At 72.5% G+C, this 57671-nt stretch carries 45 protein-coding genes and 1 pseudogene (2 of these 46 only partly in view); 19 read left to right on the top strand and 27 right to left on the bottom strand.

Annotated elements, in window-relative coordinates:
• A protein-coding gene (locus K7I03_RS03705; protein WP_185942003.1) for a M48 family metalloprotease crosses the window boundary here: on the bottom strand, nt 1-1385 show its 5' portion. 193 nt of this gene lie to the left of the window's left edge; 1385 of the gene's 1578 nt are visible here — the first part of the coding sequence; its start codon is at nt 1383-1385; its stop codon lies off the left edge, out of view.
• Between the two features lie 361 nt (nt 1386-1746).
• On the opposite strand from K7I03_RS03705, the gene K7I03_RS03700 reads away from it, so the two are divergent.
• The 3 genes from K7I03_RS03700 (at nt 1747) to K7I03_RS03690 (ending at nt 5509) form a co-directional block, all read left to right on the top strand.
• Nucleotides 1747-2397, top strand: coding sequence for a DUF4360 domain-containing protein (locus K7I03_RS03700; RefSeq protein ID WP_185942002.1), 651 nt, complete (start codon nt 1747-1749; stop codon nt 2395-2397).
• A 264-nt stretch (nt 2398-2661) separates the two neighbouring features.
• Complete coding sequence (locus tag K7I03_RS03695) at nt 2662-3270, top strand: ATP-binding protein (protein WP_185942001.1); 609 nt, start codon at nt 2662-2664, stop codon at nt 3268-3270.
• A gap of 169 nt (nt 3271-3439) precedes the next feature.
• Nucleotides 3440-5509, top strand: a complete 2070-nt coding sequence (locus K7I03_RS03690) for a SpoIIE family protein phosphatase (RefSeq protein ID WP_185942000.1) — start codon at nt 3440-3442, stop codon at nt 5507-5509.
• Between the two features lie 22 nt (nt 5510-5531).
• Here the strand turns inward: K7I03_RS03690 and K7I03_RS03685 are convergent, their stop codons facing one another.
• The 8 genes from K7I03_RS03685 to K7I03_RS03650 form a co-directional block, all read right to left on the bottom strand.
• The gene (locus tag K7I03_RS03685) at nt 5532-5987 is read right to left on the bottom strand and encodes a helix-turn-helix domain-containing protein (RefSeq protein ID WP_185941999.1); all 456 of its coding nucleotides are present in this window, start codon (nt 5985-5987) and stop codon (nt 5532-5534) included.
• 288 nt (nt 5988-6275) lie between these two features.
• Nucleotides 6276-7832 (bottom strand): 4-hydroxyphenylacetate 3-hydroxylase family protein, encoded by a 1557-nt coding sequence (locus K7I03_RS03680; protein ID WP_185941998.1) that lies wholly within the window; start codon nt 7830-7832, stop codon nt 6276-6278.
• A gap of 124 nt (nt 7833-7956) precedes the next feature.
• Nucleotides 7957-8727, bottom strand: a complete 771-nt coding sequence (locus tag K7I03_RS03675) for an SDR family NAD(P)-dependent oxidoreductase (RefSeq protein WP_185941997.1) — start codon at nt 8725-8727, stop codon at nt 7957-7959.
• Nucleotides 8697-9989, bottom strand: a complete 1293-nt coding sequence (locus K7I03_RS03670; RefSeq protein ID WP_185941996.1) for a styrene monooxygenase/indole monooxygenase family protein — start codon at nt 9987-9989, stop codon at nt 8697-8699. Before K7I03_RS03670 ends, K7I03_RS03675 begins: the two co-directional genes overlap by 31 nt.
• Nucleotides 9986-11110, bottom strand: a complete 1125-nt coding sequence (locus tag K7I03_RS03665; RefSeq protein ID WP_185941995.1) for an AMP-binding protein — start codon at nt 11108-11110, stop codon at nt 9986-9988. The genes K7I03_RS03670 and K7I03_RS03665 overlap by 4 nt, the downstream gene beginning before the upstream one ends.
• The gene (locus tag K7I03_RS03660; protein WP_185941994.1) at nt 11110-13569 is read right to left on the bottom strand and encodes a beta-ketoacyl synthase N-terminal-like domain-containing protein; all 2460 of its coding nucleotides are present in this window, start codon (nt 13567-13569) and stop codon (nt 11110-11112) included. The genes K7I03_RS03665 and K7I03_RS03660 overlap by 1 nt, the downstream gene beginning before the upstream one ends.
• Nucleotides 13566-13937, bottom strand: coding sequence for an acyl carrier protein (locus K7I03_RS03655; RefSeq protein WP_185941993.1), 372 nt, complete (start codon nt 13935-13937; stop codon nt 13566-13568). Before K7I03_RS03655 ends, K7I03_RS03660 begins: the two co-directional genes overlap by 4 nt.
• Nucleotides 13927-15618 (bottom strand): aromatic amino acid ammonia-lyase, encoded by a 1692-nt coding sequence (locus tag K7I03_RS03650; RefSeq protein ID WP_224346854.1) that lies wholly within the window; start codon nt 15616-15618, stop codon nt 13927-13929. The genes K7I03_RS03655 and K7I03_RS03650 overlap by 11 nt, the downstream gene beginning before the upstream one ends.
• A 341-nt stretch (nt 15619-15959) precedes the next feature.
• Between K7I03_RS03650 and K7I03_RS03645 the strand changes: the two genes are divergently transcribed.
• On the top strand, nt 15960-18014 hold the full coding sequence (locus K7I03_RS03645) for a hypothetical protein (RefSeq protein WP_185941992.1): 2055 nt from the start codon (nt 15960-15962) through the stop codon (nt 18012-18014).
• Here K7I03_RS03645 and K7I03_RS03640 read toward each other — a convergent pair.
• Together K7I03_RS03640 and K7I03_RS03635 are read right to left on the bottom strand one after the other, a co-directional pair.
• Nucleotides 17970-18137, bottom strand: coding sequence for a hypothetical protein (locus tag K7I03_RS03640; protein WP_224346853.1), 168 nt, complete (start codon nt 18135-18137; stop codon nt 17970-17972). The two genes, K7I03_RS03645 and K7I03_RS03640, sit on opposite strands and share 45 nt — an antisense overlap.
• Nucleotides 18138-18201: 64 nt before the next feature.
• Complete coding sequence (locus K7I03_RS03635) at nt 18202-18771, bottom strand: flavin reductase family protein (protein ID WP_185941991.1); 570 nt, start codon at nt 18769-18771, stop codon at nt 18202-18204.
• A gap of 419 nt (nt 18772-19190) precedes the next feature.
• On the opposite strand from K7I03_RS03635, the gene K7I03_RS03630 reads away from it, so the two are divergent.
• From K7I03_RS03630 to K7I03_RS03620, 3 genes are all read left to right on the top strand, one after another.
• A complete protein-coding gene (locus tag K7I03_RS03630) occupies nt 19191-20666 on the top strand; it encodes an MFS transporter (RefSeq protein ID WP_185941990.1) in 1476 nt (491 codons plus the stop codon).
• 87 nt (nt 20667-20753) lie between these two features.
• Entirely contained in the window at nt 20754-21839 is a 1086-nt protein-coding gene (locus K7I03_RS03625; protein ID WP_224346852.1) for a saccharopine dehydrogenase family protein, read from the top strand.
• Nucleotides 21836-22423: a TetR/AcrR family transcriptional regulator gene (locus tag K7I03_RS03620; RefSeq protein ID WP_185941989.1), complete on the top strand. Its 588-nt coding sequence runs from the start codon at nt 21836-21838 to the stop codon at nt 22421-22423. Before K7I03_RS03625 ends, K7I03_RS03620 begins: the two co-directional genes overlap by 4 nt.
• Nucleotides 22424-22522: 99 nt before the next feature.
• Here the strand turns inward: K7I03_RS03620 and K7I03_RS03615 are convergent, their stop codons facing one another.
• Entirely contained in the window at nt 22523-23914 is a 1392-nt protein-coding gene (locus K7I03_RS03615; protein ID WP_224346851.1) for an MFS transporter, read from the bottom strand.
• 266 nt (nt 23915-24180) lie between these two features.
• On the opposite strand from K7I03_RS03615, the gene K7I03_RS03610 reads away from it, so the two are divergent.
• The gene (locus K7I03_RS03610) at nt 24181-25473 is read left to right on the top strand and encodes an FAD-dependent oxidoreductase (RefSeq protein WP_221902785.1); all 1293 of its coding nucleotides are present in this window, start codon (nt 24181-24183) and stop codon (nt 25471-25473) included.
• A 38-nt stretch (nt 25474-25511) separates the two neighbouring features.
• On the opposite strand, the gene K7I03_RS03605 is transcribed toward K7I03_RS03610, so the two are convergent.
• The 3 genes from K7I03_RS03605 to K7I03_RS03595 form a co-directional block, all read right to left on the bottom strand.
• Entirely contained in the window at nt 25512-27983 is a 2472-nt protein-coding gene (locus tag K7I03_RS03605) for a SpoIIE family protein phosphatase (protein ID WP_398858464.1), read from the bottom strand.
• Nucleotides 27984-28270: 287 nt separating this feature from the next.
• Entirely contained in the window at nt 28271-32578 is a 4308-nt protein-coding gene (locus tag K7I03_RS03600) for a HAMP domain-containing protein (RefSeq protein WP_224346850.1), read from the bottom strand.
• A gap of 229 nt (nt 32579-32807) precedes the next feature.
• A complete protein-coding gene (locus K7I03_RS03595) occupies nt 32808-33344 on the bottom strand; it encodes a hemerythrin domain-containing protein (protein ID WP_185941987.1) in 537 nt (178 codons plus the stop codon).
• 225 nt (nt 33345-33569) lie between these two features.
• Between K7I03_RS03595 and qcrB the strand changes: the two genes are divergently transcribed.
• Complete coding sequence (qcrB, locus tag K7I03_RS03590; protein WP_185941986.1) at nt 33570-35201, top strand: cytochrome bc1 complex cytochrome b subunit; 1632 nt, start codon at nt 33570-33572, stop codon at nt 35199-35201.
• 22 nt (nt 35202-35223) lie between these two features.
• Here the strand turns inward: qcrB and ctaF are convergent, their stop codons facing one another.
• Together ctaF and ctaD are read right to left on the bottom strand one after the other, a co-directional pair.
• The gene (gene ctaF, locus K7I03_RS03585; protein WP_185941985.1) at nt 35224-35613 is read right to left on the bottom strand and encodes an aa3-type cytochrome oxidase subunit IV; all 390 of its coding nucleotides are present in this window, start codon (nt 35611-35613) and stop codon (nt 35224-35226) included.
• Complete coding sequence (gene ctaD / locus K7I03_RS03580) at nt 35610-37328, bottom strand: aa3-type cytochrome oxidase subunit I (protein WP_185941984.1); 1719 nt, start codon at nt 37326-37328, stop codon at nt 35610-35612. The genes ctaF and ctaD overlap by 4 nt, the downstream gene beginning before the upstream one ends.
• A gap of 248 nt (nt 37329-37576) precedes the next feature.
• On the opposite strand from ctaD, the gene K7I03_RS03575 reads away from it, so the two are divergent.
• The 3 genes from K7I03_RS03575 (at nt 37577) to K7I03_RS03570 (ending at nt 41173) form a co-directional block, all read left to right on the top strand.
• Nucleotides 37577-39364 carry a glycoside hydrolase family 15 protein gene (locus K7I03_RS03575; RefSeq protein WP_185941983.1) on the top strand — a complete coding sequence of 596 codons (1788 nt, stop codon included), beginning with the start codon at nt 37577-37579 and terminating at the stop codon, nt 39362-39364.
• 677 nt (nt 39365-40041) lie between these two features.
• Nucleotides 40042-40164, top strand: coding sequence for a hypothetical protein (locus K7I03_RS33725; RefSeq protein ID WP_260630145.1), 123 nt, complete (start codon nt 40042-40044; stop codon nt 40162-40164).
• Nucleotides 40165-40330: 166 nt separating this feature from the next.
• Complete coding sequence (locus K7I03_RS03570) at nt 40331-41173, top strand: SAM-dependent methyltransferase (protein WP_185941982.1); 843 nt, start codon at nt 40331-40333, stop codon at nt 41171-41173.
• A gap of 3 nt (nt 41174-41176) precedes the next feature.
• Here the strand turns inward: K7I03_RS03570 and K7I03_RS03565 are convergent, their stop codons facing one another.
• From K7I03_RS03565 to K7I03_RS03545, 4 genes are all read right to left on the bottom strand, one after another.
• Complete coding sequence (locus K7I03_RS03565) at nt 41177-42082, bottom strand: helix-turn-helix domain-containing protein (protein ID WP_185941981.1); 906 nt, start codon at nt 42080-42082, stop codon at nt 41177-41179.
• Between the two features lie 87 nt (nt 42083-42169).
• Nucleotides 42170-42403: a DUF397 domain-containing protein gene (locus tag K7I03_RS03560; RefSeq protein WP_185941980.1), complete on the bottom strand. Its 234-nt coding sequence runs from the start codon at nt 42401-42403 to the stop codon at nt 42170-42172.
• A gap of 618 nt (nt 42404-43021) precedes the next feature.
• Nucleotides 43022-43618: a class F sortase gene (locus K7I03_RS33720; RefSeq protein ID WP_185941979.1), complete on the bottom strand. Its 597-nt coding sequence runs from the start codon at nt 43616-43618 to the stop codon at nt 43022-43024.
• A gap of 21 nt (nt 43619-43639) precedes the next feature.
• Nucleotides 43640-44359 (bottom strand): DUF4142 domain-containing protein, encoded by a 720-nt coding sequence (locus K7I03_RS03545; RefSeq protein WP_224346849.1) that lies wholly within the window; start codon nt 44357-44359, stop codon nt 43640-43642.
• A gap of 420 nt (nt 44360-44779) precedes the next feature.
• Here K7I03_RS03545 and K7I03_RS03540 point away from each other — a divergent pair.
• From K7I03_RS03540 to K7I03_RS03535, 3 genes and pseudogenes are all read left to right on the top strand, one after another.
• Nucleotides 44780-46013, top strand: a pseudogene (locus K7I03_RS03540) (PP2C family protein-serine/threonine phosphatase).
• Between the two features lie 107 nt (nt 46014-46120).
• Nucleotides 46121-46243, top strand: coding sequence for a hypothetical protein (locus K7I03_RS33715; RefSeq protein ID WP_260630144.1), 123 nt, complete (start codon nt 46121-46123; stop codon nt 46241-46243).
• A 240-nt stretch (nt 46244-46483) separates the two neighbouring features.
• Complete coding sequence (locus K7I03_RS03535; protein WP_185941977.1) at nt 46484-46888, top strand: TrmO family methyltransferase domain-containing protein; 405 nt, start codon at nt 46484-46486, stop codon at nt 46886-46888.
• A gap of 155 nt (nt 46889-47043) precedes the next feature.
• Here the strand turns inward: K7I03_RS03535 and K7I03_RS03530 are convergent, their stop codons facing one another.
• The 6 genes from K7I03_RS03530 to proB form a co-directional block, all read right to left on the bottom strand.
• On the bottom strand, nt 47044-47397 hold the full coding sequence (locus K7I03_RS03530) for a DUF6192 family protein (protein ID WP_313772147.1): 354 nt from the start codon (nt 47395-47397) through the stop codon (nt 47044-47046).
• Nucleotides 47313-48599: an RICIN domain-containing protein gene (locus K7I03_RS03525; protein WP_185941975.1), complete on the bottom strand. Its 1287-nt coding sequence runs from the start codon at nt 48597-48599 to the stop codon at nt 47313-47315. The genes K7I03_RS03530 and K7I03_RS03525 overlap by 85 nt, the downstream gene beginning before the upstream one ends.
• 169 nt (nt 48600-48768) lie before the next feature.
• Complete coding sequence (locus tag K7I03_RS03520) at nt 48769-49515, bottom strand: SDR family NAD(P)-dependent oxidoreductase (protein ID WP_185941974.1); 747 nt, start codon at nt 49513-49515, stop codon at nt 48769-48771.
• Complete coding sequence (locus K7I03_RS03515; RefSeq protein ID WP_224347378.1) at nt 49512-50594, bottom strand: pyridoxal phosphate-dependent aminotransferase; 1083 nt, start codon at nt 50592-50594, stop codon at nt 49512-49514. Before K7I03_RS03515 ends, K7I03_RS03520 begins: the two co-directional genes overlap by 4 nt.
• An 83-nt stretch (nt 50595-50677) precedes the next feature.
• A complete protein-coding gene (locus K7I03_RS03510; RefSeq protein ID WP_185941972.1) occupies nt 50678-51928 on the bottom strand; it encodes a glutamate-5-semialdehyde dehydrogenase in 1251 nt (416 codons plus the stop codon).
• Nucleotides 51915-53000, bottom strand: coding sequence for a glutamate 5-kinase (proB, locus tag K7I03_RS03505; RefSeq protein ID WP_224347377.1), 1086 nt, complete (start codon nt 52998-53000; stop codon nt 51915-51917). Before proB ends, K7I03_RS03510 begins: the two co-directional genes overlap by 14 nt.
• Nucleotides 53001-53488: 488 nt before the next feature.
• Here proB and K7I03_RS03500 point away from each other — a divergent pair, with 488 nt between their 5' ends.
• The 4 genes in view from K7I03_RS03500 to K7I03_RS03485 are tightly spaced (each overlapping or abutting the next) and all read left to right on the top strand, a layout consistent with a single transcriptional unit that may run on beyond the window.
• A complete protein-coding gene (locus K7I03_RS03500) occupies nt 53489-54859 on the top strand; it encodes a formylglycine-generating enzyme family protein (RefSeq protein WP_224346848.1) in 1371 nt (456 codons plus the stop codon).
• The gene (locus K7I03_RS03495; protein ID WP_185941970.1) at nt 54859-56265 is read left to right on the top strand and encodes an MBL fold metallo-hydrolase; all 1407 of its coding nucleotides are present in this window, start codon (nt 54859-54861) and stop codon (nt 56263-56265) included. Before K7I03_RS03500 ends, K7I03_RS03495 begins: the two co-directional genes overlap by 1 nt.
• Nucleotides 56262-57275, top strand: coding sequence for an alpha/beta hydrolase (locus K7I03_RS03490; protein ID WP_185941969.1), 1014 nt, complete (start codon nt 56262-56264; stop codon nt 57273-57275). The genes K7I03_RS03495 and K7I03_RS03490 overlap by 4 nt, the downstream gene beginning before the upstream one ends.
• Nucleotides 57263-57671 carry the start of an asparagine synthetase B family protein gene (locus K7I03_RS03485; protein ID WP_313772146.1) on the top strand. Its footprint extends 1418 nt past the window's final position, so 409 of the gene's 1827 nt are visible here — the first part of the coding sequence; the start codon lies at nt 57263-57265; the stop codon falls past the right edge of the window. The genes K7I03_RS03490 and K7I03_RS03485 overlap by 13 nt, the downstream gene beginning before the upstream one ends.

Raw genomic sequence — 57671 nt, 5'->3', positions numbered from 1 at the left:
AGCAGTTCGGCCCGCGCGCCGGCCCCGCCGTCCTCGCCGGCCAGCCGGGCGGCGACGTGCCACAGGAGGCCGCCGTCGGCCGCGTCGAGCAGGGCGCGCAGCGAACCGTCGCCGCCGGTGTACGCGGCGGTGGCGGCGCGCAGCCGTTCCGCCTCGGCCGCCCGGTGGGCGCGGATCCCGAAGTGCACGAGCTCCGGCCACGAGGCGCGGCGCAGCCGCAGCACCTCGGGCGCCAGCGTCGCCTCCTCCAGCCGGACCAGCAGCCGCTCCGGGGCGTCGAGGAGCTCCAGGGACCACCGCTCGGGCCCGCCCGTGGCGCGGCCGTCGTCGGGCAACGCCTCGATCAGCGCGACGCGTTCGGCCATCGGCGGGTGTGCGTCGTAGGGCGACGGCTCGCCCTCGGGCAGCTCGCGGGCCAGCCGCTCGAACTCCGCGTACCGGCCCGGCGCCGCGAGCAGGTGCCCGAGGCCGCCGTAGAACTGCCCCTCGGGCGGCAGCAGTCCGGCCGGGAGGCCCAGTGTGGCGTAGCCGTCGAGGTAGAAGTCGTGCAGGGCGGCGAGGGCGGCGGTGCGCCGCAGCGCGGACGCGGCGGCGTCCCGGCCCGCGACGCGCACCGCCACCCGGTCGGCGGCGAGTTCCTGCCGGCGGCCGGCGCCGCGGGTGGCCCGCAGATAGAACTTGGCGTAGCCGACGAAGAGGCGCGCCATCAGGCGGTAGCTTCGCCCGGCGCCGTTGACGCCGGTCTTCTTGGGCTTCCGGCCCTTGAGGGCCCGCTTCTCGGCCGCCGCCCGCTGTTTCGTGAGCTCCTTCTCCACCCGTTTCTCGGATTGCCGCCGGAAGGCCGTCACCGTCCGGGCGAGCGCGTGCCGGCCGCGCAGGGTGATGGCGGAGATCCGGGTGTCGGCATTGCAGTAGTGACCGAATTCATGGCCGAGTACGGCACGCAGCTGACTCTCCGTCAGCCCGGTCATCAGCGGTATCCCGAGATAGAGCCGGCGGCGGCCCGGAACGAGGCCCAGGAAGCGGGAGTTCTCGGAGACCGCCGCGTTCACCCCGCCGATGAGGAGGATCTCGTCGGGCGCCCGGGTCCCGGCCGTGGCGGCCACCTCGCGGACGGCCGCCCACAGCCGGGGCTGCTCCGCCTCGGTGACGGGCAGGCCGTCCTCGCCGTCGTCCCCCGGCGTGCGGAGGTGCAGCATGCCCCGGACCAGCGGGACGGTCAGCAGCAGGGGGAGGGCGATGAGCTTCAGCGTCGCGGGGTGCGCGCCGAGCGACCAGTACACGAACACCCCGGTGCCGACCAGGACACAGAGCACCGCGAGGCAGAACAGATAGAAACCGAAAAGGAGAACGAGCGCGCGGAACGCGCGAAGAGAAACGCCCATCGGGCAGTGGCCCTCACCCGGGTAAGAGAAATGAACGGTGGTGAAAGGCCGTCATTATGTCGTACGTGTGTTTGGGGCGGCAAATGTTTTGCGGGCGCGGGATGATGGGGGAGCGGGGCGGAGGCGGGGGCGGAACATTGAATTCCGAAATGGTCACGGAGTGCGGGGCGGAGCGCCTCCGGCGGGAGACCTAGCCAACCCCCGTGGGGCTCCCTATCATTCGAACGCTCCTCGTCCCAGCGGGCCGTGAAGATTGTCATGGGCATGCCTTGTCGACGCTCCTGACCCGTCTTCTTCCGGTCCGGTTCCCCTCGTCCCCTCGGGCCGCCCGCGCCGCCCGAAGGCAACCGATTGGAGCACCATGCCCGCAGGTCTGGTCACCGCCGGCGCGATCGCCACGCTGCTCGCCTCGGCGTTCGGCACCCAGCAGCCCTCGGTCATCACCAACCCACCGCCGGACAAGATCGTCATCGAGATCGCGACGGTCAACGGCTCCGGCTGTCCGGCCGGAACGGCCGCCATCGCGGTGTCTCCCGACAACACCGCCTTCACCGTCACCTACAGCGACTACCTGGCCCAGGTCGGCGTGGGCTCCAAGCCGACCGACTTCCGCAAGAACTGCCAGCTCAACCTGATCGTGCACGTACCGCAGGGCTTCACCTACGCCATCGCCAGCGCCGACTACCGCGGCTACGCCAAGCTGGAGCCCGGGGCGACCGGCACCGAGAAGGCGTCGTACTACTTCCAGGGCTCCTCGCAGACGACACCCAGCTCCCACACCTTCAGAGGCGCGTACGGCGACAACTGGCAGGCCACCGACTCCGTCCCGGTGGGCTCCCTGGTGTGGGCGCCCTGCGGCGAGCGGCGCAACTTCAACATCAACACGGAACTCCGCGTCAACGCCGGCACGTCCGACCCCTCCAAGACCAACAGCTTCATGACCATGGACTCGACGGACGGCAGCATCAACACGATCTACCACCTGGCGTGGAAGGAGTGCCCGAGCAGGTAGCGGAAACTGCGGCCGGGCCGGGCGCCCGCCCGGTCCCGGCCGCCACCGCCCGGCCATGGGGAGTGCGGACCACACCCCGCGTTCACCATGACTTTAGGCCCCGTTAAGCGCCCGTCACCTGCGAACATAGCGCTCCGCAGGGCCATCGTGACCCAGAGGGTATAGACCTCTGGCGGAAATCACGCCAGTGTGGGGAAGACCACCGCGAAGCCCGCGGCCCCCCACGGCCCGCCTTCGCGTCCCCCCTCGATCGCACAGAGCCTCATGTCTGCTTCCAGCCGTGACACCCTGAGCCCCGCGCCCCCGGCGGACGCCGTCCTCGGCACCCCGGACGCGGTCGTCCCCCCGCCGGCCACACCGTGGCGCGGTCCGTGGGACCGCGGTCTCCCGGGCGGGCCGTCCGCCACCGCCGCCGACCCGCGGCCCCGGGCCGCCGTCCCGTACCGCCCGGCCCACGCGATCTCGCTCCCCGCCTCCCCCCGCTCCGTCGCCACCGCCCGCGCCTTCTCCCGGCGCCTGCTGGCCGAGTGGGGACTGGACGCGCTGACGGACGACACCGCCCTCCTGCTCTCCGAGCTGGTCACCAACGCGATCGTGCACGTCCCCGAGGGCACCGGCGACGTCGAGCTGTCCCTCTCCCGCACCCCCGCCCACCTGGTCGCCCGGGTCACCGACCGCGGCGGCGCCCTGCCGCGCTGCTCGCTCGCCGCGAAGGACAGCGAGAACGGCCGCGGCATGTGGCTCGTCGAGCAGATCGCCGACCGCTGGGGGCACGACGCCTCCCCGGCGGGCAAGACCGTGTGGTTCGCCCTGCCGCTCCCGGACGGCCCCCGCGCCACCGGAGGCCCCTCCGGCGGCCCCGCGGACGCCTGACCCCGCCGCCCCGCCGCGAGCGCCCGGCTGCGCGCCGCGCGGGATCCGAGGGACGATGGAGAGCGCGGCGCGGCGGACGGCGGCGCGAGCGGCGGGACCGGGCCGGGCGCGACGCCCACCGGCACCCCGAGGCCGCCCCCACCGCGCGCGGGCGCAAGGAGGACCTCGCATGGGCACCACCGACGGATTCCGGACCGGCCCCGGCCGGACCCGGCCCGCCTGGGACGAGGCGGGCGGCCTCCTCGACGTGCTCAGCGTGGCCGCCGTGGTCCTCGACCGCGAGGGCCGGATCATCCTGTGGAGCCCGCAGGCCCAGGACCTCTTCGGCTGGACCCCGGCCGAGGCGCTCGGCCAGTACGCCGCCCGGCTGCTGGTCGCCGAGGAGGACCTCGCCGTCGTCCTCGACCTGTTCGACCGGGTGATGGGCGAGGGCGAGAGCTGGGCCGGCGTCTTCCCTGTCCGGCACAAGGACGGCGGCCCCCGCCTGGTCGAGCTGCGCAACGTCCGGCTGGAGGGCCCGCACGGCAGCATGTACGCCCTCGGCATCGCCACCGACCGGGAGGTCCTGCGCGACCTGGAACGCGACCTGGCGCTCTCGCTGCGCCTGGTGGCCCAGTCCCCGATCGGCCTCGCCGTCCTCGACACCGAGCTGCGCTACGTGATGGTCAACCCCGCCCTGGAGCGCATCCACGGCTTCCCCGCCGAGCACCACCTCGGGCGCCGGATCGGCGAGGTGCTGCCGTTCGTCGACGTCGAGGGGAGCGAGGCCACCATGCGCCGGGTGCTCGCCACCGGCGAGCCGGAGCTGGACCGGTTCGTGGCGGGCGGCATCGGCGGGGGCGAGGACGACCGGGCCCGGCTGGTCTCCTACTACCGGCTGGAGGACGCGGGCGGGCACATCCTCGGCGTCGCCGCGTCCGTCGTGGACGTCACCGACCGCTACCGTGCCGACCTGGCCGCCGCGGAGGCCCGGCGCCGGCTCGCCCTGATCGCCGACGCCTCGGTGCTCATCGGCACCACCCTCGACCTCGACCAGACCGCCCACGAGCTGGCCGGGGTCGTCGTCCCGGCGCTGGCCGACGTCGCCGCCGTGGACGTGCTGGACGCCGCCCTGGAGGGCAACCGCGCGCCTGCGGGCCGGGCGACCGCGATCCGGGCGCTGGCGGTCGCCTCGGCCGGCACCGCGGGCGCCGTCGACGCGGCCCGGGCCGCCGACCCGACCGGTGAGCTCGCCCACTACCCGGCCGACCGGCTGGTCGCCGAGTGCGTGGCCACCGGCCGCCCGGTCCACCTGCCCCGCGTCGGCACCCGCGACCTGCCGCGCATCGCCCGCGACGGGAAGGCCGCGGCCGTCCTGGCCCGGGCCGGGCTGCACTCGTACATCGCCGTGCCGCTGATCGCCCGCGGCGAGGTGCTCGGCGCGCTGGACCTCAAGCGCACCGACAACCCCGTCCCGTTCACCGACGACGACGTGGTGCTGGCGGGCGAACTGGCCGCCCGCGCCGCCGTCTGCATCGACAACGCCCGCTGGTACCAGCGGGAGCGCGCCGCCGTGCTCAGCCTCCAGCGCACCCTGCTGCCCCAGCGCCCGCCCAGCCCGCCGGGTCTGGAGGTCGCGTACCGCTACCAGCCGGCCGGCACGGCCGGTCAGGTGGGCGGCGACTGGTTCGACGTCGTCCCGCAGGACGGCGGCAAGAGCGCCCTGGTCGTCGGCGACGTCATGGGCAGCGGCATCACCGCGGCCGCCGCCATGGGCCAGCTCCGCACCGCCGCCCGGACCCTCTCCGGCCTCGGCCTCGACCCGGCCCAGGTGCTCCGCCACCTCGACCGCGCCGCCACCGGTCTGGACCAGCAGATCGCCACCTGCGTCTACGCCGTGTACGACCCCGAGGGCGGCCGGTGCTGCGTGGCCAACGCCGGGCACCTCCCGCCCGTCCTGCTGCGCGACGGCGGCCCGCCCGTCCTGCTCGACCTGCCCACCGGCGCCCCGCTGGGCGTGGGCGGGGTCCCCTTCGAGAGCGTGGCCGTGGACCTCGCCCCGGGCGACCGGCTCGTCCTGTACACGGACGGCCTGGTGGAGACCCGCGACGAGGCCCTGGACGTCCGCCTCGCCGAGCTCGTCCGCGTCCTCGACGCGCCCAGGACCGGCCTGGAGGAGACCTGCGACCTGCTGCTCTCGGTGTTCCGCCAGGGGAGCGACGACGATGTGGCGCTGCTGATCGCGGAGGCCGGAGGCTGAGCGGACGCCGTCCGACGGGAGGTCAGGCGCCCCCGCCGGCGTTCTCCCCGGCGGGCAGGTCCCGTAAGGCGCACCGGGCCCGGGCGGCGGTGTCGAGGATGTCGTTCAGCATGCGGGACAGCTGGTCCACCCGCGCCGGCGGGGCCTCCGACCCGGGCCCGCCGCCCGCGAGTTCGCTGTTGACCTGCCGGAAGACCTGCTCGTCGAGGAAGTAGGCGGGCCGTGGGATGCCCAGGCTGTCGCTGACCTTGAGCAGGGTCTCCAGGGTGAGGTTGGAGCCGTCCGCCGACTCGGCCTGGGAGAGCGTCCGTTTGGAGACCCCGGCGCGTTCCGCCAGCCCGGCGAGGGTGAACGGGCCGTCGGGATGGTGCTGGCGCACGTACCGCAGGCGCCGGGCGACGTCCGCCTTGGCCGCGGTGATCCGCGCCTCCAGGGACGGGTGTTCCCCGCCCTCCGCGGGCGCTCCCCCCTGCTGCATCGTCCACCCTCTCGCGCACGCTCCGACCCGAGGACTCTAACCGGCCGGGGAACGGCCCGGCCATGGAAGTACCCCGGAGACAAAGCCGCGTTCTGTGGATGATTGCCGGATTTGTCGAGAGTGGAGACGGAGGGAAGACGGATATGGACCGACTTTGGGTGCAATACATTGCGACTTGGGGCAGCAAGTTGCCATGGCCGGATCCGGATGACTAACGTCCGCGATGACACGGACGGCGACCGCTCAAAGCCACGGGGGTGCTTTGAGGGCGGTCGCCGTCCGTGCCCCTCACTCGTCCCTCAGATACGGCACCGTCCAGCCCTCGGCGTCGTACTCGGACAGGCACCGGTCCACGAAGCCGCACAGCTCGTCCCGGAGCCCGGTGCGCTCCGCGAACTGGTACGTCTCGAAGCGGGTCACCTCCGGGTTGGCCGCGTGCAGGCTCTCGTAGAGCTCGTGCCGGCTCGCGAACTCGCTGCCCACGCCGTCCCACACCAGCTTCATCAGCTTGGCGCGCTCCTCGGCGCCGCCCCCGTCCGCGCCCCGCAAGTAGACGTCCAGGAGCGGCCGGAGACCCGGGGCGCGGAAATCGGCCGGGTGGGACACGGTACTGATGAGGGGGCCGGCGACCAGCCGCTGGATGAGCTGCCGGACCGTCCGGTACGCGGTCGGGGCCAGCACCCGGTAGGCGAGGCAGGGCGCCAGCGGAGGGTGCACGCGGCCCCGCGCCCACGGCTCGGACCGCTCGGTCATGGCCGTCACCAGCGCGTGCACGGTGTGCCGCCACGCCAGCGCCTCGCCGACGCCCGACCGCACCCCCGGGTGGACGTCGCTGCCGTTGCTGCGGACGGCCTTCAGCAGCAGCCCGCACAGGAAGTCCAGCTTCACCGACATCCGGACGGCGCTGTGGAACAGGAACCGCGGCAGGAACCCGCTCCCGTGGGCGAACGCCCCGGCCCGCTCGACGTCACGGTGGATCAGCACGTCCGACCAGGGCACCACCGCGCGGTCGAAGAGCAGCAGGGCGTCGTTCTCGTCGAACCGGCTGGACAGCGGATGGTCGAACGGGCTGTCCGACCGGCCGTCCCGGAGCTCGTACCCCGCCCGGCAGACGACCTTGAGCCCCGGGGTGTGCAGCGGCGCGACGAACGACACCGCCTGCGCCGGGTCGTCCGGCCGCGGACCGGTGTGGCTCACGAACGCGTACTGCGTCAGGGCCGCCCCCGTGGCGATCCCCTTCGCCCCGCTCACCACGATCCCGTCGGCCGTCTCCGCCACCACCCGGACGCGGAGCCCCGCGCCCGCCCCCTTCTCCGCGTGGCGGCTCACCGGGGGGTCGACGAGGGCGTGGCTCAGGAACAGCACCCGGTTCTGCGCCCGCGCGTACCAGGCCGAGGCGTTGGCCGCGAACGGGCCGTAGAAACCCGGGTCGGCGCCCAGCGTCGCCATGAACGACGCCTTGTAGTCCGGCGTCCGGCCCATCCAGCCGTACGTCATCCGCTGCCACACCGCGATGGCGTCCCGCGCGGCCCGCAGGTCCGCCGTCCCGCGCGGCGCCCGGAAGAACGGGTGGGTGACCGTCCCGCCCGCGTCGCTGTCCACGGTGAGCACCCCGCGCAGCGCCGGGTCGTGGAGGGCGTCGTAGAGCCGGGCCAGCGTCCGGGCGCTGTTGCGGAACGCCGGGTGGGCGGTGACGTCCGCGACGCGCTCGCCGTAGATCCACACCTCGCGGCCGTCCCGCAGGCTCTCCAGGTACTCGGCGCCGGTGGGCGGCCGTTCGACGGCGCGGCCGCCGTCGGGGCGTGGCGGGGCGGGGGCCGGGGAACTGACGTGCTGGTCGGGCATGGGCGGTGCCTCCTGGCGGTTGACTGCCGGTCGTTGTCGTCGTTCCCGCGTTCCCGTGCCCCCTCCGCGTCCCCGGTTTCCCTCGTTCCGTGCCGGGGGCGCGCGGCCCCGGCCGCGCCCGGCGTCAGCCCGCCATCGCGCTGACGCCCCCGTCCACGACGACGTCCGCGCCGTTGACGTACGCCGCCGCGTCCGACGCGAGGAACGCCGCGAGCGCGGCCACCTCCTCGGGCCGGCCCACCCGCCCGGCCGGGATCCGCCGCAGCAGGCCGGGCACCCCGCCGCCCGGGTCGTCGATGTGCGGGGCCGTCGCACGGGTCCGGATCAGCCCGGGGCTGATGGAGTTGACCCGGATCCCGTGCGCCGCGCCCGCGCCGCACAGATGCCGCGTCAGCGCGAGCACGCCCCCCTTCGCCGCGCCGTGCGCCGCCTGCTGGACGAAGAGGGCGCCGCGCGAGCCGGAGATGGACGCGATGTTGAGGACGACCCCGCCGCCCCGCGCGACCAGATGCGGCCACGCGGCCCGGGTGCACAGGTAGACGAGGTCGAGCTCGTTGCGGAGAGTGTGCTCCCAGTCGTCCGGGCCGAGCCGGTCGAACGGCGCGTTCCGCAGCGACGACGCGTTGTTGCACAGGACGTCGAACGGGCCGAACGCGTCCACGGCGAAGCCGATCCACGCCTCGGCGCCCTCCCGCGTCGCCAGGTCGACCGGAGCGAGCGACACCATCTCCCCGCCCGCCTCCCTCACCAGCCGGACCGTCTCCTCCGCCGTCCGGGGATCGCGCCCGCACCCGACGACGCGGGCGCCCTCCCGGGCGAACTCCACGGCCGTCGCCCGGCCAATCCCCGAACTGGTCCCGCTGATCAGGACGGTCTTGTCGTCAAGCCGGCCCATGGCGACGTCCTCCGTTCGCTGGGTGCTCCGGAAGCCGGCGCCGCGGACCGCCCGCGGACACCGGCGAGGAAGGCGGCGGTCCGCTCGGGGGTGGCGATGCTGTGCCACATGGCCGGCGGATCGTCGAAGTTGGCGGCGAAGGCCGTGGCCACCGCCGGATCCGCGGCCGCCGCCCGGAACAGCTCCAGCAACTGCGGGGTGGGCGGCCGCACGAACGCGGCGGTCCACTGCGCCACGCTCTCCGCGTACGGCCGCATCCGCTCCTCCGCGGCCCGGCAGAACGCCTCGTCGAACGGCGGCCCGGCGGCCACCTCCTCGGCGAACTCCAGGGCGCAGTACGAGGCCAGGTTGGCGCCCTGCGCGGTGATGGGGTCGTTGACGCACCACGCGTCCCCCAGCGCGAACGCCCACGTGCCGCCGGCCAGCGGCCGCCACGCCCGGCGCACCACCGGCACCACCCCGCCCTGGACGAGGTCGCCCGGCCCGTTCAGCCGGAACTCCCGCTCGTCGATCCGCTCGCGCAGCCCGGGCACATGGCGGCGGAGCGCGTCGAGCACGACGGTGTGGAAGCGGTCCGGGTCCTGGGCGTACGGGGTGCGGCAGACGCTTTCCAGCGGGCCGCCCGGGACGGCCTCCAGGCCGAGGACGTCGACGCGGCCGTCCGCGCAGACGAACGGCATCCGCAGCACCTCGCCCACCCGCGGCACGGCGTGGAACTCGATGCTCCGGGGGACCGCCTCCGCGATGCCCCGGTACAGCCCGCCGCACAGCACCCGCTGTGGGGCGTCGAACGGGGAGCGCCGGGGGTCCCGGGGGAACAGCTCGCCGGCCGCCCGGCCGCCCGCGACGACGACCAGGTCGTACCCGTCGGCGAGGCCGCGGACGGTCCGCGCGGTGAGCTCGGTGACGACGTGCCGGCCGCCCCGCGCCACGTACTCCTCGACCAGCGCGGGCAGGTAGAGCCGGAAGTCGACCATGCTGTACGCGGGATGGGGATCGGCGCGGAAGGACAGCGGCTCCGGGCCGTGGACGGTGACCGTCCGGGTCTGGGCCAGGGTGTCCGGCGCGGTCCAGAAGTCGACGCCCAGCAGGGCCTCGCGGCGGCGGGTGCTCCCCGAGCGGGCCACGAAGTTCAGCGCCCGGCCGCGCCGCACGTCCTCCGGCGCCCGCGCCCCGAACAGGGTGGCGTCGACGCCGAGTTGGAGCAGCCGCAGGGCGAGGTGGAGGCCGGCGACGCCGTCCCCGGCGATGGCGATCCTCATGGGCCCACCACCCGCCGGGCGGCGGGGCCCCGGAGCTTGCCGGTGGCGCCGCGGTCGATGCGGTCCACGATGGTGATCCGCCCGACGGTGACGCCGAGTTCGCGCAGCACCTCGGTCGTCCGCCGGGGGACCAGGCACGGCTCGCCGGGGGCGGCGACGAGCAGTTCGACGTGCTCGCCGCGGAGCGGGTCGGCGACGGGCACACAGGCGAGGTCGGCGCAGGCCAGGGCGGCGCGCAGCCGCTCCTCCAGCACATCGAGGTCGATCCGGCGGCCGTTGACCTTGATCAGCCGGGAGCGGCGGCCGTGGAACCGGAAGGTGCGGCCGTCCAGCCGCCGGACGTGGTCGTCGGTGGTCCACCGGGGCAGCGGCCGGCCGTCCGGGCCGAGGGCGAGCCGGGGGCCGGCGACGGTGAGCCGGCCGGCGGGCCCGGGGGCGAAGCGGACGTCGTCCAGCAGCGTCCAGGGCTCCGGCGCCCCCGCCGCCGGGGACCGGAGCGCCGGCCCGGTCCGCTGCCGGTGGGCGATGGCGCCGGTCTCCGTCGACCCGAACACCTCGATCAGCCGCATCCGCCCGGGGCCGGTCGCCGCGGCGAACTCCCCGGCCGTCGCCGGCAGCGTCGCGGTGCTGTGCAGGACGGTGACGTGCTCGCGCCGGCCCAGCACCGACGGGTCACGGAGCAGGACGGGGAACGCCCACGGGATGGCGGCCACCAGCCACCGGCCCGCGTCGAGGGCGGGCACCGGCAGCCCGTACCGGGGCCAGTAGCAGAGGGGGACGCCGAGCGCGGCGGGCAGCAGCACGGTGGCGACCAGGCCGTAGAGGTGGGCCGGGGGAGCGAAGGACAGCACCGCCCGGGGGCGGTCGGCGCGGACCAGCCCGGCCAGCAGGCGCGCCTCCGTCCACAGCTGCCATCTGCTGTGCCGCCAGCGGACGGCGGGACCCGTGCTGCCGGAGGTGCACACCTCGACGAGGTCCGGCACCACCTCCGCCACCAGCCGCGCGGCCGCCCCCGCCCCCAGCCCGTCCCAGCGGACGACCGACGGTCCCGGCGGCCGGTCCGGCGCGGCCAGCACCTCGGCGAGGAACTCGCGCGGCGACGGCTCCAGATACCCCTCCATCACCGCTCCCCACCGGCCGGGCCCACCACCGCGGCCGCGTACGTGCCACCCCAGGAGGCGGCGGTCACCAGGGCGCGGCGCGGCCCGGCCGCCCGCTCGTCCGAGAGGAAGGCGCGGGCGCCGGGCAGCGGATCGGGCGGCTCCGTCGCGTACGGCAGCCGGCCGCCGCCGCAGCCGTCGAGCGCGGCGACGAGGGACAGCAGCGGGCCGGCCGCCTGACAGTGCCCGACCGCCCCCGCGAGGGCGGTCAGCCGGGTGCCGGCCGGCTTGAGGCAGGAGGCGACGGCGGCCAGTTCGGCCTCGTCCAGGGCCGGTACGCCGTGGGCGCACCCGTAGACGTCCACGTCCTCCGTGCCGCCCGTGCGGGCCCGGTGCGGGCCGAGGCCGCGCAGGGCGAGGTCCAGCGCCCGGGACCAGGTCTCGGCGCACAGCGGCGCGCCGGACGCCCGCCCGGGACCCGAGGTCACCGCGTGCCCGAGCAGCGCGCCGAGCGCGTCCGCGCCCCGGGCCCGGGCGTGGCCGGCCGCCTCCAGCACCACGGCCGCCGCCGCCGGCGCGACCGGGCCGGGGGCCGGCGTCCGCGCGTACGGCCGGGACGGGCCGGGGCCGCGCAGCCCGTAGGCGCCGAACGCCCGGGCGAGCGTGCCGGTGACCTCGTCGGCCGCCACGACGACGACGGCGTCGGCCTGGCCCGCGCGGATCAGGTCGGCCGCGTGGCCCAGGGCGACCAGCCCCGAGGCGTCACCGGTGGAGACGGCCGAGAGCGGGCCGCCCAGGCCCAGTTCCAGGGTGGCGTAGCCGGCCGTCACGCTGGTGACGATGTTCGGCGCGTGCACGGCGCTGACGTACTCCGGGCCCTCTCGGCGGACGGTCTCGTTGAGCAGTTCCACGGTCCCGATCGGGCCGGCGGCGGTCGCCACGACGACGCCGACCCGCGCGCCGTCCCGCAGCCCCGCCTCGTCCCAGGCCATGCGCGCGGCGGCCACCGTCAGCGCGCCCAGGGCGTCGACCCGCGACCGGTGGCCCGGGGCGAGGTGGCCGGCCAGGTCCTCCGGTACGCGGGGCGGGCCGGCCGGGGCGGGGCCACGCAGGGCGGTGAGGAACGCGCGCCGCCCGAGCCCCAGTGGGGAGACCACCCCGGCGCCGGTGAACACGAGCTCCGTGGCGGACGGCTGAGGTCCTTCGCCACCGTCCCGGGACAGGACCAGCGAGCAGCAGGCGCCGCCGAACGCGATCGAGTTGGACAGGGCGACCCGGACGCCGGCCCGCCGGGCGGTGCGCGGGACGACGTCCCAGACCGGTGTCGCGTCCGCGTTGGCGGTCGGCGGGAGGAGCCCGTCCCGCAGCGCCAGCGCCGTCAGCACCGCCTCGACGGCGCCACAGGCCCCCAGCGTGTGCCCGACCTGCGGCTTGGAACTGCTCATCGGCGGCGGGTGCGGACCGGTGAACACCGCCCGCATGGCGCTGAGTTCGGCCGTGTCGTTGGCCGGCGTCCCGGTGCCGTGACCGTTGACGTAGCCGACCGCGTCCGGGCCGAGACCCGCCCGGCCCAGCGCGCCGAGCATCGCGTTCCGCAGGCCGGCGCCGTCCGGCGGCGGCGCGGTGATGTGGTGGGCGTCGCTGGTCAGCCCGTAGCCGCGCAGCCAGGCGAGGACCGGCACCCCGCGCGCCCGCGCCGAACCCTCCGACTCCAGCACCAGGAACGCCACCGCCTCCCCGAGGCTCAGCCCGCCGCTGCGGGCGTAGGGCGCGCAGGGTGCGGAGTCGATCGACTTCCAGCTGGCGAACGTGGCGACGGTGGTGACGTTCAGCGCCTCGTACCCGCCCACCAGCATCACCGTGGCCCGCCCGGCGGCGACGGCGTCGTACGCGTACCCGACGGCGTTGGCACCGGCGACACACCCGGTGGCGAAGACCGCCTTCGGCCCCCGGGCGCCGACGGCCGCCCCGAGCTCGTCGGCCACGGTGTGCGCCGGGTGCGGGGCGGGGCCGGTGGCCGCCCGGTAGCGCTTCCAGAGCTCCTCGGAGCCGGCGTTGGTCCCGAGGGCGAGGCCGATCTCGTACGGGTCGAGGGAGTCGGGGGCGAGCGCGGCGTGCCGCAGGGCGCCGCGGCCGGCCTGGCGGATGAGGAAGGCGGCGTCGGGGGGTTCGGTGGGGGCGGAAGGCTCGGTACGGCCTGTGGTCTCGGGGCTCTCGGCGTCCCCGGGCGGCGTGACGGCGCGGGTGCTCTCAGCGCTTGCCGCGCCCGGGGCGCCTGCCACCCCCTTGGCCCCCGGCCACGACGCCGCCGGGAGCCGTGCCGCCACCACGTCCGCCAGGTCCGAGCACCGCCCGAGGGCCGAGTCGCCGGCGCACACGGCCCGCCAGACCTCCTCCGTCCCGACGCCCAGCCCGGTGGCCAGGTACACCCCGGTGACGGCGACGCGCGGCGGCGCGGCGGGCCGTCGGGCGGGGCTCACGCGGCACCGCCCCCGGCCGCCCGCCGCGCCTCCGCCGGGGCGCGCGCGGCCGCGGGGTTCCCGGCGGGCCCGTCGGCGGGCTCCGTGACGAGGGCCACGATGGCGCGGATGGTCCGCAGCCGGTCCGGTTCGACGGGCCGGGGCGGGAGTCCGAGGGCCCGCTCCACCCGTGTGAGGACTTCCAGTTGGGCCAGGCTGTCGTAGATCGCGTCCGGCAGTTCGTCCAGCGGGCGGTCGCGGGGCCACTCGGCCGCCGACGTGCCGAGGACCGCCCCGACGGTCGCGCGGACGACGGACTCGGCGGCGCGCGGTTCACTGACGCGCGGTGCGTCGGCGCGCGGTTTCGCGGCGTGCGGTTCACCGGACATGGGACCTCCCCTGCTGTGCGGGCAGCCCGTCGGCCGCCTCGGCGTCGGGTGCCGCGAGCGGCGCGGTGAGCCGCCCGGACCGGATCAGGCCGACGAGACCGGCCAGGTCGACGTCGAGCCGCCGGTCCCGGTCGACGAACGGGACCACCGTCCGTACCAGGTCGCGGGCGGCCCGCGTGGCGGGGGCCATCCGGTCGTGGCCCCGCAGGTCCACCGCCTGGCACAGCGCGGCCAGGGCGATCGCGGCGATGTTCTCGACCAGTTCGACGGCCCGCCGGGCGTCGCGGGCGGCGATGGAGGCCATGCTCACCTTGTCCTGGTTGTGGGACTCGGTCGAGCGGGAGAACGCCGTCGCCGGCGCGGTGTTCTTCAACGCCTCGGCGGCCAGGGAGGAGCAGGCGATCTGCGCGGCCTTGAAGCCGTGGTGGATGCCGGCGTCGGCGTCCGTGTCGTCCGTCGGGCGGACCAGGTTCGCGGTCAGTCCCTGGTTGCTCTTCTCGTCGACGACCAGCGCCACCTGCCGGTCCAGCAGGTCACCGACGCTCGCCACGGCGAGCTTGAGGGCGTCCATCGCCTGCCCGACGTGGCCGCCGTAGAAGTTGCCGCCGTGGTGGACCTCCCCGGCCACCGGGTCGAACAGCGGGTTGTCGTTGGTGGAGTTGATCTCGGTGTCGAGCCAGTCGGTGACCCAGTCCAGCGTGTCGTTGAGCACTCCGGTCACATGCGGCGCACAGCGCACGGAGTAGCGGTCCTGTAGTCCGGTGCGCAACATCTGGTAACCGGCGCCGTCGAGCCGGGGGTTGGCGCCGACCCGCTCCTGGTGCTCGACGGTCAGCTTGGAGCCCGCCAGCAGACGGCGGATCCGCGCCGCGCTGGCCCGCTGGCCCGGATGCGGCTTGTGCGTGTGCAGGAACGGTTCGAACGGGCCGCTGCTGGCCTGGACGGCCTCCGCCGTCAACGCCGTGCACAGGTCCGCGACGACGGCCAGCTCGCGCGCCGCGCGGACGGCCGCGACCGCGTAACCGCTCATGAACGACGTGCCGTTGATCAGCGCCAGCCCCTCCTTCGGCGCCAGCTCCACCGGGGTGAGCCCGGCCCGGCGCAGCGCCGCGGCGGCGGACCGGGGCTCGCCCCGGTGCAGCACCCGGCCGTTGCCGGTCAGCATGTCGGCCAGGTACGCCAGCGGGACGAGGTCACCGCTCGCGCCCACCGACCCCCGCTCCGGGATCAGCGGCAGGATGTCCTCGCGCAGACAGTCCGCCAGCAGCTCCACCAGCGCGACCCGCACCCCGGAGTAGCCGCGGGCCAGGCAGTTGGCCCGGATCAGCATGGTCGCCCGGGTCACGTCGGCCGGTGCCGGGTCGCCGCTCCCCGCCAAGTGGCCGGAGATGAGGTTGCGTTGGAGGGCGGCGGCCTTCGCCGGCCCGATGTGCCGCCCGCAGCTGTCGCCGAAGCCGGTGGTCACCCCGTACACGGGCTGCCCGGAGGCGACGAGCTTGTCCTTGACCCGCTGGGCGGCGGCCATCCGCGCCCCGGCGGCCGGGTCGAGCCGGATCTCCCGCCCCTCGGGGCGCCGCGCGAAGTCCGCGACGTCGTCGGAGCGCAGTGCGTCGGATCCCAATACCAGGGCCGCGCCGGTCGTTCCGGCCCGCGGCGGATTCTGCGTAGGCGTCAACGGCATTACGGAGACCCCCTCGATCCTGGTTTCCCTCCGGATGGTAGGCGGATTTCACCGCCGCGGGTGAGGGGCCGGGAGGAAGGAGAACCCGAACGTGGCATCCGTAGGCCAATACGATGACGGATTCCCGCCTGAATTGCGGCGTCATTCGACCGGAATACCGCGTCGCCCTGGGATAAATGACGTCGGAATTCATGGGACGAACCGCCGATCGCGCATCGGCCGACCAGGCCACCGGCCGCCGCGCGTACCGGTCGTCGCCCGTACCGGCCGCCGCGCGCACCGGCCGCCGCGCGCACCGCCCCGCGGCCCGTGTCGCCGAACGACGTGAGGGAGCACCGCAGATGCCACCGGATTCCCCCGCCCCCTCCGGGCCCCTCCGGCCCGCCCGGCGGCACGTCCTCGGTCTCGGCGCCGCCCTGGGCGGGGCCTTCGTCCTCCGCGGTGCTTCGGCCACCGTGACCGGCCACCCCCCGGAAACCCCGGCCGCCCTCACCGCCCTCACCGTGCGCACCGGCGATACCGTCACCCTCGCCCGCACCACCCGCCTCCGCCGCCTCACCGTCGAGCCCGACGGCGTCCTCACCGCCCCCGAGGGCAAGGATCTGACCCTCACCGTGGACGGGGTCGAGACCGGTACCGTGCCGACAGCCGACGGCCGGCTCCGGATCACCCCGGGGACCTACCGCGGCGACGTGGCCGTCACCGTGACCGAGCGGTACACCGTCCGCCACTACGGCCTCACCTTCCCCTTCCGGCAGGCCCTGTACGTCGGTGCCGACGGCCCGGACCCCGCCCGTTCGGTCCCCGCCGCGCGGCGCGGCGGCCGGGCCGGCCGGTGGGCGGCCGAGGGCCTGACCGTCGTCTCCACCGGCGCGGTCTTCAACGGCGTCCACGTCGACGGCGGTTCGTACCTGCTGCGCGCCCCGCGCGTCGACCTCACCGGCGACGGCCGCTGCGACTTCGTCGGCTACGGCGCCGCCCTCACGGCCACCGGCCCCGGGACCCGCCTGGTGGTGGACGGGGCCCGGATCACCTGCCACGGCGTGACGCGCGCCGCGCTGGTCGCCACCGGCGGCGCCACGGTCGTCGTCCGGAACTCCCTGCTGCGCACGCGCGACGGCACGCTGCCGGCCGGCTACCGGCCCACCGTCGACCCCCGCCACATGAGGGCCGCGCCCTGGCTCCTCGGCATCACCGGCAACGTCCGTACCACCAACCTCAGCGGCAGGGGCACCACCGTCGCCTACCTCGCCTCCACCCTCACCTCGGAGGGCTGGGGCGTCCTGTCCTCCGAGGGCGGCAGCGCCGGCAGCCGGCTCGCGGCGGTCAACAGTCGGGTGACGACGGCCCGCAGCGGCTACGGCTCCTACGTCTGCGGCGGCGTCACCCAGCACCTCCTGGGCTGCGACCTCGACGTCGCCGACTACGCCGCCGTCATCCGCGACGGTTCCCTGCACTACGGCGACAGCACCCGGGAAGCGGTACGGAGACTCGCCGCTGACTGGCGGCTGGGCCTGACGGAGGCGGAACCGGCCGCGCTCACCCCGCGCGCCACCACCATCCGCTCCCGCCGCTTCGGCGTGATGTGGCACGGCCCCGGCCGCCTCCGCGTCGACGGCGGCACCGTGCTCGACACCGTCGGCCCGGTGCTCCTCGGCAAGGGGCAGCCCGCGCGGATCACCGTCGACGGCTCCCGCGGCGCGCGCCTGCGGTCGGCCGGCGGCGTGCTGATGCAGCTCATGGACGACGACGACCCGGGCCCGCGCGGCCTCGCGGAGCCACAGGAGATCGTCGGCCGCGTCTACCGCGACCCGCCCGGCCCACCCGTGCGCGCCGACGGGTCCGACACCACGGCCCCCCATCCCACCGAGGTCACGGCCGAGTTCACCGACACCGACCTGACCGGGGACTTCCTCAACGGCACGCGCGGCGGCACCCGCCGGCTGCCCGGCCTCGGCCTGCGCCTCACCCTCGTCCGTACCCGCCTCACGGGCGTCGTATCCGCCACCACCGCCCGGCACCGGATCGCCGCCGTCGACGCCTCCCACCTCCGGGAGCTGGGCGTCGTCACCAACACGGCGTCCCCGGTGGTCAACAACGGAGTGGACCTCACCCTCGGCCCGGGCAGCCGGTGGACTCCCACCGGCACCTGCCATCTGTCGGCCCTCCGCCTGGACCGCACCGCCCGGCTGACCGCACCGCCCGGCATGAGACTGGAAATCACCGTCGACGGCCGTCCCGTCGTCCCCGCGCCCGGCGGCGGATGGACCGGCGCGGTCGCCGTCCGAATCCGCCCAGCCGGTCCGCGCCCGGCACCGAGGACCGACGGCCCGGGACCGCCGGCCGACGGCTCACGCCCGGCGCCGCACCCGCAGCGTCCCCCCGGCGAGCCATGACCGTACGACGGCCCCCCGCTCGGTGGCGCGCACCGTGGCCACCTCGGCGATGCCGGGGCGCAGCGGCTCCGGGCCGGGGCCGGGCGGGAGGGCCGGGCGGTCGGCGTCGAAGGCCGCCTTCACGGACGCCGCGAACGCCGGTTCGGCGGCGGTGAGGGCATTCCACGCGACCGTCGGCCCCGTCCCCTCACGTGCGGAACGGCCCGGTCCGCGCGGCCCCGCCCGGCGCCGGCACCTCCTCGGCCGGAGCGCCGCCGATCCGGTGGAACCGGCCCCGGTAGCTGAGCAGCGGACGCGCCGACGGCTTCACCTTGCACGCGGTCACCCATCCGATCGTGAGGAGGTGGTCGCCGTTCGGCACCTGGCCCTCCGTACGGCACTCGAACACGCAGGCCGCGTCCGCCAGGATCGGATGGCCCCCGTTCGGCGCGGGGTGCCAGCCGATCCCGTGGAACTCGTCGCCCGCGCCGAAGCGTTCGGACGAGGCGAACCAGCGGGCTACCGGCGCCTGGTGCTCCTGGAGCAGGTTGACGACGAACCCGCCCGAGTCGGCGATCGCGCCGGAGAGCCGGCTGCCCCGGCGCAGGCACACGGAGAGCAGCTCGGGGTCCATGGAAACGGAGGTGACCGATCCGGCGGTCATCCCGGCCGGCCCGGCCCGGGTGAGGACCGTCAGCACCGCGACGGCCGTCGGCAGGTGCCGCATCGCCGCCCGGAAATCCCGCTCCGCCAGTCCGGTACCCGCCGTGTGTTCCATCGGTCCGTCCTCACTCCGGCCCGCGCGGGTGGGACCCCGGGCGGGCGGGTCGACAAGGCGACCAGCACACCTCGACCATACGCCAGGACGTTACGACGATTATCGCCGTCGTGGGGAATCCCTTCCAACGGGGTATAGGGGACCGGAAGTCGGTCGGACGATCCGTTTATTGGCTGTACGGACCATGGGATTTGGGGTGACTTCACCCGCTCGGAACGGCGGCTCGTTTACGCTGGAAAGCGCGGCGATTTCCCCGTGCCGCCGCCTATTCCGCGTGTTTCCTTCGCCTTCCGAGCCGGATCGTCGGTCCCTTCGGATGGTCGGCCCGCAGGACGACGAAAAGCGTCCGGCCCCTGCCCCCCGGCCGGACCGCCCGGCCCGCGCACGCCCGCCCGCGCCCCCCGGGAGAGACCACCGCCATGCCGCCCCTGCCCCCGCACCGCACCGCCCCCGCGCCGCACCGCCGCTGGTGGATCCTGGGCGTCCTGAGCACGGCCCAGCTGCTGGTGGTGCTCGACGGCACCGTCATGAACATCGCGCTGCCCTCGGCCCAGGCCGACCTCGGCTTCTCCGACGGCGGCCGGCAGTGGATCGTCACCGCCTACGCGCTCGCCTTCGGCAGCTTCCTGCTGCTCGGCGGCCGGATCGCCGACCTGTTCGGGCGGCGGGCCGCCTTCCTCGCCGGCCTGGCCGGGTTCGCCGGCACCTCCGCCCTCGCCGGCGTGGCCGGCGGCTTCGGCGTCCTCGTCGCGGCCCGCGCCGGGCAGGGCCTCTCCAGCGCCCTGCTGGCCCCCGCCGCCCTCTCGCTCGTCGGCATCACCTTCACCGAGCCGGGGGAGCGCGCGACGGCGTTCGGCGTCTGGGGCGCGGCGGCCGGTGCGGGCGGCGCGGTGGGCATGCCGCTCGGCGGCGTCCTGACGCAGTACCTGGGCTGGCGCTGGGCCATGTACGCCAACACCGTCGTCGCCGGCCTGGCGCTGGCCGCCGGGGCGCTGCTCCTCGCCCGGGACCGGCACCCCCGCGCCTCCCGGCTCGACGTCCCCGGCACCCTGCTCGTCGGAACCGGCCTGTTCTGCCTGGTCTACGGCTTCGCCGCGGCCGGGAGCCACCCGTGGTCCGCCGTCGCCACCTGGGGGTTCCTCGCCGCCGCCAGCGTCCTGCTCACGGCCTTCGCCGGGTGGCAGACCCGGGCGCGGCACCCGCTGCTGCCGCCGCGCGTCGTCCTGGACCGCGACCGGGCCGCCTCCCTGATCGCCCTCCTCCAGACCAGCTCGGCGGTCTTCGGCGTCTTCCTCTTCGGCACCTACTATCTCCAGCGCTCCTTGGGGTACGGCCCGGCCGCGACCGGGCTCGCCTACCTCCCGATGATCGCCGCGCTCATCGCGACGTCGCCGCTGGCCACCCGCGTCCTCCTGCCGCGCCTCGGGCCCCGGACGGTGATCGCGGCCGGCGCGGCCCTGGCCGCCTCCGGCCTCCTTCTGCTGGGCTCCCTCGGCCTCGACAGCCCGTACCCGACCGCCGTCCTCCCGGCGCTCGTCCTCGCCGGCGCCGGACTCGGCACGATCATCACGGCCACCACCAGCCTGGCCACCCTCGGGGTGGCACCGGACGACTCCGGGGTGGCCTCGGCGACCGTCAACACCATGCAGTACGCGGGCGGTTCGATCGGCGTGGCCCTGCTCACCACCGTCTCCACGGCCACCGCCGCCGCCCGCCTCGCCGGGCGCGCCGGCCCGGACGCGGCCGCCCGCGCCCAGGCCGACCTCGCCGGCTACCACGCCGCCTTCCGCTGCCTGGCCGCCGCCTTCGCCGTCTGCCTCCTCGTCGCCGTCCCGCTCTACCGCCGCTCACCGACGGCCCGCCGCACGGACGCGGCACCGGAACGGGCGGGGTGACGGGCGGCGTCGCCCCGAGCGGCCGTCCACCGCCCGCCCGCCGTAAGGCCGTTGATCTTTCTAGGTCGGATGACCTAGCCTCGGGCCATGGACGACGACATGCACGGCGACATGGACGACGACATACAGGCCGACCCGGCGGGCCCGGTGCTCGTGGCGGGCGGTTACGGGACGGTCGGCGCGGAGCTGGCCCGCCTGGCGGCGCCGCACTGGCCGCTGCTGCTCACCGGCCGCACACCCGGGCGGGGCAGGGCCCTGGCCGAGGAGACCGGCGCGGAGGCGCGCCGCTGGGACCTGACGGATCCGGAGCCGTTCCGGGCCCGGGTCCGGGCCGTGGTGGGCGCGGTGAACGACCCCGACGACCGGATCCTGCGCGCCGCGCTCCGGGGCGGGGTGCCCTACGTGGACGTCACCCGCTGGACCGCGCGGCTCCAGCGCGCGGCGGCCGTCGCGGCCCTGGCGCCGCCCCGGGCCCCGGTCCTGCTGTCGTCCGCCTGGATGGGAGGGGTCACCGCGCTGGTCGCCGCGGCGCTGGCGGACGAACTGGGCGGTGCCGCCGCCGTGGAGATCGCCGTCCGGTACGACCTGAAGGACCGGGCGGGCGCCGACTCGGTGGAGTTCATGGACCGGCTGGGCCTGGACTACGAGGTGACCGAGGGCGGGCGGCGCCGCATGGCCGTGCCGCTCAGCGACGCCCGGTGCGTCACCGTCGGCGGACACCGTACGAAGGTGGCGCGGATCGACACGCCGGAGCAGTTCACCCTGCCCCTGTCGCTGGATGTGGAGACGGCGACGACCAGGATCGGCTTCAGCTCCGGCACCTCGACCGCCGCCCTGCTCGCACTCAAACGGACGGGCTTCTTCCGCTGGGGGCGCGGCGACCGGTTCACCGGACTGCGGCGCTCACTGCTGTACGCGCCGGGCGGCGGGGGAGTGGCCCGCTGCCGCGTCGACGTCCGCGGCCGGGCGGGCGGGTGCCGCTCGGCGCTGGTCGCCGACCCCGCCGGACAGGCCCACCTCACCGCCGTCGGGGCCTACGCGGGCATCCGGCGGGTGCTCGGCGAGGACGGTGCCCCGCCGCCCGCCGGGCTGGTCTTCCCGGAGCACACCCCGGCCCCGCGCGACGTCCTCCCCGCGCTGGAACGGGCCGGGGTGGAGGTGAGCGTCGCGTGACCGGCAAGCTGACCCGGCAGGGCAGCGCCCGCCGGGCGGCCCTGCTCGACGCCGCCGAGGCCGTGCTCGTCGCCCAGGGCAACGCGGACACGTCCCTGCGGGCCGTCGCGGCCGAGGCGGGCGTCCGCCTCGGGCACCTCCAGCACTACTTCCCGACCCGGGCGGAACTCGTCAGGGCCGTCCTGGAACGGGCGCTGGACCGCTCGCTGGAGCGGCTGACCGGCCCGGCCGGCCTCAGCGGCCCCGACCGCGCCGCGCCGGCCGAGGCCGTGGCCGTCGTCCTGGCCGAACAGGACGACCCGCACCTCGTCCGGCTGTTCGTCGAGGTCTGGGCCCTCGCCGCACGGGACGAGGCCATCGCGGGGGCGGTCCGCGCCTTCTACCGCCGCTACGCGGACCACGTGGCCGCCTACGTGCGTGACATCCGGCCGGAGTGGTCCGCCGAGCACTGCCGGGGCCGCGCGGAGACTTTCGTGGCACTGATCGAGGGCGCGTCCCTCCTCCGCTCGGGCATCGCGGGCCACCGCTCGGCGGCGACGGACGCGTACCTCGTCGAGGCGGCGGTTCGGCTGCTGCGGGACTGAGACGGACGGCGGGGGCACCGTGCCGGCGCGCGGATCACCGGGCAGGCCGGTGCCGGCCCGGCGTGGATCACCAGGCTCGCCGGTGCCGGCCGCCCGCGTTCAGACCGGAACGCGTACCGGCTCGACACCGCCGCGGGCCCGGCCGAACCCGCCGGCCAGGACTGTGCGCCCGCGCCCGCCGCCCCGCCCCGCGGCGCGCGGCCGGAGCCGGAGGATGCGGGAGACGCCGAGCGCCTGGACGACGAAGACCGAGGAGAAGGCGATCCGGTAGTCGTCGCCGGTGGCGTCCAGCAGGAGGCCGACGGCCAGCAGCGTCGCCATCGACGCGATGAAACCGCCCATGTTGACGATGCCCGACGCGGTGCCCTGCCGCTCCGGCGGGTTCGCGGGACGGGCGCAGTCGAAGCCGATCAGCGACGCCGGGCCGCACGCGCCGAGCACCAGGCAGAGCGCCGCCAGCAGCCCCATCGGCGCGTGCGCCCCCGGCCAGCCGAGCACGGCCGCCCACACCAGGGCGGTCGCGGCCACCGTGCCGAGCGCCAGCGCCGTCCGGGCGGCGGGACGGCGGGAGACCACCTGCCCGTACACCGGCCCGACGGCCATGGCGGACACCGCGGACAGGGCGAGCAGCCCGCCGGCCGCCTCCCGGGTCAGGCCCTGCGCCTGGACGAGGAACGGGAGCCCCCACAGCAGCATGAAGACCGTGGCCGGGAACTGGGCCGTGAAGTGCACCCACATGCCCAGCCGGGTGCCCGGCTCCCGCCAGGCGGCGGCGATCTGCCGCCGGACGTACGCGGCCCCCGCGGCCGGCACGGGCGGCGGAGTGTGCCCCTCCGGGTGGTCCCGGAGGAACAGCAGGGTGAGGACGAGCACCAGGGCACCGGCCGCCGCGCTGCCCGCGAAGGTCACGGTCCAGCCGAGACCGTGCAGCGCCCGGGGGATGACGAGCGTGGAGACGAGGTTGCCGACCGTCCCGATCAGCGCCGCCACCTGCGAGATCACCGGCGCCCGGTGGGCGGGGAACCACCGCGAGCCCAGCCGCAGCACGCTGATGAACGTCATGGCGTCCCCGCAGCCGAGCAGCGCGCGCGACGCCAGCGCGGTGCCGTACGTCGGGCTCAGCGCGAAGCCGAGCTGTCCGGCGGTGAACAGCGCGGCGCCGAGGACGAGGACGCGCTTGGGGCCGAGCCGGTCGATCATCAGCCCGACGGGGATCTGCATCCCCGCGTAGATCAGCAGCTGGAGGATCGAGAACGTCGACAGCGCGGACGCGTTGATGTGGAAGCGGTCCGCGGCGTCGAGCCCGGCGACCCCGAGGCTGGTCCGGAAGACGATCGCGACGAGGTACACGCACACGCCGACGCCCCACACCAGCGCGGCCCGCCGACCGCCCGGGGGCTCCTCCGGCACGGAGGGGGAGGGAGAAGGGGACAGGGAGGGGAACCGGACGCGGGCAGGGGTCGGCAAGGTGGGGGCTGAGGCGGGGGGCATCCGTACAGCTTAAGAGGGCCAATAAGAGGATAAGTCCGTTTTGGGCGGTGAATTCGCTCACGTGGCGGCGGTCACGCGACGCCCGCTCCCCGTCCACCCACGTGATGGGTTTGGGCGGATAACGTCAAATAGCGACAAAACCGCGTGACGGTGCCCCCGGGCAGGGCAGACTGTTGCGGGGGCTTGGAGCCGTGGACCTGTCGCCGGGGCTCCGGAGCATGTGGGCCCGCGCGCTGTGGGCGGTGCGCCGGCGAGCAGGGGGACGGATGACGCAGTCGATTCCGCGATGGTCGCACGCTTCGGCCGAGCGCGCTCCGGCCCGGGGCCCGGCGGACCGCCGCGGCCGTACGGTGGTGGTGATCGGAGCCGGCCCTTACGGCCTGTCGGTCGCGGCGCACCTCCGCGAACGCGGCCTGGCGGTACGGGTGTTCGGCGAGGTGATGGGCAGCTGGCGGCACGCGATGGCGACCGGCATGTACCTGAAATCCACGCCCGCGGCCACCGACCTGTCGACGCCCCGGGCGGACGGCCGGCTGGCCGACTTCCGGCGCGAGCGCGGGGAACCGGAGCTGACCGAACTCACCCCCATCCCCTGCGAGGTCTTCGTCGCCTACGGGATGTGGTTCGCCGCGAGGTTCGTCGACGACGTCGACCCGCGACGGGTGACGTCCGTCGAACGCGATCCGGGCGGCTTCACCGTCCGGCTCCACGACGGCGAGCCGGTGCCGGCCTCGGCGGTGGTCGTCGCCACCGGCCTGGGCGCGCTCGCCCACATCCCGCGCGAGCTGCGGCGGTTGGCCCCGGGAGGTCCGGGCCCCGACGCGCTGCTGTCCCACACCAGCCACCACACCGACCTCTCCCGGTACGCCGGGCTGCGGGTCGCCGTCGTCGGCGGCGGGCAGTCGGCCCTGGAGAGCGCCGCCCTGCTGCACGAGGCCGGCGCCCGGCCGTCCGTCCTGGTCCGCGCCCCACGGGTGCGCTGGGGCGACACCCCGGTCCTCGAGCGGCCGCTCCTCGACCGGCTCGCCCGGCCGGCCTCGCCGCTCGGCACCGGCTGGATCCTGGCCGGACTGTGCGCCGCACCCCAGGCGGTCAGCCAACTGCCCTCGCCCGCACGGCTGTTGATTCACCGCCGCGCCCTGGGCCCCTCCGGCGGCTGGTGGCTGCGCGACCGCGTCGAGGGCGTCGTCCCCGTCCACACCGGCTGCCGCGTCGAGCGCGCCGACGCCGTGGGGGAGCGGGCCCGTATGACGCTGACGGGCCCGGGAGACGCCCCCCGGGAGCTCGTCGCCGACCACGTACTGGCCGCCACCGGCTACCGCGTCGACCTCGACGCCCTCACCTTCCTGCCCCCGCCTCTGCGCCGGGCGGTGATCCGCGTGCCGGGCTCGGGGGCCCCGCGTCTGACCGGCGCCTTCCGGTCGTCCGTCCCCGGCCTCTACTTCACCGGCGCCCTGGCCGCGCCCATGTTCGGGCCGATGCTCCGCTTCGTCGCCGGCACCGAGTTCGCCGCCCGGCGCATCACCCGCCACCTCGCCCGGCACGCACCGCGCCCCTGACCCCGGGCCCGCTCACACCACGCGCGTGGGCGGGCCGTTCAGCCCACCGGATCCGGCGACCGCAGCCGGACACCGACGACGCACGTGTCGTCGTCGGTGTCCGAACCGCTGTGGGTGAGCAGCCGGTCCAGCCGCTGCTCCAGCGTGGCACCGCCCCGGCCCGCGAGCGCCACCAGCTGCTCCAGGCTGTCCTCCAGGGAGCGGTCCTTCCGCTCGATCAGCCCGTCCGTGTACAGCAGCAGCACATCGTCCTGTTCGAGCTGGATCTCGCCCTCCTCGTACTCCGTCTCCCCGATGGCGCCCAGCAGCAGCCCCCGCACCAGCGGGACCGTCTCCGCCCGCCCGCCGCGGATCAGCACCGGCGGCAGATGGCCCGCGCGGGCCCACCGCAGCACCCGGGTCTCCGTGTCGTACAGCGCGCAGATCGCGGTGGCGGTCACCTGGTCGGTCAGGTGGTGGGCGACGAGGTTGAGCCAGCCCAGCAGCTGGGCCGGGCCGGCGCCGGTCGTCGCCAGGCCGCGCAGCGCGTTGCGCAGCGCCACCATGCCCGTCGCCGCCTCGATACCGTGCCCGGCCACGTCCCCCACCGACAGCAGCACCCGCTTCGACGGCAGCACGATCGCGTCGTACCAGTCGCCGCCGACGAGACTGTCGTCCTCCGCCGGGCGGTAGCGCACCGCGATGTCCAGGTCCGGGGCGTCGATCGGACCGTGCGCGGGCGGCATGATGGCCTGCTGGAGCTGCCGGGCCAGCCGGTTGCGCTCGGCCGTCCGCTGCTCGCTGTACGCGAGCTGGTCGCGGGTGGCCGCCAGCGCCACCTCCGTCCAGTGCTGCGCCGAGATGTCCTGGAACGCGCCGCGCACCGCGACCAGTCGGCCGTCGGCGTCGAGGACCGGCTCGGCGACGACGCGGATGTGCCGTGTGATGCCGTCCGGCCGCTGGAGCCGGAAGGCCGTCGACGCGGGCCTGCGGTGGTGCAGGACCGTCCGCAGGAACCGGCCGATGGCCGCCGTGTCGTCCGGGTGGGCCAGACTGGCGAGCTGCTCCAGCGGGACCGCCGGCGCGGTCGCGGGCAGCCCGTGCAGCGAGAACAGCTGCTCGCTCCAGATGATCCGCCCGGTGGTGAGGTCCTCCTCGAACCCGCCGATCCTGCCCAGCCGCTGGGCATGCCGCAGCAGATGGGCCAGCCGGGCCGTCTCCCCGGCGAGCCGCCAGATCAGCAGCACCTCCCGGCCGTGCCGGCTGATGCTGACGTCCGCCGTGGTGGGCACCCGCACCTGCCCGACGATCGCCGTGAACGGCATGCCCTCGGCGCGGAACGGCTCACCCGTGGCGTGCACGTGCTCCACCTTGGCGAACAGCCCGTTCTCCTCCGCCGCCAGCGGATACGCCTCCAGCAGCAGGGCACCGGCGACCGCGCCGCGCGGCCGGCCGCCCGGATCGGTGAAGCGCGGATTGGCGTGCCGGATCCGGAAGTCCACCAGGCGGCCCCGCTCGTCCGACTCGGCGCGCAGCACCAGCGCCGGGTCGTACAGGCTGTCAGCCAGCTCGACGAGCTCCGGGCCGGGATCGGCCGGCACCGGCTCCGGACGGCCGGCGGGCAGCGTCTCCAGGGTGTGCGCGACGAGCTCGGCGAGCGCGTCGAACTGCCGCCGCACGGCGGGCAGGCGCTGGGCCGGGGCGCCCGGCCAGCAGATCTCCAGCACGCCGAGGATCCGCCCCTGCGTCTCGACCGGCAGCGCGACCCGGCCGCCGGCCGGCAGCAGCCGGTGGGCCACGGAGGGCAGCCCGGTGGCGGACAGGTCGTCGAACCACAGCTGGTCGCGGGCGGCCAGCGCCCGGCGGGCGGGCGTGGCCACCCCCGGCGGTACGTAGTGCCAGCGCACGGCCTCGTCGGCCGGAATGCCCGCGTACCCCGCCAGGCGCAGGGAACCGCCGGAACCGGACGCCCAGATGGCGACGGCGGTGGCGCCGAGCGGCGTCAGGGCGTGCTCCAGCAGCGCGCGGGCGACGGCCTGGGTGTCCCCGGCGGCGAGCGCGCCGCTCTCGGCGGTCCGCAGCCGCACGGCGACGGACGACCCGTCACCCGCCGGTTCCCGCGCGCCGTCGCCCACCCGGGCGAGGAAGTCCCGCGCCGCGTCGGAGAGCCGGTCCCGCGCCGCCTGGTTGACGATGTCGGCGGCGAGCTCCAGCGGGGGAACGCCGGCGGCGTCGGCCAGCTCGTCCAGCTGCCGGGCGGCCTGCACCGGGCTCAGCCGCAGCCGCTCCATCAGCACGCCCTTGGCCATCTCCAGCAGCGCCCGCCCGTCCGCCGCGGCGTGCGCGCGCAGCACCTCCTCGCGCAGCCGCGCCACGGTGGCGGCGAGCCGGCCGAGCCCGGAGGCGGGCGGATCGTCGCCGTCGGCGGACGCGCCCCGGCCACCGGGTCCGCCCGCGGGCGCGCCGGGGAGACCGGGAGTGGCCGGGCCGTCAGCGACGGCCGGGGGGCCGTCCACGCCGGAGCGCGGCACGGGCACCGGCCCGGCCGGAGCGGCGCCGCCGGGCGGCGACGGGACGCTTCCCGGGACCTCTCGCGGGAAGCCGTCCGGGGAACGGCCGTCCGCGGAGCCGCCGCCCACGCGGCCGCCCCCCGAGGGCCCGGCACTCGAAGAGCTACCGCCGGGGTGATCCTCGCGCAAGGAGGCGTCCCGCCGTCCCTCTTCCACTTACGACGCTCCTCGGTGACGGCACGAACGGCACGAACGGCACGGACGGCATGAACGGCACGGGCGGTGGACGGCGGGCGCCGGACCGGCGGTCACGGTGCCAGCCTGCGGCGGATGCGGCCGATCAGGTCGTCGGCGTCGACCGGCTTCGTGACGTAGTCGCTCGCCCCCGACGCCATGGTCTTCTCCTCGTCTCCCGGCATCGCCTTCGCCGTCACCGCGATGATCGGCAGGTCCGCGTACGCGGGCATGGCCCGGATGGCCGCCGTTGCCGTATACCCGTCCATCTCCGGCATCATCACGTCCATCAGCACGATGTCGACCTCGGGGTGCCCGGTGAGTGTCTCGATCCCGGCCCGCCCGTTCTCGGCGTGCAGCACGGTCATGCCCTGGAGTTCGAGCATGCCGGTGAGCGCGTAGAGGTTGCGGGCGTCGTCGTCGACGACGAGGGCCGTCCGCCCGGCCAGCACCGGATCCAGGTCCCGTCCCGGCGCCGACGCGGCGGCCGGGCGCGCCTCCCGGGCCGCGGGCAGCGGCGGCGGGACGTCGCCGGGCCGCTCGGCCGACAGGTGCAGCGCGATCCGCTGCCGCAGCTCGTCGAGGCTGGACAGCAGGTCCAGCGGCCGGCCGGCGAACCGCTCCCGGATCTCCCGCTCGCGCGGGGTGCCGACGCTCCGGCTGTTGTGCGCCAGGACGGGCATGGTGCGCAGCGCCGGGTCGGCGCCCATCGCCTCGACGAACCGCAGCACCTCCTCGTCGGGCATGTCGAGGTCGAGGACGACGCAGTGGCAGACCTCGGTGGCGAGCACGGTCGCCGCCTCCTGCGCGCCGACCGCGCTGATGATGTCGACCGTGTCGGGCGCCGTCGCGCCGGCGACGGGCGCGAGGCCGGCGCGGGCGCTCTCGGCGACCATCGACAGCAGCCCGCGCGGCTGCTGTTCGATGACGAGGAGGCGCCGCTGCCGGGGTACGGCCGGTGCGGACCGCCGATCGGTGTCCGCGGACTCGAGCTCGGGCTCGCCCTCGGCGGAGGGTGCCGTCTGCTCGTGGAAGTCCGGCCGGGCCACCGGCAGGTAGAGGGTGAACGTGCTGCCCTCGCCCGGTGTGCTGTGCGCGGTGATCGAGCCGCCGAGCAGGTACGCGATCTCCCGGCTGATCGACAGGCCGAGCCCGGTCCCGCCGTACTTGCGGCTGGTGGTGCCGTCCGCCTGCTGGAACGCGCCGAAGATGGCCTCCAGCTGGTGCTCGGCGATGCCGATGCCGGTGTCCCGTACCCGGAAGGCGAGCGCCGCGCCGTGCCGCCGTACGGCGGGCGGCAGTTCCGCGCCGGTGACGGGCTCGATGCTCAGCTCCACGTGCCCGGTCTCGGTGAACTTCACCGCGTTGGACAGCAGGTTGCGCAGCACCTGGCGGAGGCGCGAGTCGTCGGTCAGCAGGGCGACGGGCACGCCCGGCTCGGTCACCACGTCGAAGCCGAGCCCCTTCTGGCCGGTCATCGGCCGGAAGGTCGACTCCACGTAGGCGAGCAGCCGGTGCAGCGGCACCCACTCGGGGGAGATATCCATCTTCCCCGCCTCGACCTTCGACAGGTCGAGGATGTCGTTGATGAGCTGGAGCAGGTCGGAGCCGGCCGAGTGGATGATCTCGGCGTACTCGACCTGCTTGCCGGTGAGGTTGCCGCTCGGGTTCTGGGACAGCAGCTGCGCCAGGATCAGCAGGCTGTTGAGCGGGGTGCGCAGCTCGTGGCTCATGTTGGCCAGGAACTCCGACTTGTACTTGGAGGCGAGCGCGAGCTCCTGCGCGCGGGTCTCCAGCTCCTGGCGGGCCTGTTCGATCTCCAGGTTCTTGGTCTCGATGTCGCGGTTCTGCCGGGCGAGCAGCGCCGCCTTCTCCTCCAGCTCGGCGTTGGAGCGCCGCAACTCCTCCTGACCGACCTGGAGTTCCTCGGAGCGGGCCTGCAACTCCGCGGTCAGCCGCTGCGACTCATCCAGCAGTTCATCCGTACGAGCGTTGGCGATGATGGTGTTGACGTTGACGCCGATGGTCTCCCGCAGCTGCTCCAGGAAGTCCCGCTGCACGGGCGTGAAACGGTGGACGGAGGCCAGCTCGATGACGCCGAGCACCTGGTCCTCGACCACGATCGGCAGGACCACCAGGTGCGACGGCTCGATGAACCCGAACCCGGAGGGCACGGTGACCGATCCGGCGGGCAGGTCGTCCACCGCGATCGTCCGGCGCCCAGAGGCCGCCTGTCCGACGAGCGACTGCCCGAACGAGAACCGGGGCGCGTCGGCCCCCTCGCCGCCCTCGGGGCGCCCGTACGAGCCGATCATGCGCAGCGACGGGCCGGCCTCCGTCTCCTCGGCGAGGTAGAAGCCGCCGTACTGGGCGCCGACGAGCGGGGCCAGCTCCTCCATGATCAGCCGGGCGACGAGGGTGAGGTCGCGGTGGCCCTGCATCATCCCGGAGGTGCGGGCCAGATTGGATTTCAGCCAGTCCTGCTCCTGGTTGGCGCGGGTGGTCTCGCGCAGGGAGCGGACCATCGCGTTGATGTTGTCCTTGAGATCGGCGACCTCGCCGGACGCCTCGACGGTGATCGACCGGGTCAGGTCGCCCTCCGCGACGGCGCTGGTGACCTCGGCGATCGCCCGCACCTGGCGGGTGAGGTTCCCGGCCAGCTCGTTGACGTTCTCGGTGAGCCGCTTCCAGGTGCCCGAGACGCCCTCGACCTCGGCCTGGCCCCCCAGCCGGCCCTCGCTGCCGACCTCGCGGGCCACCCGGGTGACCTCGGCGGCGAACGACGAGAGCTGGTCGACCATCGTGTTGATGGTGGTCTTGAGTTCGAGGATCTCGCCGCGGGCGTCCACGTCGATCTTGCGGGTCAGGTCGCCGTTGGCGACGGCCGTGGTGACCTGCGCGATGTTGCGGACCTGCCCGGTGAGGTTGTTGGCCATCGAGTTGACGTTGTCGGTGAGGTCCTTCCAGGTGCCCGCGACGTTGGGCACCCGCGCCTGGCCGCCGAGCATCCCCTCGGTGCCCACCTCGCGGGCCACCCGGGTCACTTCGTCGGCGAAGGCGGACAGCGTGTCGACCATCCGGTTGATCACGTCGGCGAGCGCGGCGACCTCGCCCTTCGCCTCCACCGTGATCTTCTGCGACAGGTCGCCGCGCGCCACCGCCGCCGCCACCTGGGCGATCGAACGGACCTGCCCGGTGAGGTTGGACGCCATCACGTTGACGTTGTCGGTCAGGTCCTTCCACGTGCCCGAGACCCCGCGCACGGTCGCCTGGCCGCCGAGGTTCCCCTCGGTGCCCACCTCGCGGGCGACGCGGGTCACCTCGTCGGCGAACGAGGAGAGCTGGTCGACCATCGTGTTGATGGTCTCCTTGAGCTCCTGGATCTCCCCGCGCGCCCCGACGTTGATCTTCTGCGAGAGGTCGCCCTTGGCCACCGCCGTGGTGACCTGCGCGATCGACCGCACCTGCGCCGTGAGGTTGTCGGCCATCACGTTGACCGACTCGGTGAGGTTCTTCCAGGTCCCGGAGATGCCCTCGACGTCGGCCTGCCCGCCGAGCCGCCCCTCCGTGCCCACCTCGCGGGCGACGCGGGTGACCTCGTCGGCGAAGGCCGAGAGCTGGTCGACCATGGCGTTGATGGTGTTCTTGAGGGCGAGGATCTCGCCGCGCGCGTCGACCGTGATCTTCTGCGAGAGGTCGCCCTTGGCCACGGCCGTGGTGACCTGGGCGATGTTGCGGACCTGGGCGGTGAGGTTGCCGGCCATGAAGTTGACCGAATCGGTCAGATCCCGCCACACCCCGCCCACGCCGGGCACCTGCGCCTGCCCGCCGAGCCGGCCCTCGCTGCCCACCTCGCGGGCGACGCGGGTGACTTCGTCGGCGAAGGCGGAGAGCTGGTCGACCATCGTGTTGACGGTGTTCTTCAGCTCCAGGATCTCGCCCTGCGCCGCCACGTCGATCTTCTGCGACAGGTCGCCCTTGGCCACCGCGGTGGCCACCTGCGCGATGTCGCGGACCTGCGTGGTGAGGTTCCCCGCCATCGCGTTCACCGAGTCGGTGAGGTCCTTCCAGGTGCCCGAGACCCCCGGCACCCGCGCCTGCCCGCCGAGCCGGCCCTCGCTGCCCACCTCGCGGGCGACCCGGGTCACCTCGGAGGTGAACAGGGACAGCTGGTCCGTCATCCCGTTGAAGACGGTCGCTATTTCGCCGAGCAGCCCGTCGGCGTCCTCCGGCAGCCGGATGCCGAAGTCGCCGTCGCGCACCGCCGTCAGCCCGGCGAGCAGCTGCCGCAGCTCCGCCTCGCCGACGTCGGGACCTTGGCCGTCGTCCCGCCTGCGGCCCGGTACCGCGGTCGCCGCCGCGCCGGCCGTGGACTCGCCCATCTCGCCTCTCCCACCCGCCGGCGCGCCAAGGGGCGGCACACGGGACGTGCCTCCCGTGCCGCCCGATGTCGGCCGTTCGCCCGTCGCCCGGCTCGTCGTTCCGCTTCGTCGCTCCGTACAGCGGCTGTACGGCCGTGGGGAAGGATACTCGGACCGCGTCGAACGCGGTCGGCCCGCGGTTCTTCCTGTGGACGACCTGGCGGCCCCTCCTGTGGAAAAGCGGCTTCCGCTACCGTCGCCGCCCGGCCGGAGCGGTGCCGAGGACCGCGCGCAACAGGCGGGCGCCCCACGTGCCGTGGGGCGGCGGGCCCACCGGCACGGCGGGCACGCGCCGGTCCGCCCGCACCCGCCCGCCGAGATCCCGCAGCACGCCCGGCGGGCACACGGCGCGCAACCGGGGGAACAGCCGCTCCTCTTCCTCCAGGACGTGCAGGCTCACCTCTTCGACGAGGGACACCAGCGAACGGGTGAACAGCGGGTCCTCCGGACCCCGGTCCGCCACCTCCCGCAGGATGCCGTCGATCCGGCCGTGGTCCGCGAGCTCCCGCTCCACCCACGCGGAGCCGTCGGCCACGTACCGGCGCACCGCGGGGTGGAGGTGCCGCTCCTCGGCCTCCGTGTGCCGCGTGAGCCGGGCGGTGACGTCGTCGGCGAGGCCCTTGCGCTCGGGGCTGCCGGGCGCCGCCGCCCGGATGCCGTCGAACAGCGCGTCGATCGCCCGGTGGTCGGCGGTCAGTTCGCCGATGAGGTCGGGACGTTCCGGCACCTTGCTCCCTCCAGAGGGCGGATGATCCGCCCTTCTCCTTCCCGGCCGCCGGCCCGCCCGATCGGACGGCGCGCTCCAAGGGCCCACTTGGGCCAGCGCGCCCGGCCCGCCACCGGCTTGCGGCATACGGAGGGCCCTGGCCCCGCCCGGCCGTGTCGCCCGCCGCGTTCCGGCGGCCGGCCGTCCATGCTCCGGGTACCCGGGTGGACGAACGAGGAGCGGCGCGTGCTGGTGCGGAAGCGGAAGGCGAGGATCGAGGCGCGGGCGCGTGAGGCGGCCGTCATGGGCTACGTGGCGCTCGACCGCCGGGCTCCGGTCTCGGAGGCGGGGCGGCAGCTGCTCCGCAAGGCGTTCCCGGACCACTGGTCCTTCCTCCTCGGCGAGCTCGCGCTGTACTCCTTCGTGGTCCTGGTGGTCACGGGCAGCTATCTGACGCTGTTCTTCAGCCCGAGCATGACCGAGGGCGTGTACGACGGCTCGTACGGCCCGCTGCGCGGCCTCCTGGTGAGCGACGCCTACGCCTCGACGCTGCACATCAGCTTCGACGTGCGCGGCGGACTGCTGATCCGTCAGACGCACCACTGGGCGGCCCTCGTCTTCGTCGCCGCCCTCGGGGTGCACCTGCTGCGCGTCTTCTTCACCGGCGCGTTCCGCCGCCCCAGGGAGCTCAACTGGGTCGTCGGCGTCACCCTGTTCCTGCTGTCCCTGCTGGAGGGGTTCTGCGGGTACTCGCTGCCCGACGACCTGCTGTCGGGCACCGGGATGCGGACCGCGTACACGATCGTGACGTCGATCCCCGTGGCCGGCACCTACCTGGGCTTCCTCCTGTGGGGCGGCTCCTACCCCGGGCACTCGATCATCCACCGGCTCTACGCCGTGCACGTGTACTTCGTCCCGCTGGCCCTGATGGCGCTGGTCGGGCTGCACCTGGTGATGGTGGTCTACCTCAAGCACACCCACTGGTCCGGGCGGGGCAGGACCAACCGGAACGTCGTCGGACAGCCGATGGTCCCGCAGTTCGTCACCAAGTCCGCCGGCCTGTGCCTGATGGTGTTCGGGGTGCTCGCGGTGCTCGGCGGCGTCGCCCAGATCAACCCGGTGTGGGACTTCGGCCCCTACCGCACGGACCAGGTGTCGACCGACGCCCAGCCCGACTGGTACGTCGGCTTCCTGGAGGGCGCCCTGCGGCTGATGCCGCCGTGGGAGAACGCCCTGGCCGGGCACACGATCATGTGGAACGTCGTCGTCCCGGCGGTGCTGCTGCCCGCCCTGCTGTTCCTGGTGCTCTACCTGTACCCCTTCTTCGAACGGTGGGTCACCGGCGACCTGACGGAGCACCACGTGTGCGACCGGCCCCGGGACCGCCCGGTGCGGACGGCCCTGGGCGTGGCCGCCCTCGTCTGCTACGCGGTGCTGCTGGCCGCGGGCGGCAACGACGTGACCGCGTCCGTCTTCCGGGTCTCGGTGGAGACCCTGACCTGGATCTTCCGGGTGGCGCTGGTCGCCGGCCCGGTGCTCGCCTTCATGGTGACCAAGCGGGCCTGCCTCGCCCTGCAGGCCCACGACCGGCGGCTGCTGGAGGAGGGCGAGGAGTCCGGCGTCGTCGGCCAGAACGCGTCCGGCGGCCTCGGCGAACGGCACCGGCCGCTCGACGCCGCGCACCGCTACAAGCTGCTGGTACGGGACGTCCCGCCGCCCCTGGCCCGCCCGGCGGAGGGGGCGCCCCGGCGGGAGCGGCTGCGGGCGGCGCTGAACGCCTGGTACTACCGCGACCGGGTCGACATGCCGGCGACGGACGAACAGCGCCTGCAGATCACCGGACGGACCCGGGGTCCCCTGCCCGAGACGGAGGAGTGAGGGCCCGCCGTACAGGCGCCGTTCACACCTCCACGTCGGTGAACTGGAACACCATCCCGAGCAGACCCGCCAGCATGACCCCGCAGCCGATGAGGAACAGCCACAGCCCGTAGACGATCCCGACGCCCATCAGCGCCATGCCGACGGCCGTGACCGGCGGGTAGGCGCTGTGCGGCGGGAAGAAGTCGACGGTGCCCGCGCGCTCCCGCACCTCCGCCCCGGGCACGTCCTCCGGGCGCCGGCCCTTGCGCCGGTAGTTCATCGCGCAGAAGAACGCGATGACGCTCGACATCAGCAGGGAGACGGTCAGCGCGGCGGTACCCGCGGGCTCCCGCGCCCACCAGGTGTAGAGGGCGTCGGTGAACAGGAAGAACACCGCGACACCCGCGAAGAGGATCGCCTCGGACTTCATGAGCGCTGCTCTCCCAGCGGATCGGGGGTCGGTTCCACGGCCGCGCCCGCCCCGCGGCGGACCTCGCGCGCCTCCGGGTGGTGCAGGTCGAAGGCGGGGGAGTCGGAGCGGATGCGGGGCAGCGCGTCGAAGTTGTGGCGCGGCGGCGGACAGGACGTCGCCCACTCCAGCGACCGCCCGTACCCCCACGGATCGTCGGTCTCCACCCGCTCTCCGTACCGGGCCGTCTTCCAGACGTTGTAGAGGAACGGCAGCGTCGACCCGCCCAGCAGGAACGCGCCGATCGACGAGACGGTGTTGAGGGTCGTGAAGCCGTCGGCGGCCAGGTAGTCCGCGTAACGGCGGGGCATGCCCGCCTCGCCCAGCCAGTGCTGCACCAGGAACGTGAGCTGGAAGCCGACGAACAGCGTCCAGAAGTGCACCTTGCCCAGCCGCTCGTCCAGCATCCGGCCCGTCATCTTGGGCCACCAGAAGTAGAAGCCGCCGAACATGGCGAAGACGATCGTCCCGAACAGGACGTAGTGCAGATGGGCGACGACGAAGTACGAGTCCGTGAGATGGAAGTCGAGCGGCGGCGAGGCGACCATCACCCCGCTCAGCCCGCCCAGCAGGAAGGTGACGAGGAAACCGACCGCCCACACCATCGGCGTCTCGAACGAGATGCTGCCCCGCCACATCGTGCCGATCCAGTTGAAGAACTTGATGCCCGTCGGCACCGCGATCAGGAACGACATCAGCGAGAAGAACGGCAGCAGGACCGCGCCCGTGGCGAACATGTGGTGCGCCCACACGACCGCCGAGAGCATCGTGATGGAGATCGTCGCGCCGACCATCCCGACGTAGCCGAAGACCGGCTTCCGGCTGAACACCGGGATGATCTCGGTCACCACGCCGAAGAACGGCAGGGCGACGATGTACACCTCCGGATGCCCGAAGAACCAGAACAGGTGCTGCCACAGCAGCGAACCGCCGGTGGCCGGGTCGTAGACGCGCGCCCCGAACTTCCGGTCCGCCTCCAGGGCGAGCAGCGCCGCCGTCAGCACCGGGAACGCCAGCAGCACCAGGATGGAGGTGAAGAGCACGTTCCAGGTGAAGATCGGCATGCGGAACATCGTCAGACCCGGCGCCCGGAGGCAGATGATCGTGGCGATGAAGTTGACGGCCCCCAGCGTCGTGCTCAGCCCCGACAGCACCAGCCCCATGGCCCACAGGTCGCCGCCCGCACCGGGGGAGTGGACCGCACGGCTCAGCGGGGTGTACGCGAACCAGCCGAAGGACGCCGCCCCGCCCGGCACCACCAGCCCGGACACCACGACGAGCCCGCCGAACAGGAACAGCCAGTACGTCAGGGCGTTGAGCCGGGGGAACGCCACGTCCGGGGCGCCGATCTGCAACGGCATGATGGCGTTGGCGAAACCTGTGAACGTCGGCGTCGCGAAGAGCAGCATCATGACGGTGCCGTGGATCGTGAACAGCTGGTTGTACTGCGTGGTGCTGACGATCTGCAGCCCCGGGCGCGCCAGCTCCGCGCGCATCAGCATGGCCAGCACCCCGCCGACCAGGAAGAAGCCGAACGAGGTGACCAGGTACATAGTGCCGATCGTCTTGTGATCGGTGGTGGTCACGTAGTCCCTGAGGCGCTTCCCCGTCCGCACACGGGGGTTCTCGGAGACCGGCACCGGCCGGCCGGACCGCTGGTCGTCCACGTGCGTCATAGGGCCTCCGGGGCACGGGGGAAGTACGCGAGCCGGGCGGAAACCGGCGCCTGCGGTGTAGCCGGGGCGAACACGTCCGAAACCTCGGCAGTGGCATCCGGCGCCCTCCGTCGCCCCTCGCCGCCCTCCGCCGGTTTGCCCCGCGCGCCCGGCGGTTAGGCAATCACCGGCGCTCCGTGCGGCGCCGCACGGCCCGGCGGGCCACCGCGGCCGCACGAGCGGGGGAGCACGACGGCCGAAGAGTGGCGATGACCGGTACCGCACCAGAGCACACCCCTGACGGAGGGAACCTCGCGCCCCAGCCGCTGCGCCAGTACGCGCTGCTGGCCGACGGCGAGCGCGGCGTCATCGTGGGCCCCCGCGGCGAGTACGCCTGGATGTGCGCCCCCCGCTGGGACTCGGACGCGGTCTTCTCCACCCTCGTCGGCGGCACCGGCGTCTACCTGGTCACCCCCGTGGGGCGGTGCGTGTGGGGCGGTTACTACGAGGAGGGGACGCTCATCTGGCGCAGCCGCTGGGTCACCGACGACGGCATCGTCGAGTGCCGGGAGGCCCTCGCCTTCCCCGGCGACCCCCACCACGCCGTCCTCCTCCGGCGGATCATGCCCTGCCGGCACCCCGCCCGGCTGTCCGTCGCCCTCGAACCGTGCGCGGCCTTCGGCCGGTACCCGCTGCGCGGCTTCTCCCGCCGCGCCCCCGGAGTGTGGGCCGGACACGCCGGCGACCTCGCCGTGCGCTGGTCCGGCCGCCTCCCCGAGCCTCGGCCGGCCGGTGACGGGGACCGGCGGCTGGTCACGGAGCTGAGAGTGGAGGCCGGCGAGTGCCTCGACCTCGTCCTGGAGATCGGCGACCGGCCGCTGCCCGACCGCCCGCCGGACCCCGACGCCCTGTGGCGGGCCACCGAGGACGCCTGGCACGCCGCCGTCCCGCCGCTCGACGGCACCGTCGCCCGGACCGACGCCCGCCGCGCGTACACCGTCCTGCGCGGGCTGACCGGCTCGTCCGGCGGCATGGTGGCCTCGGCCACCACCAGCCTCCCCGAACGCGCCGAGGAGGGCCGCAACTACGACTACCGCTACGTGTGGATCCGCGACCAGTGCTACGCGGGCCAGGCCGTCGCCGCCGCCGGGGACACGGCCCTGCTCGACGACGCCGTCCGGTTCGTCACCGCCCGCCTGCACGACGACGGCCCCCGGATGGCCCCCGCCTACACCATGGACGGGCACGTCATCCCCGACGAACGCGAACTCGACCTCCCGGGCTACCCCGGCGGCTTCGACCGCGTCGGCAACAAGGTCAGCGGGCAGTTCCAGCTCGACGCCTTCGGCGAGGCCCTGCTCCTGCTGGGCACCGCCGCACGCCACGACCGGCTGGACGCCCACGGCTGGCGGGCCGCCGAGATCGCCGCCGGCACCATCGCCCGCCGCCGCGACGAACCCGACGCCGGCGTATGGGAACTGCGCCCCCGCCGCTGGGCACACAGCCGGCTGGCGTGCGCGGCGGGCCTGCGGTGCGCCGCCGGCGTCGCCCCCGGCGGCCAGGCCGCCGAGTGGAGCGCCCTCGCCGACCGCCTGGTGGCGGACACCGCCGCCCACTGCCTCCACCCGTCCGGCCGCTGGCAGCGCTCACCCGAGGACCCCGGCCTGGACGGCGCCCTGCTCCTGCCCCCGCTGCGCGGCGCCATCCCCGCCGACGACCCCCGCACCCTCGCCACGCTCCGCGCCTACGTCGCCGAACTCACCGAGGACCACTACGCCTACCGCTTCCGCCACGGCAAGCAGCCGCTGGAGAAGGCCGAAGGAGCCTTCCTCCTCTGCGGTTTCATCACCGCCCTGGCCGAACACCAGCAGGGCCGCGAGGTATCCGCCTTCCGCTGGTTCGAACGCAACCGCGCCGCCTGCGGCCCCGCCGGGCTCTACTCGGAGGAGTACGACGTGGCGCAGCACCAGCTGCGGGGGAACCTGCCGCAGGCGTTCGTCCACGCCCTGATGCTGGAGTGCGCGGCGCGGCTTGCGGGGCCTTGGGCGGGCGGCTGAGCCGCCATGGATGTGATGAGGCTCACGTTCATTGGGGGCGGGCTCCGGCAAACGGCCCACGCTGCGCCGGGGTTGGGGCGATACGCAGGGAAAACGGGCGGGGGAGCGGCCCCCACGCTTGCTGGTGCAATTTGCTGTTTTTGCATGATGCACGTGCAGCGACTCCCTGAAGGATGACGTTGATCGGAGCGAGCGGATTTGTGGTGGACCTGACACGGGATCCTGATGTCGATGACGCTGTCTGTTGCGGTCGAATTCGATCCTGAACAGGCTGCGATGATGCTGAACTCAATCCCGACGGAGAGATTTCGGGCAATGCGCCCGGAGAGTATTGACGGGTGATACGCCCCAACCACTTTGCGTGTGCCGAGCATTTGCATGAGCCGGTGGTGTTGCGGCCGGAGTGGCGCGCGTTGTGAACGGCCGGCGCTAAGGTGGCTCTGTGGCGGTGGCAGCGGCTGCCAAATGGACGAGGCGGCCACGGGATTCCGGCCCGTAGCCGCCTCACATGAACCAATTCACGCTGATGAGAGAGGAAATTGGTCATGGGTGAAAGCCGACAGCGCGAAGGAGCGCCCTCGACCTCCGGTTTAAGTATGCCTGCCTCCGAGGCGGAGGGAATGCGTCCGCGAGGAGGTGAAATCCGGGTACGTGCCAAGAGGTTGCTCCTCTGGCTCTTGATCGCAGCGGCCGCCATGGTCGATTGCCCCCTCGTCGAGGCCGTGCTGCAGGTGCTGGGGAGCGCTCCGGCGCCGGCTCGTGAGTGGGTGGTCGTCCTCAGCTGGGGCCGCCGGCACTGAGTGAGCACGGTGGGCGGCGGACGGCCGTCGCCCACCGCCATCCGTTCCACTGACACGTCCACCCTCATCCCCACCCACCCCCCGAACGGGGTCTGTCCCGCACCACCGAGCCGCCCTACGATGGGCGGCTTCTTGTCATGTTCGGACCGCAACCGAAGGGGGCAGCGTGGTCCGCGGAGAGAAAGAGCAAGATTCCGACATCGACCCAAACGTACCGAGCGTGGCACGCATGTACGACTGGTTATTAGGGGGGATCGAGAACTACCAATCGGATCGCACAGCTTGCTCCGAACTACTCAAAATCGCACCAAGTTCCCGCGAAATCGCCCTCCACAACCGGGCCTTCCTCCGCCGTGTCGTCGGCATCCTGGTCCGCGAGTACGGAGTGGAGCAGTTCCTCGACCACGGGTCGGGGCTCCCCACCCAGGACAACGTGCACCAGGTGGCCCAGCGGATCGACCCCGACTGCCGCGTCGTCTACGTCGACAACGACCCGATCGTCCTGGCCCACGGCCGCACCACGCTGGACGAGAACCGCAACACGGCGGTCGTCTCCGCCGACATGCGGCACACGGACAAGATCTTCGAGCATCAGGCCGTCCGCGACCTCATCAAGCCCGGCCGCCGCACGGCGGCCCTGTTCGTCTCCGTTCTGCACTGTCTGCCCGACACCGATGACGCAGGGGACCCCCGCGCGGTTGTCCGCCGCACCGCGGAACGTCTGAGGGAACTCGGGCCCGGCAACCTCATGGTGATCTGCCAGCTCGTCAGCGACGACCCCGCCATCCGCCGTCAAGTCACCGAGCTCATGGCGCGCAGCACCGGCGACAGGTGGGGCAGGGTGCGGGAAAAGGACGAAGTCCGCGCTTACTTCGACGGCTTCGACATCCTGGAGCCCGGGCTGGTCGACGTCATCGACTGGCGGGCCGACCCGGCGGCACCACTGCCGGCCAAACGCCCCGAAGAATGGGTCGAATGGGGCGGAGTGGCGCGCCTTCCCGCCCTGTAGCGCCTAGTTGAGCTTGGTGATCGCCTCTTCGAGGAGTGCCTCGCTCTCCACCCGGTTGGTGGCATATCGACTCAGCCGGTTCAGGATGTGCCGGTACTGGTCGATCTCCCTTGGGCGGGTCAAGTACTGGGCGCTGTTGAGGTGCTCCAGATAGACCAGCTCGGGGGGGCCACCGTCGTCGAAGTAGAGATGGGTCACAGACGACAACGGCACGGCATCGGCGCCTCGCCGAAACGGGATCACGCGGATGTTGATGCCCTCTTGGCGCCCGATGTCGATCAAGTATTGAAGCTGTTCCCGCATCACCTCGGGGCTGCCCACGAGCCGGTGCAGGACCGCTTCTTCCAGCAGCGCGACCACTCTGGGACGGCCGGCGCGGAACGCCGCCCTGCGGCCCTGGCGCAGTGCCACCCGCCGCTCGATGGCCGTTTCACCCGCCCCGTGTAGAGCGGAGCTGATCAGCACCCTTGTGTAGGCAGGCGTCTGCAGGAGACCGGGGACGACATGTGTCTCGTACGTGTAGATCCTCGCCGCCTGGCCCTCCAGGCTGATCAGCCGGCGCAGGAAGTGAGGAGTGACGTCCGTGTACTGCTGCCACCACTCCTCGTTGCGCGTCTGCTGCAGCAACTCCTCGATCATGCGCAGCCGTTCCGCCGGAACCCGGTAGAAGTGGACGAGGTCCCACACGTCCCGCTCCTTCGGCGGGCTCTCGCCGCGTTCCAGTCGGCTGACCTTGGAGACCGACCCCCGGATGACGGGGGCGACGTCCTTCAGGCCCAAGCCGCGCTCCTGGCGCATCCTGCGGAGTTCGTCGCCCAGGAGCCGGGTGGAGCCCGACTGCTTCTGGTCGCCTCGCCGACCGGTGACGGAAGCAGCCTGCTGTGGTTGAGGCTTGGGAACGGCAGACATCCACTCTCCCCTGCGCGACCGACAGATGCCGGACCCAGCATGGAGGGTGGATGCCTGCCGTTCTACCCATGGCCTATGGTTCCGGCCTCAGTCGACCAGGCCGTCGAACTCGCAACGCTTGGCGCCCCGGAGGAAGGCGACCATTTCGTCCCGTGTGTAGACGAGGGCCGCCCCGTCGGGGAAGCGGGAGTTGCGCACCGCCACCTCCCCGCCGGGCAGCCGCGTCAGCTCCACGCAGTTGCCCTCGCCGATGCTGTCGCTGCTCTTGACCCACTGCGCGTCCGCGAGGGCGCTCGCCGGCATGCCGTTGCTGAAGATCATATGGATGACCTCTCCCTTGCGTTTCTGACCTGCGGGTTGTCTTCCTGCAAGATCGCCATTTCCCATATGCAATTGCATGGGAAGGGGTGATGAGAATGCTAGGCAGTGCGGAGCGCTCCGTGGTGTCCCCCGAAAGTGTGTGGTTGAAAAACGTGTGATGAGTGCTGTGCCGCCGTTGCGCTGGGGTGCCCCCTGAGGCCACCGAGCAGCGGCCGACCGGCCGGTTGCGCAGGGGGCTGTCCATGCCGACCACCTCGCCCATCACGCGCCCCGTGACGGTGAGCGTGGCCGGAGGCGATCAGGAGCCGCTCTCCGTGGGCAGTCCCTGTGTGAAGCGATCCACCTGGTGATCACCGGCGAGATCGTCCACCCGTTCCCGTCACACGTCACCCGTTACTGGTCCATGGTGTCCCACGTGCGCTTCATCCCCCTCCCTGACATGGGGACCATTCCCTTCGCCCTGGTGTGGCGGAGGGACGCCGAGAACGAACTCGTCCGGGCCCTGGCCCAGACCGTCCGCGATCTCGGCACCGTCCGTTTTTGAGGACACCCGCAGCGAACTCGCGGACAGCCCCCGGCTGTAAGCGGGTCCGCGACGACGCGGGGCGCGTCGTCCGCTCACGGGCCCGCAGGCAGCGGGTCGGCCAGGAGGACCAGGTTGTCGGCGTACCGGTGGCGCCGGCGGTCGTACTCTCCCGCGCAGGTGATCAGGGCCAGCCGGGCGCGGCCGGTGTCGGTGAACCACCCGGCCGGCACCGCGCTCTTGGGGTAGGAGCGGCGTTCGGTGACGAGGTAGGGGTGTGAGCGCCCGTCGGCGCTGGTGAGGGTGGCGCGGGTGCCGAGGGGGATGTCGCGCAGGGCCGCGAAGGCGCCCGGTCCGTTTTCCAGGGTGTCGACGTGCCCGGCCAGCAGGACGGTGCCCTCGCGGGCCCCGGGCCTGGCGCCCAGGGGCCACCAGCCCACGGTGTCGGACGGCCGGGGCAGCTCCAGCGCGCCGTCGGCGCCGGCGGCCACCGGCACCACCACGGCGTGGAGGTGCCCCGGCACCTCCACGGCCACCGGCGGCGAGGAGGCGTACGCCTCGGGTGCCGCCGCCTGGTGGCCGGTCGGGCGGACGGTGCCGGGGACGCTGCCCGAGGGGAACGCTCCCGGCACCAGAGCCAGGGTGAGGGCGCCCGTGAGGCAGAGCGCCACGCGTCCCGTCAGGCCGGCCATGGTGGTCGTCGGGCGTTCCGGTCAGCGGGGGCCGGGTGTGGTCCGGGCGCGCCGACGGCGTGCGCCCCAGGTGAGCGCTCCCGTCAGGAGGAGCCCGCCCAGCGCCGCCGTGCCCACGGTGGCGGGTTCGACGCCACCGGAGTCCGTACCGGCGGCCATGCCGCCGTCACCGGCGGGGACGGAGTGCGACGGGCCCTGGCCGTGGCAGGTGCCGCCGCTGACCCGGTCCAGGTGCATGGCCACCACCGGGCGTGCCGCCTTCGCCGCCGCGGTGATCTCGGCGTTCCGGCCGGAGGCGACCTGGCCGTCGATCAGGGCCAGGGTCTTGCGGTGGTTCTCGTCCTGGGCCGACAGCCAGGCACTGTCGTAGTCCTTGGTGCCGGCCTTGGCGCGGACGGAGGCCAGCTGCTGCTTCTGTTCGGTGGACGGTCCGGCCGGCAGGGGGACGTTCAGCTTCCTCGCCAGTTGTTCGGCGTCGCCGTCGAGCTTGGTGTGGTCACGCACCAGCATCCGGCCGACATCCTTCACGCAAGCGCCGACCGCGTTGGTCCGTGCGTCGTTGCCGGCCTCGATCTCCGCGAGGTTGCCCTGGTGCACGGTCTTGAGGAAGGCGCCGTCCGTCACCGCGCCGTCGGTCGTACCGCCGCCGTCGCCGTCGGCGACGGCCGGGGCGTACGCCGCGAGGGACGCGCATATCACCGTGCCGGCGGCCACGACGGCCATTCGCTGTCGGTTCCTCATGGGAGCTCCTTTCACCTGCGGCGGCCGGACACGGCAGATCCGTGCCGCCGCCGCGGGACGCGCCACCCAAGGGGCGGGGGCGTCGTCGACCACTCCCGAGTGCCATCACCGAGCGTGGGCAAACGCTGACCCGGCGGAAAGGACCCGATCGGCTCAGTACGGTCATTCCTACGGCCCTCCCTCGCGAGCACCGTCGCCTCCGGCGCCTCGGGCGGCGCCGGCCTTCGGCACGAGCCGTCGGCGCGCTCGCCGCCGTGCTGCCCCCCGGCGCGTGAGCCGCCCGGGCCGCTCACGCGCCTCCGGCAGACCCCGCCTCGGGCCCGTCACCACCGCCGAGCGGTGTCGCACGTCGAGGTGACGGCAGAGTGGCTCCGGCCGGTCGGGGGAAAAAGGGGTCGAACGACTGGGGAGGTGTGTGCAGTGGACGGCGGACGATTCGGGCTGGACGAGGTGCTGCGCGCGGCGGAGGAGGCCGCGCCGGTGGAGTCGGTGGACGTGGTCGCCCGGAACCTGGAGAAGCGGTTCGGCGCGCGCGTGGTGTCCTTCCTCTTCGTCGACCTGGTCGGCAGGGAAATGGTCAGGCTGCCGCGGGCCGGTGAGCCGCTCAGGGACGGTGGACCGGAGCGCTGTGCGTTGCGCGGCAGCGTGTACGAGCGGGTGCTGCGCGACCAGCGCCTTCATGAGGAGGCGGACGGCGAGGGCGGGGTCTGCCTCATCGCGCCGGTCACGAACCGGGGGGGACTGCCTCGGTGTCCTGGAGTTGTCGCTGTCCTGCGTGGACGACGAGGTGCGGGAGCAGGTGGCGCAGGCCGCCCACGCGCTGGCGTACATCGTGGTCACCGACCGGCGCTTCACCGACCTGTACCACTGGGGCAGACGGACGACCCGGACCAGCCTGGCCGCGGAGATCCAGCACCAGTTGCTGCCGTCGGCGCCCTGCTGCGAGGCGGCCCAGTTCACCCTGGCCGGCGGGCTGGTACCGGCCGACGACATCGGCGGCGACACCTACGACTACGCCCTCGACCGCGACACCCTGCACCTGTCGATAACCGACGCCATGGGCCACGACACCGACTCGGCGCTGCTGGCCACCCTCACCGTCAACGCACTGCGCGGCGCGCGCCGCGTCGGAAGCGGCATCACCGAACAGGCGTGGGCCGCGCACGAGGCCGTGCACTCCTACGGCCGGGGCATGACCACCGGCCAGTTGCTGCGCATCAGCCTGGACACAGGCGTCTGCCGGCTGGTCAACGCCGGTCATCCCTGGCCGCTGCGGCTGCGGCAAGGCCGGGCGGAAGAGGTGCCGCTGAAGGTCAACCTGCCGTTCGGCATCCACGCCCCGGTCCGGTACGAGGCCCAGGAGCTGGAGTTGCTGCCCGGCGACCGTCTGGTGCTGCTGACCGACGGCATGCAGGAGCGCGGCGCCGGCGCCGTGGACCTGCCCGCTCTCCTCCGCGCCACCCGCGAAGAGCACCCCCGCGAGGTGGTACGGACCCTGGCCGAGGCGGTACGCGACGCCTGCGAAGGCCGTATGCCCGACGACGCGACCACGCTGGTACTGGACTGGCACGGCACCGACTCCTGGGAACGCGCCACCGACGGCGGGCCGAACGCGTTCGGCCACTCGTCCCCGGCTGTCGGCGGCATCGGTTGAACGCGGCAACACCCGCATGGCTGACGGTGCGTCAGGTAGCCGGCAGCGGTCGGCATGAGCCCTGTCAAACCCTGGGAACGCTGCTCGGACACGCGACTCGTTGTAGCGTGGGGAAACCGCCTGACGATCCCGACCAGCCGGTTTCGGCCCAGTCCTTCCACCCGAAGATCGCGGGAGCCCGGCTCTACGCGGACTCCCCCGAGGAGACCCTCCGGTCCGTGGGGCTGTGACGCCCGGGCCTCGCCCGGAAGACGCGATGCCACGGCGGCGGGCCGTGCCCCCTATGGGGCGGCCCGCCGCAGTGGCGGTCCGGCGGTCCGGGCGAAGCCCGGCGGCTCGCGTCCACGCCCCGGCCATGACCTCCGCCGCTCACTGAGCGTTTCGTCCTCTGGTTCGTGTTTGGTTCCAGCGGGTCATGTGGCGCGTTCCGTGCGCCGTCGGTGGCGGTCCTCAGCGACGTAGGGAGCGCCATGACAGTGCCCGAGGTGGCGCCCCTGGCGGGAGCTCCTCGGCCATGCGGGAAGGGAAAGCCGTGCCCGGAACCTTCTTCGAAGCCACCGGCATCGCCACTGTCGTCGGCGGGCACACCGCCCCTCCACACCCGCAGCCCCCGCGGCAACACCCAGTGGCCGGCCACCGGCACCTTCGTCCACCGCAACCACCGAAGGCCCAACCAACTGGCCCTCTCCTTCCCCCGCCTGCTGCGCACCGAAGGACACGACCTCCACGTCACCGACCTGGACGCCGTCGTCGGCACGCCGATCCTGGACCTCGCGCCGTTCTTCCCCCAGATGGGGCCCCGCGGGCCGGTCACCACGCCCGCATGGCCCTCCGAGATGCTCCGTCACTACTGGCACACCTCGGAGACGCGCTGATCGCGCCCCACGCCCGCAACCGTCGCGGATCCTGTCCGCATGCCGACGGCCCGCGCAGCGCGGTCGCTGTGGGGCGCGGGGTATGGCTACTCGGCTCGGCAGCCGGGCGCGCTCGTCTCCATGTCGGCCTTGCCGGTGCCGAACGGCCTGCTCGATCAGCCGGGTGTCGCCCGTGCCTTGGCTGTGTTCTGCCGCACGATCACTCGTTCGTCGTCGCCCGGAGACCGGCCCGGTAGGCCGGGAACGGCGCGGCCGGCGGCGGCGACGAACGAGTGGCAGGCGGTGACCAGGATCAGGGACTTCACCGTCCGATCGATGTGCCGAAGGGCGGGTGCTACCGGTCTGGTGCGCTCGAAGTCCTCGCGGGCCGGCCGGTGCCGCTTGTTCGGCGCGTGGCTGACCTGGGCACGAGCGGATTCGTCGCTTATCGCCCGGGGCGCGACGCCCGGCCGGCGCAGCCGGCTGAGTCGACTGGGCTGATAGCCACGACCAGTTGAAAGGCAGGGCACCCAACTGCAGGCCGTGCAACGGCCGGAAACCGGGCAGGGCGGTCCGCCTGCAGTGTCCCGTGTCGGGAGCGGGGAGCCTGGCTGTTCAGTCCGCGCGGCGGAGTTCGACGATGTGCCGCGCACCGTAGAAGTCCGTGGTGTTCTGGTGCAGCCGCAGCGGGATGTCGGTTCCCTGACGGGGGGTCCGCCGCTGAGAGGATGAATTCCACGTTGCGCTGGTGGTTGTAGCCGCCGAGGTGCCCCTTCTTCGAGACACCGGGCTCTGGCACCTGGTAGTCGAATTCCCCGCCTTCCTCGGGTGTCGATTCGGCCTGCGAGACGAAGTTGACGCAACGGTTGCGGAGGTCAGAGCGGTACTCGACTACCTTGCTGTACCCGCGGCCGTGTACTTGCGTGGAGCCGGACGTCAGCCGGAACGTCGTCTCCACCTTGGTGGTGTTGCCGTCCATGAAGAAGCGCGCGGTCATGTCCCAGGTGCCGCTGTCCAAGTAGGCACCGATCTGCGCGAACGCATCCCCGATCCTGCCCTCGAACGTGGGCCTCATGACGCCCGTGGACGGTTCCCGCTTGTACGTCCCTTGGTAGGTGCCGAGGTAGGACTCGCGCTTGGTGCCGCAGACTCCCGGCTCAGCGGTGGGCGTCGTCTGCCCACTGCCGGTCTGCTCCCCGGTCTTCCCCGGGGCAGCCCCGCCTGGGATGGCCTTGCCCTGGGCGTCGACGGGCTCGACGTGCCAGAGCGCATAGGCGCGGTTCTTCTGGTCCTCGTCCTTCTCTCCCTGCTCCAGTTCCATGCCCGGATCCGGGTTGAAGTCCCGGATGCGCAGCCAGTGCCCGCTGCGGCGGTTGCACAGCGCGTAGAGCCCGGAGCCTTCCTCGGTGATGCGCCAGGTCGGGCTGTCCAGTTCTTCGGGCTGGTCCCCGTTCCACAGTTCCGCGTACGCGTCGCGCGAGACGTTGAGCTCGTTACCCTTGATGTAAAGACGCAGCCCGCTGTGCACGTTGACCAGAAAGCAGTCACCCTCCTTGGCGTCCTTGCCGGTACGGGCCGGCAGCCGCCACACCTGGCTCTCCCGCTCGCCCTCGCGTAGCAGGGACCACTGCTCGACGATGGTCGCGGGCTGCGCCGCCCTCCCTTTGGTGCCGGCGTAGAGGTTGGCCGCGAAGTTCTTGAGCAGGTACGTGCCTTCGGCGGGGATGCCCACAGACGCCTCCTGGAGTCGGACCCTCGACCGTGCTCTTCCGGGCTGCCCCTGCCGTAGACCCCACATGCTGGCGCGCTCCGGACAGTCTCGGCCAACCGGGAGACTACGGCTGCCCGGCCTGCGCGACGGCCCGGACGAGGCCGATCGGCTCGGTTCCGTCACCACGTGATCACCACATGAATTGACCGCCGTCGACAATCAGCCTTTGGCCTGTCATGTAGGCACTCCCCGGACCGATCAAGAACTCCAAAGCCTCCGCGAGGTCCTCGCAGTCGCCGATCCTCCGCTGTGGAATCTCGGCGAGCACCCGCTCGTGGGCTTCTTCATTGTCGAGGTTGAGCCGCTCGACGACCTCTTCCGTCTCGATCACCCCGGGAATCAGGCAGTTCACACGGACCTTGGGAGCGAACTCAAGCGCCAGACACTTGGTCAGCTGGAGCAGTCCGGCCTTGCTGGCACAGTAGTTGGCGCCATTGACCCGCGGCCGGATCCCTGTGGTCGCGCCGATGTTGACGATAACTGCCCCGGCATCTGCCGCCAGCATCGCGGGAGCAACGGCCCTCGTCAGGTAGAAGACTCCGGACAGGTTGCTGTCGATCACGCGGTGCCAGTCGTCGTGGGTCATTTCCAGGAAGGGTCGGTCCACATTGACCCCCGCGTTGTTGATCAGCACCGCCGGCGCACCGTGAGTGGAGAGGATCTCCGCGGCCGAGGCTGCAACGGCGGCACCGTCGGCTAGGTCGGTACGCACGGTCCGAAACGCCGGGCCCAGCTCCTTTGCCGCGTGCTCCGCCGCCGCGTCGTCGCGGCGATACAGGGCGACAACGCTGTAGCCCAATCGCACCAGGCGACGGCTAAACGCCAGCCCGATACCGCGAGTACCACCCGAGACGATCGCGGTTCGCTGATGTGTCATCCGGGCCCGCCGCTGGCATGGATGAGGTCCCGGATCGCCACAAGACCTCTGGTGATGCGCTCCTCTGACTCGCTTCCCACGGATATCCGGATGAACCGGTTGCACGACTCGCCGTACCCGATGCCGGGCACCACACTGACAGCGCTCTCCCGGAGGAGTTTGGCGGCGAACTCACTGGACGTCAGCCGTGATCCGCTGATCGAGGCGAAGAGGTAGAACGTGGCGGATCCGGGAAGTGCCGGTATTCCGTGCGCGGCCAACTGCCCGGCCGCGCGGTTGCGCAGCCCGACGATCTGTTGGATCTGGGGCCGGGTGATGTTCAGTAACTGGTCGAACTTCCCCGCCAGGTAGGTGGAGAGGATCGTGGGCGCACAGGTCACCAGGTGCTGCTGGATCTTGAGCAATTCATCCACCAGGCGCCGATGTGCCAGGAGATAGCCGATGCGCCATCCGGATATCCCATAATTCTTAGACATCGAGTTGACGGTGACGGTGTGTTCCATGTCCGGATCGAGGGAACTGGCCGACACGAAATCGGTACTGTCCGGAACAAACTCGTTATAGGCTTCGTCGACCAGGAGCAGCAAGCCGTGCTTGACCGCCATGGAGTGGAGGAATTCCAGTTCAGCGCGAGAGTAGACGCGTCCGGTGGGATTGTTCGGGTTGTTGATGATGACGACCCGACTCCGACTGGTGACATAACGCTCGAGGTCAAAAACCGAGACCTTGTGGGAGATCATCACGGGTGTGCCTTTGCACAGACGGACCTGCGCGGGATAGCTCAACCAAAAGGGCTCCGGGATGATCGCCTCGTCGCCGGGCTCGAGTACCGCGAGCAGCGCCATGTAGATCGCTGCTTTGGATCCTGCGGTGATGACTACCTCATGGTCGGGGTCCACCGCGACCTCGAACCGGATCTCGTAGTACTTGGCCAGGAGCTGCCTGAGTTCCGGCAGGCCACGGGAGTGCGAGTAATGGTGCAGGTCCGTCCCAATAAAGCCTTCGAAGGTCGGAATGGGAATGTCGAAGAAGGCCTCCCCGAGTGAGAGGGTGATGATGTCCTGGCCGGCCTCCTTCATCTCGTACACGAGGTTGTTGTATTGGATCGATAGGGCCTGTCCAAGTTCTGTCACGAGCGGCGAGACGTGCAAGGGCGACCGCATCACACCACCCTCGTCTGGCCGGTGCCCCAGACCACGTTTTTTACCGTGGTGAGCGCTTCGACCCCCATGGGGCCGCGGACGTGCAGCTTCTGCGTGGATACGCCGATTTCGACCCCGTACCCGAACTCTCCGCCGTCGGAGTAACGAGTGGAAGCGTTGACGAAGACGCTCCCCGCATTCACTGACTGGGCAAAGCGGCGTGCGACGGCCAGGTCGCCGGTGACGATGCCCTCTGCGTTGTAGGTACCCCAGCGGCGGATGTGGGCGATGGCTTCATCGGCATCAGCGACGACGCGGACCGCGAGCACTGGCCCCAGGTATTCGGTGCCCCAGTCCTCCTCCTTCGCCGCCATGGCCTTCGGCCATACCCGCTGGACCGTTTCACAACCGCGGATCTCGACCTGGTGGTCGGCGAACGCGTCCAGCACGCCCGGCAGCCAGTCGGCGGCGAGGTCCTCGTGGACCAACAGCGTCTCCATGGCGTTGCAGACGCTCGGGCGTGACGTCTTGGCGTTGATGGAGACCTCGGTAGCCATGGCCCGGTCGGCCGACGCATCGACATAGGTATGGCAATTACCCGCCCCGTCGATGACGGTCGGGACGGTCGCGTTCTGCTCCACCGAGGCGATCAGAGCAGGGCCGCCCCTGGGAACGAGCAGGTCGACGAAGCCCTTAGCGCGCATCAGCTCAAGGGCTGCCTCCCGCGAGGAGTCGCCGATCAACTGGACGGCCGCGGCGGGAACGTCATCGTGAAGGGCGATGGCCTCGGACAACGCCGTCATGATTGCCGCGTTGGTCTCCACTGCCATCGATGATCCGCGCAGCACAGCGCAGTTGCCGGACTTCAGGCAGAGCGCCGCCACCTCGGCGGTGACGTTCGGCCGGGCCTCGTATATGACGGCGACTACGCCGAGCGGCTCCCGCACCTGTTCAACAAGCAGGCCGTTGGGGCGGGTCCAGCCCTTGACGACCTGGCCCACCGGATCGGGCTGTGCCATGACTGTACGGATGGCCTTCACCAATCCGTCCATGCGACGCTCGTTGAGGGTGAGGCGGTCGATGAGCGTGGGGGCGACTCCGGACTCACGGGCGGCGTCGACGTCCCGCTGGTTCGCCTCGGCGATTGCCTGCCTGTGCCGCTCCACTGCCGCTGCCATGTCCGACAGCACCTGGTCCTTCTTCGCGGTGGTTAGTTGTCCGACCACCGCCGAAGCGGCCAGAGCGTTCTCGCAGATTTCAGTCACCGACATGGCTCGACTCCAGGAGTTGCACGTAATCGGATGGGGTGAACAGCACGGAATCCGGTGCGGATGAGGAGTTCGGGGCCTGGCGTATGCCGCCCCGCGCTACTGCCCTCGCGTCCGGCCCGATGATGTCAACGACATCGCCGGCCTCGAACGCACCTCGGATGGCTGTGATATCGGCGCGCCGTACCGGCTGACCTCGTTCAATGGCTTCGAGCCCGAGCGAATTGCACAAGACCGTGCCCCGTGGTGGCGTACGGAACGCCCGCCACAGCCGGCCGAGGTCAGGTGGGTCGACGTACAGCGGCTGTGGTAGGAACACGGTACCGACCGCCTCTCCCCGGTAGGCGGCGAGCAGAGCGGATGGATCTGCGGCGTGTGCGATGACGGTTCTGACTCCGGCGTGAGTGGCGATCCAGCAAGCACTCAGCTTGGCCAGCATCCCCCCTGTGCCGCTGTCGCCTGCTGCTCCTCTGGCGACTGCCTCGGCTGCGGCTACCCCGTCCACCGCCACCGGGATGTGCCTCGGCTGCCCACCTGGCAAGGGGCAGCTCCGGTCGTAGAGTCCCGCCACATCTGTCAACAACAACAGGAGCCTGGCCCGCAGGTACCCGCTAAGAACCGCTGCCAGGACATCATTGTTGCGAACGCCGAGCACGTCGTTCTCGTTGACTATGGGCATGACGGCCAGCGTGTGCATCAGTTCTAGTGCGGGACGGATTTCATCACCGCGTTCGGGTTCTGTGAGGTCGGACGGAGTAAGCAGCAGCTGTGCGGTTTCCACCCCCAGTTCGGCGAAACGTGCCCGCAGCGCCGAATAGAGGAACCCCTGGCCCAGTGCCGCAGCGGTCTGATTCGCCGCCGGCGTGGTGGCGGACAAGGCATGGTGCCTCGTCCGCCCCATCGCTATCGCCCCTGAGGTGACGAGGACCGGGGCAAGACCCGCTTCAATACCTCCCTGCACCGTGGTGCAGAGGGCGTCAACCTTTTCCAGGTCCAGCTTTCCCCTGGTGACCAGTGAAGAAGTACCGACCTTGATCACCACTCTGTTGCCCAACGAATTAGTTTCCTTTCGCATGGCCACGATGAACCATTATTCCGACACCCGTTGTGTTTTCGATGTGCTGCCGCTGTACGAGTACTGTAGGCGGCTGAATCAGGAGCCTGTTTCTGCGGACCGACGTTTTTTCGCCAGTGGTCATCCCGGTCTGCCGGTGCGAATCCTGGACGCTTGAGCTTGGCTTTCCCCCCTTGAGTGGAGGGCTGCAGTACGCGGCGCGTGGGGTATGAAATGAGCCGTATGCGTCTGCATCGCCGGTCCACTGTTGACTTTTTGCGGGCAGGTAAAGAAGGTTTGTTGCGTCGGTGATCGATGTGAGCCCGGCATTGTCGATAATGTGGAGTGGGGGTGATTTACATGTCGGAGAAGGACTTCATGGGTACCCGTGACGGCGAGCAGGACACCACCAAGTGGTAGTGCTGCTCTTTTCGTCTGAAGTAGCTTTTTTGCCGCCTGCATGCTCGATGCGTGCAGGCGGCTCCAATAGCTCTTAGGGGAGATATCTGGTGGTAGGACACCTCGTTTCGGAAACCGTGGAGATTCCGCTCGAGTACCTCAAGGTGGACGGGTCGAGTGACGAGCAGTACTGGGCATCCGTCGGGTCTGTGATCTCCCTTGCCGACCAGCAGGGCCGGGACGCCTCGGGAATCTCCCTCTTGATCAGCCTCTCCGCGAAACACCCCGAGTGGCCGGTGCGGGCTGCGGCCGTCCGCCTCCTGGCCAGTCATCACAGGGACGTTCCCGCAGCGGCGTCGGCCGTCGCAGCAGCCAGTCACGACCCGGTTGACTGGGTGGCGTTCGCCGCCCTCAAGATGGCCACCGAGCACCGCATAAGGGCTGCGGTGCCGGACCTCATACGCATCTCCGGGTGGCCCAGCAACTTCACGCGCAGGGACTTCACTCGCAAGCCCGTCGGCTGCGGCGCGGCCTTCACCAAGCGTGCCCTCCTCGCCATCTTCGGCAGCAGGGATCCGGATCGACTGCGGCAACTGGAGGACGAGTACTTCTCCGAGATGCGGGCGCGGATTCACAAGCACCTCACGCGCCCTAGGCGCCACGAGGACGTGGTGCTGGTGCCGGCAGGCCCCTTCATGGCGGGGGTGGCGGAGCCCAGCACCGGGCCCTTCCGGATGACACAGGGAGACAACCCGCTGCGCGCCGAGCACTTGAGCGCGTACTACATCGACCGGGCCACCGTAACCAATGCCCGCTACGCAGAGTTCCTGACGGACACCGACGGGTCCACGGAGTTCGACCACCCGGATCAGTCGGAGGGGAGGGACCATAAGCCTGTGCACTGGCACGATTCCCGCTTCAACGCCCCTGACATGCCCGTCGTAGGGATCGACTGGTACGACGCGTGGGCCTTCGCCCGATGGAGCGGGGGCAGTCTGCCGAGCGAGTTGCAGTGGGAGAAGGCGGCGCGCGGCACGGACGGTCGCACCTACCCGTGGGGAAACACCTGGGACCCGGAGCGTGTCAACTACGTGGAGCGCTCGTATGGGACCGCTGTCAGCGATCTGGATGAGCTCGAAGCACTGCTGGTGACGACGACCGACTCCGACGTACCGGAACATCCGGTGCTGCCCTCGGACAGCCTTCCGCAGGGCGCGAGCCCCTACGGAGCCCTGCAGATGTCCGGCAACGTGTGGGAGCTCACCCGGACGAACTTCTACACCGGTGAAGACATGGATCCGTTCTTCAAGGGCCGCCACCCCATGGAGTTCATGAACCGCAAGGATGCTTTCCACGTGCTGCGCGGCGGCACGTGGACCTCACCGCGGACCTGCCTGGCCACGTTCTACCGGGGAAAGGACCTGATCACCGACTTCCACAACGAGGTGGGTTTCCGGTGCGTCTATGAGGTGACCCAGTGATGCGTCTCACCTCGCTCGGCCACGCCGCCGTGCTGGTCGAGACCGATACCCAGCGGATCCTGGTCGACCCGTGGCTCACCCAGCGTCTCGACCGTTTCTGGGAACACCACCCGGCGCTGCCGGATGGTCTGGAGCAGGTCCTGGAGGAAGGGGTGGACTGCATCGTCTTCAGCCACCACCACTTCGACCACCATCACTTCCCCTCGCTCGCTCGGCTCCAGGAAGGCGCCGACGTCGACTTCGACGACAGCCCGCGCCGTGGCCCGGAGATCACCTGTGTGTATCCCGTCGGGCCGGTCCCGCCGACGCTCACCGCCTCCGGGCTGGGCCATCAGGCCATCTCCTGGACACTGCGTCGGCTCGGGTTCGAGAAGCTGCATCCGGTGACCCCCGGGGATACGGTTACGCTCAGCGGGGCAACCCTGCGGACCTTCGTCTCCGACGTGCCCTTCCCAGAGATGAGCGTACTGATCGAGACTGCCGACGGCACGGTCATGGTGTGCGGCGATTCCCTGCTGCATGACTCCACGGTGGAGTTTCTGGAACGTTCCGACGCGCCGCGCATCGACATCGCCTTTGTGCCGGTGCACAGCCTCTCGCCGCCTGGAGTCCTCACCGAGCGCAGACCGCTCCACAACCCCGAGGCGACCGTGGCCCGTGCCATCGCCAACTTCGACCGCTACACCGACGTGCTGTCGGCCACCATCACCGTGCCGTCGTCCTTCGGCTGGAGGGTCAGAGGTGACGGCGAGCAGGACTACGCGTGGTGCAACCGCACCATCTTCCCGTTCAGCCCCACCGACGCCCTGCGCCGACTGAACGAACGTGGTCGTGACGGCCTGCTGTGGGGGCCAGGCCAGGTCATCGAGATGTCGGACGGCATAGCCGTACTCACCGACAAGGGGCCGGTTGCGGCAGACGGCTACGACTTCGACAGCGTCTATGCAGAGGTCGCCTTCGATCCGCAGGCGCACGTCCCGGCCTTCGACCCTGCCGTCGACCGCTACGGTCGGCAGACACGCGACAGCGAGGATATGCTCGGAGACCTCCTCGATCGACTTGTGGCCACTGACTTCTGGTACCGAGCACTGGACAGCGGAAGCGCGCAGCACGTCATCTCGCTGGGCGAGGACGATGGCACACAGAGCGCGTTCCTGCTTGACCCGGTCGCCGGCCGGATCGTCCGCCTCGGCGAAGGCGCAGCGCGAGCGCATCTCTTCGGCGGCGAGAGCTGGACCGAGATCGCCGCGTCCACCCTGCAAGCGATGCTCGACGCGGACCTGCTGTTCGGCAGCTCTTACAGCCTCTGGGCGAGCAACAGCAATCTGCTGTCCGCAGTCTTCCACCACCCGTCTTACTACACCCGCCATGTGGAGCGCGTACTTCAGGAGTCGGACGGCACATGAGCACTGCGGACGTCGTCATCCTCGACCACGAGAGCGCCTGCCTCCGGGCCAACCCGTTGGGCGATCCCCACCGACGCCGGATCGAGGTGCATCTGCCGCCCGGCTACGACGAGACCCGCCAGTATCCGGTGATCTACTGGCTGACCGGTTTCGGTGCTCATCCCACGCTCACCGGCCAGGCGCTGATGTTCGGTGACTCGCCCGGCGGCCTTATCCGGCAGGCGATGGCGGACGGCCGGGTGCCGGCCGCGTTGCTCGTCGTACCAGACTGCACCACCTCCTATGGGGGGTCTCAGTACATCAACTCTGCCACCTCCGGGCAGTATCTTGATCATCTGGCCGAAGTGGTCGCCGAAGTGGACAGACGCCTACCGACCCTGCCGGACGCCGCCTGCCGTGCTGTCGCCGGCAAGTCCAGTGGTGGATACGGAGCGCTCGTAGCGGCCATGACGACCGACTTATTCGGCGCGGCAGTTGCTCATTCACCCGACGCAGGCTTCGAGCACGTGTATCTGCCGCTATTGCCACGGGTCCTGGACACCGTGGCCACGGCGGGCGGTGTCGACGCGCTGCTGGCTCGCCGCGGCAGCGGACCGTATGACGCGACCTTCATGGTGGCGATGAGCATCGTCGCAATGGGCATGTGCTACGGCGACAAGCCGGGCCTGACAGCGGCGGAAGCGCTGCCGTGCGACCCGTCGACCGGCGACTTCCGCGACGAGGTCTGGCAGCGCTGGCTTGCCCACGACCCGGTGCGGATGGTGCCGGTCCACCGAGACCGGTTGGCGGCCCTGCGGTTGCTCTACGTTGACGTCGGTGTCCGTGACGACTACGGCATGCACTGGGGGGCGCGAGCGCTGCACTCCACCCTCGACCGGCATGGAGTGAGCCACATCTATCGGGAACACGAAGGTGGGCACCACGGTATCGAGCGCCGGTTCGCCGACTCGCTGGCCGCACTCACCCTCGTCTGGCGATCCGGAACGGAGACAGCTGAATGTGTGGCATAGCAGGCTTCATCAGCCTGGACGGGGCCCGGAACCGGGAGTGGCTTGCCCGACTTGGCACAACGATGACGACGGCTATGGCACACCGTGGCGAGAGCGCCGCAGACCCGTATGTTTCCCCTGACGGCACTGTGGTGCTGGCCTGTGTCCGGCTTGCCGTCCGAGATCGCTCTGTCGCCGGCGACCAGCCGATGGCGAGTCCGGATGGTCGGATCGTGCTGGTGCACAACGGAGAGGTGTACGGCTCCCGGTCACCGGCACCGCAGCCATGGCCGGCCCGCACTTCGTGTGACACCGAGTTCATCATTCAGCAGGTGAGCCAAGTCGAGAATCCCTCAGCCGCGCTGCGCCCGCTGGATGGGATGTTCGCGCTTGCCTGGCACGACAACCACACCGGCC

This window comes from Streptomyces mobaraensis (assembly GCF_020099395.1).
Taxonomy (GTDB): Bacteria; Actinomycetota; Actinomycetes; order Streptomycetales; family Streptomycetaceae; genus Streptomyces.
The sequence above is the reverse complement of the archived record's forward strand: the minus strand, read 5'-3'. Positions and strand labels throughout refer to the sequence as shown.

What these genes read in the sequence shown, in the direction of transcription:
- K7I03_RS03700 (WP_185942002.1), top strand. Translation starts at nt 1,747, where the DNA reads ATGCCCGCAGGTCTGGTCACCGCCGGCGCGATCGCCACGCTGCTCGCC.
- K7I03_RS03695 (WP_185942001.1), top strand. Translation starts at nt 2,662, where the DNA reads ATGTCTGCTTCCAGCCGTGACACCCTGAGCCCCGCGCCCCCGGCGGAC.
- K7I03_RS03690 (WP_185942000.1), top strand. Translation starts at nt 3,440, where the DNA reads ATGGGCACCACCGACGGATTCCGGACCGGCCCCGGCCGGACCCGGCCC.
- K7I03_RS03685 (WP_185941999.1), bottom strand. Translation starts at nt 5,987, where the DNA reads ATGCAGCAGGGGGGAGCGCCCGCGGAGGGCGGGGAACACCCGTCCCTG.
- K7I03_RS03680 (WP_185941998.1), bottom strand. Translation starts at nt 7,832, where the DNA reads ATGCCCGACCAGCACGTCAGTTCCCCGGCCCCCGCCCCGCCACGCCCC.
- K7I03_RS03675 (WP_185941997.1), bottom strand. Translation starts at nt 8,727, where the DNA reads ATGGGCCGGCTTGACGACAAGACCGTCCTGATCAGCGGGACCAGTTCG.
- K7I03_RS03670 (WP_185941996.1), bottom strand. Translation starts at nt 9,989, where the DNA reads ATGAGGATCGCCATCGCCGGGGACGGCGTCGCCGGCCTCCACCTCGCC.
- K7I03_RS03665 (WP_185941995.1), bottom strand. Translation starts at nt 11,110, where the DNA reads ATGGAGGGGTATCTGGAGCCGTCGCCGCGCGAGTTCCTCGCCGAGGTG.
- K7I03_RS03655 (WP_185941993.1), bottom strand. Translation starts at nt 13,937, where the DNA reads ATGTCCGGTGAACCGCACGCCGCGAAACCGCGCGCCGACGCACCGCGC.
- K7I03_RS03650 (WP_224346854.1), bottom strand. Translation starts at nt 15,618, where the DNA reads ATGCCGTTGACGCCTACGCAGAATCCGCCGCGGGCCGGAACGACCGGC.
- K7I03_RS03645 (WP_185941992.1), top strand. Translation starts at nt 15,960, where the DNA reads ATGCCACCGGATTCCCCCGCCCCCTCCGGGCCCCTCCGGCCCGCCCGG.
- K7I03_RS03635 (WP_185941991.1), bottom strand. Translation starts at nt 18,771, where the DNA reads ATGGAACACACGGCGGGTACCGGACTGGCGGAGCGGGATTTCCGGGCG.
- K7I03_RS03630 (WP_185941990.1), top strand. Translation starts at nt 19,191, where the DNA reads ATGCCGCCCCTGCCCCCGCACCGCACCGCCCCCGCGCCGCACCGCCGC.
- K7I03_RS03625 (WP_224346852.1), top strand. Translation starts at nt 20,754, where the DNA reads ATGGACGACGACATGCACGGCGACATGGACGACGACATACAGGCCGAC.
- K7I03_RS03615 (WP_224346851.1), bottom strand. Translation starts at nt 23,914, where the DNA reads ATGCCCCCCGCCTCAGCCCCCACCTTGCCGACCCCTGCCCGCGTCCGG.
- K7I03_RS03610 (WP_221902785.1), top strand. Translation starts at nt 24,181, where the DNA reads ATGACGCAGTCGATTCCGCGATGGTCGCACGCTTCGGCCGAGCGCGCT.
- K7I03_RS03600 (WP_224346850.1), bottom strand. Translation starts at nt 32,578, where the DNA reads ATGGGCGAGTCCACGGCCGGCGCGGCGGCGACCGCGGTACCGGGCCGC.
- ctaF (WP_185941985.1), bottom strand. Translation starts at nt 35,613, where the DNA reads ATGAAGTCCGAGGCGATCCTCTTCGCGGGTGTCGCGGTGTTCTTCCTG.
- ctaD (WP_185941984.1), bottom strand. Translation starts at nt 37,328, where the DNA reads ATGACGCACGTGGACGACCAGCGGTCCGGCCGGCCGGTGCCGGTCTCC.
- K7I03_RS03575 (WP_185941983.1), top strand. Translation starts at nt 37,577, where the DNA reads ATGACCGGTACCGCACCAGAGCACACCCCTGACGGAGGGAACCTCGCG.
- K7I03_RS03565 (WP_185941981.1), bottom strand. Translation starts at nt 42,082, where the DNA reads ATGTCTGCCGTTCCCAAGCCTCAACCACAGCAGGCTGCTTCCGTCACC.
- K7I03_RS03560 (WP_185941980.1), bottom strand. Translation starts at nt 42,403, where the DNA reads ATGATCTTCAGCAACGGCATGCCGGCGAGCGCCCTCGCGGACGCGCAG.
- K7I03_RS33720 (WP_185941979.1), bottom strand. Translation starts at nt 43,618, where the DNA reads ATGGCCGGCCTGACGGGACGCGTGGCGCTCTGCCTCACGGGCGCCCTC.
- K7I03_RS03545 (WP_224346849.1), bottom strand. Translation starts at nt 44,359, where the DNA reads ATGAGGAACCGACAGCGAATGGCCGTCGTGGCCGCCGGCACGGTGATA.
- K7I03_RS03535 (WP_185941977.1), top strand. Translation starts at nt 46,484, where the DNA reads ATGACAGTGCCCGAGGTGGCGCCCCTGGCGGGAGCTCCTCGGCCATGC.
- K7I03_RS03520 (WP_185941974.1), bottom strand. Translation starts at nt 49,515, where the DNA reads ATGACACATCAGCGAACCGCGATCGTCTCGGGTGGTACTCGCGGTATC.
- K7I03_RS03515 (WP_224347378.1), bottom strand. Translation starts at nt 50,594, where the DNA reads ATGAAGGAGGCCGGCCAGGACATCATCACCCTCTCACTCGGGGAGGCC.
- K7I03_RS03510 (WP_185941972.1), bottom strand. Translation starts at nt 51,928, where the DNA reads ATGTCGGTGACTGAAATCTGCGAGAACGCTCTGGCCGCTTCGGCGGTG.
- proB (WP_224347377.1), bottom strand. Translation starts at nt 53,000, where the DNA reads ATGCGAAAGGAAACTAATTCGTTGGGCAACAGAGTGGTGATCAAGGTC.
- K7I03_RS03495 (WP_185941970.1), top strand. Translation starts at nt 54,859, where the DNA reads ATGCGTCTCACCTCGCTCGGCCACGCCGCCGTGCTGGTCGAGACCGAT.
- K7I03_RS03490 (WP_185941969.1), top strand. Translation starts at nt 56,262, where the DNA reads ATGAGCACTGCGGACGTCGTCATCCTCGACCACGAGAGCGCCTGCCTC.